This window comes from Stutzerimonas stutzeri (assembly GCF_009789555.1).
Lineage (GTDB): Bacteria > Pseudomonadota > Gammaproteobacteria > Pseudomonadales > Pseudomonadaceae > Stutzerimonas > Stutzerimonas stutzeri_R.
This window is the reverse complement of the sequence record NZ_CP046903.1, coordinates 164993-222663: the sequence shown is the minus strand read 5'-3', so window position 1 is coordinate 222663 and position 57671 is coordinate 164993. Positions and strand designations below refer to the sequence as shown.

General features: G+C 54.9%; 56 protein-coding genes and 3 pseudogenes (2 of these 59 running past the window's edge). 23 read left to right on the top strand and 36 right to left on the bottom strand.

Annotation, left to right across the window (positions count from 1 at the left end):
- From GQA94_RS23015 to GQA94_RS22960, 12 genes are all read right to left on the bottom strand, one after another.
- Positions 1–221: the 5' portion of a DsbA family protein gene (locus GQA94_RS23015; RefSeq protein ID WP_019406472.1), read on the bottom strand. It extends 553 nt beyond the left edge of the window; only the first 221 of its 774 coding nucleotides appear in the window; its start codon is at positions 219–221; the stop codon falls past the left edge of the window.
- An 85-nt stretch (positions 222–306) separates the two neighbouring features.
- Positions 307–957: a DUF4400 domain-containing protein gene (locus tag GQA94_RS23010; protein ID WP_063542325.1), complete on the bottom strand. Its 651-nt coding sequence runs from the start codon at positions 955–957 to the stop codon at positions 307–309.
- Positions 950–1306: a hypothetical protein gene (locus GQA94_RS23005; RefSeq protein ID WP_125878293.1), complete on the bottom strand. Its 357-nt coding sequence runs from the start codon at positions 1304–1306 to the stop codon at positions 950–952. Before GQA94_RS23005 ends, GQA94_RS23010 begins: the two co-directional genes overlap by 8 nt.
- Before the next feature lie 10 nt (positions 1307–1316).
- A complete protein-coding gene (gene traD / locus GQA94_RS23000; RefSeq protein WP_026012500.1) occupies positions 1317–3152 on the bottom strand; it encodes a conjugative transfer system coupling protein TraD in 1836 nt (611 codons plus the stop codon).
- On the bottom strand, positions 3152–5551 hold the full coding sequence (gene mobH, locus GQA94_RS22995) for a MobH family relaxase (protein ID WP_019406476.1): 2400 nt from the start codon (positions 5549–5551) through the stop codon (positions 3152–3154). The genes traD and mobH overlap by 1 nt, the downstream gene beginning before the upstream one ends.
- Positions 5552–5666: 115 nt before the next feature.
- Complete coding sequence (locus GQA94_RS22990) at positions 5667–6701, bottom strand: lambda-exonuclease family protein (RefSeq protein ID WP_019406477.1); 1035 nt, start codon at positions 6699–6701, stop codon at positions 5667–5669.
- Positions 6702–6706: 5 nt separating this feature from the next.
- Positions 6707–7297, bottom strand: a complete 591-nt coding sequence (locus tag GQA94_RS22985; protein WP_019406478.1) for a hypothetical protein — start codon at positions 7295–7297, stop codon at positions 6707–6709.
- Positions 7298–7416: 119 nt separating this feature from the next.
- Positions 7417–7677 carry a hypothetical protein gene (locus GQA94_RS22980; protein ID WP_019406479.1) on the bottom strand — a complete coding sequence of 87 codons (261 nt, stop codon included), beginning with the start codon at positions 7675–7677 and terminating at the stop codon, positions 7417–7419.
- On the bottom strand, positions 7674–8258 hold the full coding sequence (locus tag GQA94_RS22975) for a hypothetical protein (protein WP_181121887.1): 585 nt from the start codon (positions 8256–8258) through the stop codon (positions 7674–7676). Before GQA94_RS22975 ends, GQA94_RS22980 begins: the two co-directional genes overlap by 4 nt.
- A 189-nt stretch (positions 8259–8447) precedes the next feature.
- Complete coding sequence (locus GQA94_RS22970; RefSeq protein WP_019406481.1) at positions 8448–9077, bottom strand: hypothetical protein; 630 nt, start codon at positions 9075–9077, stop codon at positions 8448–8450.
- 378 nt (positions 9078–9455) lie between these two features.
- The gene (locus tag GQA94_RS22965; RefSeq protein WP_019406482.1) at positions 9456–10541 is read right to left on the bottom strand and encodes a RecT family recombinase; all 1086 of its coding nucleotides are present in this window, start codon (positions 10539–10541) and stop codon (positions 9456–9458) included.
- A 63-nt stretch (positions 10542–10604) separates the two neighbouring features.
- Positions 10605–11126: a single-stranded DNA-binding protein gene (locus tag GQA94_RS22960; RefSeq protein ID WP_019406483.1), complete on the bottom strand. Its 522-nt coding sequence runs from the start codon at positions 11124–11126 to the stop codon at positions 10605–10607.
- Between the two features lie 404 nt (positions 11127–11530).
- On the opposite strand from GQA94_RS22960, the gene GQA94_RS22955 reads away from it, so the two are divergent.
- The 3 genes from GQA94_RS22955 to GQA94_RS22945 all read left to right on the top strand — a co-directional run bounded on the left by GQA94_RS22955 (position 11531) and on the right by GQA94_RS22945 (position 13935).
- Complete coding sequence (locus GQA94_RS22955; protein WP_073865946.1) at positions 11531–12115, top strand: hypothetical protein; 585 nt, start codon at positions 11531–11533, stop codon at positions 12113–12115.
- A 5-nt stretch (positions 12116–12120) separates the two neighbouring features.
- Complete coding sequence (locus tag GQA94_RS22950) at positions 12121–12924, top strand: DsbA family protein (RefSeq protein WP_019406484.1); 804 nt, start codon at positions 12121–12123, stop codon at positions 12922–12924.
- A gap of 153 nt (positions 12925–13077) precedes the next feature.
- Positions 13078–13935, top strand: coding sequence for a hypothetical protein (locus GQA94_RS22945; protein WP_073865916.1), 858 nt, complete (start codon positions 13078–13080; stop codon positions 13933–13935).
- Positions 13936–13963: 28 nt separating this feature from the next.
- Here GQA94_RS22945 and traN read toward each other — a convergent pair whose 3' ends face one another.
- The 7 genes from traN to GQA94_RS22920 form a co-directional block, all read right to left on the bottom strand.
- Positions 13964–17200, bottom strand: coding sequence for a conjugal transfer mating pair stabilization protein TraN (gene traN / locus GQA94_RS23330; RefSeq protein WP_185745423.1), 3237 nt, complete (start codon positions 17198–17200; stop codon positions 13964–13966).
- 191 nt (positions 17201–17391) lie between these two features.
- Positions 17392–17613, bottom strand: coding sequence for a hypothetical protein (locus tag GQA94_RS22935; RefSeq protein ID WP_019406488.1), 222 nt, complete (start codon positions 17611–17613; stop codon positions 17392–17394).
- Positions 17614–17764: 151 nt separating this feature from the next.
- A complete protein-coding gene (locus GQA94_RS23560) occupies positions 17765–17899 on the bottom strand; it encodes a hypothetical protein (protein ID WP_019406489.1) in 135 nt (44 codons plus the stop codon).
- A 1-nt stretch (position 17900) separates the two neighbouring features.
- Positions 17901–18101 carry a hypothetical protein gene (locus tag GQA94_RS22930; protein ID WP_026012503.1) on the bottom strand — a complete coding sequence of 67 codons (201 nt, stop codon included), beginning with the start codon at positions 18099–18101 and terminating at the stop codon, positions 17901–17903.
- 267 nt (positions 18102–18368) lie between these two features.
- Complete coding sequence (locus GQA94_RS23555; RefSeq protein ID WP_019406491.1) at positions 18369–18503, bottom strand: hypothetical protein; 135 nt, start codon at positions 18501–18503, stop codon at positions 18369–18371.
- A 353-nt stretch (positions 18504–18856) separates the two neighbouring features.
- Entirely contained in the window at positions 18857–19102 is a 246-nt protein-coding gene (locus tag GQA94_RS22925) for a hypothetical protein (RefSeq protein ID WP_019406492.1), read from the bottom strand.
- 65 nt (positions 19103–19167) lie between these two features.
- Positions 19168–20160 (bottom strand): DNA cytosine methyltransferase, encoded by a 993-nt coding sequence (locus tag GQA94_RS22920; protein ID WP_256371969.1) that lies wholly within the window; start codon positions 20158–20160, stop codon positions 19168–19170.
- Between the two features lie 413 nt (positions 20161–20573).
- On the opposite strand from GQA94_RS22920, the gene pycTIR reads away from it, so the two are divergent.
- From pycTIR to GQA94_RS22890, 8 genes are all read left to right on the top strand, one after another.
- Positions 20574–21500 (top strand): Pycsar phage resistance system effector protein PycTIR, encoded by a 927-nt coding sequence (gene pycTIR, locus GQA94_RS22915; protein WP_084797777.1) that lies wholly within the window; start codon positions 20574–20576, stop codon positions 21498–21500.
- 80 nt (positions 21501–21580) lie between these two features.
- Entirely contained in the window at positions 21581–23125 is a 1545-nt protein-coding gene (gene pycC / locus GQA94_RS22910) for a Pycsar phage resistance system uridylate cyclase PycC (RefSeq protein WP_045424234.1), read from the top strand.
- 53 nt (positions 23126–23178) lie between these two features.
- Complete coding sequence (locus tag GQA94_RS23670) at positions 23179–23895, top strand: E2 domain-associated cysteine-rich protein (RefSeq protein WP_423835469.1); 717 nt, start codon at positions 23179–23181, stop codon at positions 23893–23895.
- A gap of 197 nt (positions 23896–24092) precedes the next feature.
- Entirely contained in the window at positions 24093–24266 is a 174-nt protein-coding gene (locus GQA94_RS23325; protein WP_199270180.1) for a hypothetical protein, read from the top strand.
- Positions 24267–24289: 23 nt separating this feature from the next.
- Complete coding sequence (locus tag GQA94_RS22905; protein WP_158190235.1) at positions 24290–27406, top strand: anti-phage-associated DUF499 domain-containing protein; 3117 nt, start codon at positions 24290–24292, stop codon at positions 27404–27406.
- A gap of 2 nt (positions 27407–27408) precedes the next feature.
- The gene (locus tag GQA94_RS22900; protein ID WP_158190234.1) at positions 27409–28059 is read left to right on the top strand and encodes an anti-phage-associated DUF3780 domain-containing protein; all 651 of its coding nucleotides are present in this window, start codon (positions 27409–27411) and stop codon (positions 28057–28059) included.
- Between the two features lie 20 nt (positions 28060–28079).
- Complete coding sequence (locus tag GQA94_RS22895) at positions 28080–31109, top strand: anti-phage-associated DUF1156 domain-containing protein (RefSeq protein WP_158190240.1); 3030 nt, start codon at positions 28080–28082, stop codon at positions 31107–31109.
- Positions 31110–31120: 11 nt separating this feature from the next.
- Positions 31121–33853 (top strand): phospholipase D-like domain-containing anti-phage protein, encoded by a 2733-nt coding sequence (locus GQA94_RS22890; RefSeq protein WP_158190233.1) that lies wholly within the window; start codon positions 31121–31123, stop codon positions 33851–33853.
- 46 nt (positions 33854–33899) lie between these two features.
- Here the strand turns inward: GQA94_RS22890 and GQA94_RS23500 are convergent.
- From GQA94_RS23500 to GQA94_RS22865, 5 genes and pseudogenes are all read right to left on the bottom strand, one after another.
- A pseudogene (locus GQA94_RS23500) lies at positions 33900–34071 on the bottom strand (UvrD-helicase domain-containing protein); the annotation flags it as partial.
- A gap of 23 nt (positions 34072–34094) precedes the next feature.
- Positions 34095–34526 carry an MbcA/ParS/Xre antitoxin family protein gene (locus tag GQA94_RS22880; RefSeq protein WP_045424226.1) on the bottom strand — a complete coding sequence of 144 codons (432 nt, stop codon included), beginning with the start codon at positions 34524–34526 and terminating at the stop codon, positions 34095–34097.
- A 39-nt stretch (positions 34527–34565) separates the two neighbouring features.
- On the bottom strand, positions 34566–34826 hold the full coding sequence (locus GQA94_RS22875; RefSeq protein ID WP_045424223.1) for a hypothetical protein: 261 nt from the start codon (positions 34824–34826) through the stop codon (positions 34566–34568).
- 91 nt (positions 34827–34917) lie between these two features.
- Positions 34918–36318, bottom strand: coding sequence for a DEAD/DEAH box helicase (locus tag GQA94_RS22870; RefSeq protein WP_045424220.1), 1401 nt, complete (start codon positions 36316–36318; stop codon positions 34918–34920).
- Positions 36315–36905, bottom strand: a complete 591-nt coding sequence (locus tag GQA94_RS22865; RefSeq protein ID WP_045424218.1) for a hypothetical protein — start codon at positions 36903–36905, stop codon at positions 36315–36317. The genes GQA94_RS22870 and GQA94_RS22865 overlap by 4 nt, the downstream gene beginning before the upstream one ends.
- Positions 36906–37009: 104 nt before the next feature.
- Here GQA94_RS22865 and GQA94_RS22860 point away from each other — a divergent pair, with 104 nt between their 5' ends.
- A complete protein-coding gene (locus GQA94_RS22860; protein ID WP_045424216.1) occupies positions 37010–37255 on the top strand; it encodes a helix-turn-helix domain-containing protein in 246 nt (81 codons plus the stop codon).
- A 2-nt stretch (positions 37256–37257) separates the two neighbouring features.
- Here GQA94_RS22860 and GQA94_RS22855 read toward each other — a convergent pair whose 3' ends face one another.
- The 7 genes from GQA94_RS22855 to GQA94_RS22825 form a co-directional block, all read right to left on the bottom strand.
- Positions 37258–37728 carry a hypothetical protein gene (locus GQA94_RS22855; protein ID WP_045424213.1) on the bottom strand — a complete coding sequence of 157 codons (471 nt, stop codon included), beginning with the start codon at positions 37726–37728 and terminating at the stop codon, positions 37258–37260.
- 2 nt (positions 37729–37730) lie between these two features.
- Positions 37731–39773: a hypothetical protein gene (locus GQA94_RS22850; RefSeq protein ID WP_045424210.1), complete on the bottom strand. Its 2043-nt coding sequence runs from the start codon at positions 39771–39773 to the stop codon at positions 37731–37733.
- Positions 39770–41704 carry a hypothetical protein gene (locus tag GQA94_RS22845; protein WP_052649168.1) on the bottom strand — a complete coding sequence of 645 codons (1935 nt, stop codon included), beginning with the start codon at positions 41702–41704 and terminating at the stop codon, positions 39770–39772. The genes GQA94_RS22850 and GQA94_RS22845 overlap by 4 nt, the downstream gene beginning before the upstream one ends.
- Positions 41697–43166: a site-specific integrase gene (locus tag GQA94_RS22840; RefSeq protein WP_045424208.1), complete on the bottom strand. Its 1470-nt coding sequence runs from the start codon at positions 43164–43166 to the stop codon at positions 41697–41699. Before GQA94_RS22840 ends, GQA94_RS22845 begins: the two co-directional genes overlap by 8 nt.
- 302 nt (positions 43167–43468) lie before the next feature.
- Positions 43469–44029: a hypothetical protein gene (locus tag GQA94_RS22835; protein WP_233270279.1), complete on the bottom strand. Its 561-nt coding sequence runs from the start codon at positions 44027–44029 to the stop codon at positions 43469–43471.
- A gap of 90 nt (positions 44030–44119) precedes the next feature.
- The gene (locus GQA94_RS22830; protein WP_233270278.1) at positions 44120–44464 is read right to left on the bottom strand and encodes a hypothetical protein; all 345 of its coding nucleotides are present in this window, start codon (positions 44462–44464) and stop codon (positions 44120–44122) included.
- Between the two features lie 378 nt (positions 44465–44842).
- Complete coding sequence (locus tag GQA94_RS22825; RefSeq protein ID WP_036998697.1) at positions 44843–45133, bottom strand: helix-turn-helix domain-containing protein; 291 nt, start codon at positions 45131–45133, stop codon at positions 44843–44845.
- Positions 45134–45218: 85 nt separating this feature from the next.
- Between GQA94_RS22825 and GQA94_RS22820 the strand changes: the two genes are divergently transcribed.
- Both GQA94_RS22820 and GQA94_RS22815 read left to right on the top strand, forming a co-directional pair.
- Complete coding sequence (locus GQA94_RS22820; protein ID WP_158190232.1) at positions 45219–45668, top strand: hypothetical protein; 450 nt, start codon at positions 45219–45221, stop codon at positions 45666–45668.
- 18 nt (positions 45669–45686) lie between these two features.
- A complete protein-coding gene (locus GQA94_RS22815; RefSeq protein ID WP_312486381.1) occupies positions 45687–46508 on the top strand; it encodes an inositol monophosphatase family protein in 822 nt (273 codons plus the stop codon).
- Positions 46509–46605: 97 nt separating this feature from the next.
- Here GQA94_RS22815 and GQA94_RS22810 read toward each other — a convergent pair whose 3' ends face one another.
- On the bottom strand, positions 46606–47520 hold the full coding sequence (locus GQA94_RS22810; RefSeq protein WP_045665651.1) for a LysR family transcriptional regulator: 915 nt from the start codon (positions 47518–47520) through the stop codon (positions 46606–46608).
- A gap of 144 nt (positions 47521–47664) precedes the next feature.
- On the opposite strand from GQA94_RS22810, the gene GQA94_RS22805 reads away from it, so the two are divergent.
- The 5 genes from GQA94_RS22805 (at position 47665) to GQA94_RS22785 (ending at position 51824) form a co-directional block, all read left to right on the top strand.
- On the top strand, positions 47665–48408 hold the full coding sequence (locus tag GQA94_RS22805) for an SDR family oxidoreductase (protein ID WP_031633346.1): 744 nt from the start codon (positions 47665–47667) through the stop codon (positions 48406–48408).
- Positions 48409–48468: 60 nt separating this feature from the next.
- Positions 48469–48693, top strand: a complete 225-nt coding sequence (locus GQA94_RS22800) for a metal-sensing transcriptional repressor (protein WP_158190231.1) — start codon at positions 48469–48471, stop codon at positions 48691–48693.
- 59 nt (positions 48694–48752) lie between these two features.
- Positions 48753–49862: an S-(hydroxymethyl)glutathione dehydrogenase/class III alcohol dehydrogenase gene (locus tag GQA94_RS22795; protein ID WP_003291553.1), complete on the top strand. Its 1110-nt coding sequence runs from the start codon at positions 48753–48755 to the stop codon at positions 49860–49862.
- A 43-nt stretch (positions 49863–49905) separates the two neighbouring features.
- Positions 49906–50304, top strand: a complete 399-nt coding sequence (locus GQA94_RS22790; protein ID WP_003291554.1) for a VOC family protein — start codon at positions 49906–49908, stop codon at positions 50302–50304.
- A 185-nt stretch (positions 50305–50489) separates the two neighbouring features.
- Positions 50490–51824: a DUF3422 family protein gene (locus tag GQA94_RS22785; RefSeq protein WP_042927609.1), complete on the top strand. Its 1335-nt coding sequence runs from the start codon at positions 50490–50492 to the stop codon at positions 51822–51824.
- A gap of 103 nt (positions 51825–51927) precedes the next feature.
- Here the strand turns inward: GQA94_RS22785 and GQA94_RS22780 are convergent.
- Both GQA94_RS22780 and GQA94_RS22775 read right to left on the bottom strand, forming a co-directional pair.
- Positions 51928–52122 (bottom strand): annotated as a pseudogene (locus GQA94_RS22780) (transposase); the annotation flags it as partial.
- Positions 52123–52326: 204 nt separating this feature from the next.
- Complete coding sequence (locus GQA94_RS22775; protein WP_046618252.1) at positions 52327–53340, bottom strand: GlxA family transcriptional regulator; 1014 nt, start codon at positions 53338–53340, stop codon at positions 52327–52329.
- A 63-nt stretch (positions 53341–53403) separates the two neighbouring features.
- On the opposite strand from GQA94_RS22775, the gene GQA94_RS22770 reads away from it, so the two are divergent.
- Positions 53404–53706, top strand: a complete 303-nt coding sequence (locus GQA94_RS22770) for a putative quinol monooxygenase (protein WP_007182542.1) — start codon at positions 53404–53406, stop codon at positions 53704–53706.
- A 625-nt stretch (positions 53707–54331) separates the two neighbouring features.
- Here GQA94_RS22770 and GQA94_RS23495 read toward each other — a convergent pair.
- Together GQA94_RS23495 and GQA94_RS22760 are read right to left on the bottom strand one after the other, a co-directional pair.
- Positions 54332–54529 carry a hypothetical protein gene (locus GQA94_RS23495; protein WP_023082110.1) on the bottom strand — a complete coding sequence of 66 codons (198 nt, stop codon included), beginning with the start codon at positions 54527–54529 and terminating at the stop codon, positions 54332–54334.
- Positions 54530–54705: 176 nt separating this feature from the next.
- Positions 54706–55602, bottom strand: coding sequence for a LysR family transcriptional regulator (locus GQA94_RS22760; protein ID WP_013970892.1), 897 nt, complete (start codon positions 55600–55602; stop codon positions 54706–54708).
- Positions 55603–55742: 140 nt separating this feature from the next.
- Between GQA94_RS22760 and GQA94_RS22755 the strand changes: the two genes are divergently transcribed.
- The 3 genes and pseudogenes from GQA94_RS22755 to nhaA form a co-directional block, all read left to right on the top strand.
- A complete protein-coding gene (locus tag GQA94_RS22755) occupies positions 55743–56732 on the top strand; it encodes a zinc-dependent alcohol dehydrogenase family protein (protein WP_042927614.1) in 990 nt (329 codons plus the stop codon).
- Positions 56733–56900: 168 nt separating this feature from the next.
- Positions 56901–57050, top strand: a pseudogene (locus tag GQA94_RS23490) (recombination factor protein RarA); the annotation flags it as partial.
- 53 nt (positions 57051–57103) lie between these two features.
- On the top strand, positions 57104–57671 hold the beginning of the coding sequence (nhaA, locus tag GQA94_RS22745) for a Na+/H+ antiporter NhaA (RefSeq protein WP_046618251.1). Its footprint extends 1298 nt past the window's final position; 568 of the gene's 1866 nt are visible here — the first part of the coding sequence; it begins with the start codon at positions 57104–57106; its stop codon lies off the right edge, out of view.

Here is a 57671-nt window from a genome sequence, read left to right as displayed (position 1 = left end):
CCGTCCTGCCCCTGGCTGGGAGCGCTCTTGCTCGTTTCACCGATGAACATGTTTTTCAGCTCGTCCATTTCTTCAAAGGTCAGAGGTTTTTGAGTCGCGACCTCAAGCTCTGAAATCTGATCTTGAAGTGCCCCCACAGTCTCAAAATGCTGGTAAGCGCCTACCGCTAGCGCAGTAGCAAGGCCGGTGGAGATGATGATCAAGGGTATAGATGCGGACATGGATCAGAACCTATCTGGGCGTTGTGCAAAGTGTGAATTGCTCAACGCCCAAATTGGCCTCTAATCTGACACGTTTGTTGTAGGTTTAGATTTGCTTGGGCAGGTTTCTGATCAGGACCGACAGCAGGATTGGCAGAATGATGATCAGCGCTGTGCAAACCACCATTGGAGGCAGTGGTAGCGGCGCCAACAGGCTGAGCGCAAGCATGATGCCGCCCCATCCCATCAGGCTTACCGCGTTGTTATTCCAGAACGGCGATGAGTAATCGAAGCCGTGCCTCTTCGCCTGCCAGCGCATGACCCCGGCGAAAATAGCCGGCACTGCCATTACGGCGAAGAACGGCATCCAGTACGTCATCAGCACCGCCCGATAGAGGATCTGATAGGTGATCTTCTGCAGTGCCACACCTCGTGAATCCAGGTATTCAAACCACCAGCCCACCTTTTCTTCAAAGGAGTCCACGGTAGAGGGGCCGCTGCGCATGAACATCCCGGATATGTGGTACTTGAGTCCCGAGTCGATGACCAGAGCGGTGTAGATGCTGGCCGTGGTTTCATCTATGCGCTTCAGATCGTCCTGAGGCAGCAGCGACACGCTCCACTGCCGTTCTTTCTGCATCACGGTATCGATCATGGGGTTGGGCGCAAAAACCGCAAGCATGAGCACCATGATGAACAGGAAGAAAAGGGACGCTACGAGCCCTTTCGGCCACTTCTCTTCAATAACCTCAGCCATTGATCAGTTGCTCCCGAATCGGATCAGGCACTACTGCAAGCTGACACAGGCTTGAGATCGTGTCGTTGGTCACCGATACCCCTTGCGACTGCAGCTTGGCGAAAAGCTGGTAGAAGAGGTGGTACAGGCGCTCGTAATCGCTGACGCCCAGCTGGCACATGATCTTGTACTCAAACAGCGCCTCGCTGAGCGCGTTTGCCACCGGCCGGCCGGTTACGCCGCTTTTGATGAGCGCCAGGATGAAACGTGTTCCGCAATTCCAGTCAATGTCGAAATTGCGCAGGATAACCATGGTCTTATCGTCCAGCTGCAGGCTGCGCTGAATCTCGATGATCCGGGTAATGGACATGATCAAGCCCTTACTTCGATTGGAAATTGAGAATTGGCAGACGACCTTTTCGCACGTCACCGCCCGCGAAAATGGCCAGGTATTCGAGGTCAGGCAGATTGCCTAGCAGTGCCGAAGGGAATAGCTCGCCCTCTTCCTCCATCAGTCGCTCACCCTGGTTGCCCCCGGTGATGACACCGCCCTCACCGGCGCTGTTGCCCTGGGTGCGCATGACGTACTTGTAGCGGGTCATGGGCAGTTTCTTGGCGATGAATTCTTGGGTGTCGGTGTCCAGCACCCGCAGGGAAATGATGTTGTTCGCGTTCGCCAGCACCTGCATGGCTTTCGATTCATCACCCATGCGCGCCTTGAAATCCGCAATCGTCTGGGTTGCGATGAACAGGTTGATGCCGGCGCCGCGACCCTTATTGAGCAGCTGGATCAGCTGGTCATTGATCACCTCGGCCGCTTCATCCACGAAGATGTTCACCGGCACCGGAAGCCTGTGGTTGTAGATCTCTCCCGCAGTAGATGCGAGGTCTGCCAAAGCCAGCGAACCAAGAGCAGAGCCCACCATGGGGTCCGACAATGAGTCGAGCCCCATGTAGAGCACCTGCTTACCGTTGATCACGGTATTCATGTCGCTGAAGTCTTGGTACGCATCCGTTCCATCGACAGTATGCGCAGGCGAAAGAAGATCGCTCATCCTGCCGGCCGTGAGCATGACCAGGATCGGCAGCAAACCGGCGATCATCTTGCTGAAGTGAGCGCGCTCGTGTTCGAGCATCGTCAGCAGCCCTTCAAGGTCGGAGTTCGGCGCATCGTGTATCAGGTCCGCGTAGTACAGCTTGCGCAGGGCCTTGGCTTTGTCCTCAGGATTTTTCACCTTGGCCGTTGCGCAGGCCTGTTCAACCGCTGCGTCAAACACTTTTTCCCCTCGCACCATCCTTCCGTAGGCTGTGAGCACTCGAATGGTCAGGCCTGGGATGTCGCCTTCTAGCGTCCGGCGCAAACTAAGCAGGCTCGGGAGTTCTCCGATAATTAGCATTGCTTGGATCACGTTGTTGAGCGCCATCATCGCGAATGCCTGGAACGGATCGCCAGACTCCGACGCCATAAGCACGGCGACTCGCGATGCAAGCTCTGTCGCCCTGCCATAGTTGCGCGTCAGCGAAAGACGGATCGACTCGTCCGGGAATGCTGGATGAAAGTAGCGAAAGCGATTCGGCTTGTTCATCAGCGCACAGGTGCGCCGGCATGTCTCGGCCAGCCCTTTGTCACCCTTCGGGTCGATGATGATGACGGCCTCACCACGCAAGATGCATTGGGTAATGGCTAAGTCAAACAGGCGGGTCTTCCCGGCGCCAGTCGTGCCGGTAACCAGGGTATGGATGTCTCGCATCCCCGCTGGGCGCAAGCATTCCTCTTCTTCAACCATGCCGAGGCCATGAATCCAACGGCTACCTTTTACGTTCGGGTCGCGCAGACCTTTCTTTCCAAGGACCGCAGACATGTCCCTCGATTGCAGTTCAAATGCGTGTTGGCCGTGTTGCTGCCGCCACTGAAAGGCCTGACCGTAGTAAAAACTGTCGGGGTGCTTCTCGACGATCTTTGCAATGTCCCCAATGCTGGTAAACGACAATGGAGAACCGAGAAGGGACTTTTTCGCTCGATAGACACGAACTGCCCTCGGCAGTGCAGATAGGGCGAACCCAGCCTGAACACCCATCGTGATCAGGTACGGCATCATCGGCATGCCAGTTAGTACCTGGACCCCTGTGCTGGCTAGCATTGAAGCTCCCCAGGCTCCGACTTCCCTGGCTTCGTAATTTGTGCGCCAGAGGTTTGTATAATTCCAGTCACCCATCAGCGGTTCACCTTGCTATCCAGCTGGAAGTAATATTTTTTCTCGCGGCCCACTTTTACGGCTTCGAGACAATAGAAAAGCGCGGCTTCAGAAGTCTCAAGATCCACTCCTGCCGCCTCTGCAACCTTTTCTCGGGTCCAAAACGATACGGAGTAAATATCCGCACCTTTGCCAGGCTCCGGCGCAGCGGCTTCTTTGAAGGACTGTGCAACCCGAAAGGCTTTACTGCGGTACTCGGCCGGTAGCGTTTCGATACAGCAGGGGTGCCACTTGGCGTCGCTTAGTCGGCAGTAGAGCAGGGAGATTTCTATGCTTGCGAGGAAGCCTTCAACTCCTCTTAGAGTTCGTGTTATCTGCTCCTCAGCGCTCGTGAAGTCGCGCCACAACCACTCTGCACGGTCGATGGCCGGCAGATCGCCCAGCGTGATTTCCCCAACCAGGGGAATGAATATCCGATTGCGAACTTCTTTGATCGCCGTGTCGCCGGCGAACACGCGCAGAAGGCGGCTGCCAAGTTCTGGGTTGCGTTGCAATAAAGCCCGATCCTGATCTGTCAGCAGGCTCTTAAATTTTGGCGGAATATCGAGTGCATCGGTGCTTTGCTCTGGGGTTGCGGTTTCAACCGAAGCCTTGGGCTTGCCTACGTTGCCCCTATCTACTCTGGTGGGCTTCTTGGTGATCATGTCGTTGAAGGTGAGTTTTACCTTTTGAACCGGCTCTTCCGGTTCCACCGAGTGAAGGTCTTGCTCATCCGTGGGCTCGTCATCATTGACTGAACATAGAAGCGGCGCCGGATCGGGTGTTGTGCCGTTGATTTCGTGCAACATGGCGGCAAGAGTGTTGTCATCGAGCGCATTGTCCTGCTGCTGCTCGGGCGCTTGATCAGCAACATCGTCTACCGGCTGCTGTGCGCCCTGCTTGAGGAGGCGCGCTCGCTCTTCCAGGTTGGGCGGCAGAGATACGCCGGTACGCTCCGGGACTGGCTTTTTGGGGCGATTTTTTCCCTTGGGGCTCTCAGTCGCTGCGGCGGCCGGCAGTGGTGTCGCACCAAAAAGGTCTTCCTGCGTTCCTTTCTTCTCCTGTTCCTTTCGCGCGATTGCGTCTTCCTTGGTCAGGTATTCCTTGGCGTTATCATCCCGGCCGATGGTCACAGAAACCGGGGCGATGTTTCCGTCCAGGAACGGGAACACGTTGTCGGGGTTCTTGAATTTGACGCAGCGGATGGACGGCGCCTTTCCGTTCTTGAGCAGTGGGTGTGGCGCCACGAACCAGATGGGCGAACCGTCTGCATTTTTCTCAAACAGCTCGTACTCGGACATAGCAGCCAGTAGGGTGTTTTCCGCTCGCGGGAAGCCTCCTACCTTGTCCTTGACTACCTGATGGATGATGTCCTCGGAGCCGGTGCTCCAAGCGAGGAATAGTCCTTTGGTGCTCAGCCAGAGCCGCGAGCCGGGTTCGTTGAGCGTCCAGCTTCCTTCTTCGACCAACTGTCGCATCGCATCTACGCACAGACGCTGCACCGGCACGCCGGTGTTGGTATTGGCGCCGGCCACTGCACCGCGCTCGCGGTCTGCTTTTACTGAGCGCGAGTCCGCAACCCTCACCGCTTCGGTCAAGGGTCCAGGCTGGCCTGCCACAGCGTCCAATAGTGCCTGCCAAATATCTGCCCCGCCTTCGAGCAGCCACTTTCGCAGCTCAACGCTGGTGTAGATTCCGATTAGAGTGTTGGTGTGCGTGATGTGCTTGTTCTGACGCCCGCGCTCCCAGTTGATGAAGTAGCGAGTCAGGTTATTCGCCACCGCCCACTCATGAATGGTTTCGGTGCCCATTACCCATTTCTTCGTGCCGTCGAACGACATGACGATAACGTCCGTCAGAGGCTTACCCGCGTCATGGAACAGTGCCGCCACGATGCCAGCCACATACCAGCGGCGAAGACGTTTGCTTGCTTCACCTGGCGTCAATTCGTGGTCGAACTTGGTCAGAACCATCCAGTCCAGCATAAAAGCCGCGCACTCCAGGCCGTGGCGCAGCAGCCCGCCTGGTGTGTTGTGGTGGTGATTCTCCGAGGCAGGGAGCAGGTGAACCAACTCGGCATACGCCACGAACATGGGCTTCAGGTACGCCTCGTAGTCATCAGGCGCCAATCCAGCCTGAGCTTCAATCTTGTTTACAAGGCGCGACTGGAACTCATACATGCAGAACTCTCCCGAGATCAGGCCGTAATAGCCTTCCTGGTAGGGAGGGTTTCTGAGGATCGACGGATCGCTCAGCACGCGTCGGATATCGTCCGGGATGTTCTTATATGCGGGGTGCTCGAAACGCGGGTCGGGCGGCGGGTTGATGAGCCGACTGGGACGGCGTTTGCCCGCAAAGAGCTGCTTGAATAACTTGAACATGAACAGGAATGCTCCGACTTTTCACCCGAGCATCATGTCTGTTTGCGAATGCGATTTGCGGCCTAAACCTACAAGATTCTGGTCATAAAAAAACCCGGCACGAGGCCGGGCTGGGTTAGAAGGTGAACACGCCTGCGGAAAGCAGTGCTTGCGTGTCTACGGGGCCTTTCGCCATGCGCGGTTGCGGCATGACTTCTGGCTTATAGGTGGTTTCGTCGAACTCGGCATCAACCGAGATTCGCGTTGCAGTGCGCGAGTCAGCACGGTGGTACTCGACAACATCCGCTGGGATTGCGGCACAGACACTCTCTGCGACGGCCTTCCAGTTGACCCTGCCTTGAACCTCATACTGAATAACACGAACGCCATACGCATCTGCGCGCTTGAAATCGCCCATCAACGCGAGAATCTGGTCATCAATGACCGTTATCTCGTTTTGAAGCTCTTCCAGCGCCTTTTTTGCAGCCAAAGCTGCGTTCTCTTTGTCTCGCCTGACCGCTGCGAGGGTTGACCAACGGTCGTGGTCGATCTTTGCGTGAGGCATCAGGTCGCGTTTCGGGTCCGCCTCGGGAGGCGTAAGCGACTCGACCATATCCCAGAAGCGCCTTTCCGCAGCAATGATCTGCTGCGCAACAGCTTCATTGAGATCAACCACCAGGCAGATAGGCTCATGCTTGGGCGACCAGCACCACAGGTAGCCCCGTGAAGCCCCGCTAACGATCATTTGGTGCAACAGCTGCCAGCGGTAGAGCCTGTACGCCTTGCTCTTCTCTCGAAGCGCCAGAACCTCCAGATGATTGTCATCGGAGAGGTTCTTGATCTCCACCGGCTCATTACCTGCCAGAAGCCCGTCGAACGAAGCCCGCATGAACGGGTAATCGCTAGACTCTGCGCAGATCGGGAGCCCCAGCTGACCGTACCGCTCTTCAAACGCCTGAAGCGCAACCGGCTCAAACTTGACGCCCCGCCTTACCTGAGGAATGCAGGCAAGATCGGGGGGTGTATCAAGTCCAACCAGCTCACGCCACAACTGAAGCTTCGTCTTGTCAGGATTCTGATCCATGATGACCGCGCAACTGGTTGCGCTGACACCACCCTTTCTCCACGCGTGCCACTCGGCAGAGCGCTGTTGGACGTCGATTACTTTCATCCTGATTACTCCTGATGAAAGCCAAGCCGTACTCTTTCCTCAGCGCTGATCCTGATTCCGCCTTCACGGATCTGGGAACAAAGCTTGAGGTCGTTGTAGAGCTTTATTTTTGTCAGCCCCGTCACCGTGAAAAAGCCCTTTGAGAAGCTGCTTTCAAGATCGAGGAGATCGACATAGCCAAACCCATCCAAGAGGGTCTTGCGAAGCAAGTCACCCTTGGTGAGCACGTCTGCGATGCGTTGATCCAGAGGCCCTGAGGTATTGAACTCGTACTCAGCACCCATTTCTTCGCCAAGCAGCCCAAGAGCATCACAAAACGCTTGATACCGAGCCTGGACCAGCATCTCGGTACGATTTTTGAAGGCTTCATACTTCTTCGTGAAGTCAGACCCCTGCTCATCGAGTGATGCTTTCTGCGCTGCAGCAATAGCCGGCAACGCATAGGCGTGTGGTGTGTTACTGAGGTCCAGATACAGGCTGAGATCCACATGCGGCACTTTATTGCGGATCTCAATCCCTTGCTCTGAGCCGTAGTGGGCTTCCAGTTCGCTATTGGCGGCATGGTAGGCCTTGCAGCCAGCTTCGAAGGTTTTCATCTCATTCTCCTTTCTAGGTACTTCACCACCTGGGTTGAAAATCCCAAGGGCAAATCCCGGAAAGGCAAACCCCCAAAGGGGGGTTGCCCCCCTGGGGGTTTGGTTCGTCAGCCAGTACGTCAGCCGGCGATGCCCTGGCGCAGTAAGCGCAGAGCGTTGGTTTTGCTAGCACCGAACATTTCGACTCTCGTCTCCATGTGCGGAGCTGCTTGCACCACCTCAAAGAGGCGGCAGGTTTGCTCATTCACAGGCCGGTTTTCATCGCCGTACCAGCTCAGGAGCTGGTTGAACAGCCGTTGACCGCAAATTTGCGGGGTGGGGCCAAACACGGCGATATTTCGGCCAGAAGGAACCAGCTTGAGGATCGCCATGTAGCTCATGCGGCGCTCCTGTATCGCTGGTCAATTTCGGCATAACGGTCGTTCGCTTCCTGCCAGCTCATCCGGCCTGCATTGCAGGCCTGAATCACTGCGCAAACTTCCATCCCGCGCTGCCATTCAGTTGTGCAAGACAATCGCTCCAGCGCTCCCATGTCAGGGATCATGAAGCCATCATCGAGCATGTCGCCAATGCACAGCTCGGCGGTGTCCTGGGTGCAATGACCCGTGAAACCATCCTTGCCGAACATCGTCCAGCGGTACCGTCCGGGCTCGGAAGAATCTTCGGAAAGAATCCCCCACGAGTCAGTCCGGCAGTGCTTGAGCGTCAACCCAAGCCCGTGCACCGCGTACAGTCCCAGTAGGGATTCCAGGGAAAGAATCTTCCTCTGGATCTCTCCGGCCATTTCAGTGACCAGGCTGCGCTGAGCCAGATCACCAGCTTCAAGCTCCTGCCAGATGGCAAGAGACTCTTTAAGCGATTCAACCGTTGAAGGACGCATGGCGACCTCCATTTGCAGCACCCATTGCAAACCCAGGAAAGCCCCCATTGAGAGTCTTCTGGGCCTTTTCAACTGCTTCATTGAAGCTGTTGGCTTGGCACTGAAAGCGGGTGTAACGCTTGGTACGCATATCGCACATAGCGAGTATGTAAGTACGCATTTTAATTTCTCCTTTTCATCCCTGAAACGGAGCAATCCCCTGTAGGGAAAGTCCCTACAGGGTTAGATTTATCTGATCAACTTATACGCAGTCAGATGGGTTATTTAAACTCAGGAATAGACACGCTGATAATTGCCAGCCTGTATCATTGCCTGATGCTGATTACTTAGATGATCCAGAACGCCATTTGTCATTGGATCGCTACCAAAGAATCCCCAGCAGCTATCAACAACTTCGTCATCCTCGATCACTTGATACCCCCAAACATTACCCGTCAGGTATTGATCGTATGATTCGACCTCTCCGTCCAGATATGTTTCCAGCTTCTCAATGCGCGGCTTCGTGAGATGTTTCCAACCAAGCTCGGAGCGGGCTTTATCTTTAGACACAAAGATAAAGCCAACCTTGCCACTGTCCCATCGACAGCTAAAAGGGGAGGTTTTCATTGTGATGCCAGAGTGATCATAAAGATAAAGTGGAAGCATAATTGCTTGCCCCGTCATCTCCAGCGCACGCTCAACATCTGGGATGTGATTGGCATTGAAATCGATCTGCCCCAGCTGCTTATCAGACAGGTGCTTGTAGATCACTTCCAATGCTTTCGCAGCCCCATTCTCATCACCCAAACGATAGCGCCGATGAGCGCATACCATCGATCCTAGGTTGTCCCATTCACGCGGACTTTCTGCGTCATGGTCATGGACGAGTTTGATGATGCAGCTTGAGTTAGCAGTTGCCATTTCGTTTTCCTTTTCAGTACGACGAAGGCAACTAACCCCTGAGGGGCAGGTGCCCCGTCAGGGTTTATTGTGAGTTCGCTGTTCTTAGTTAAAGAACAGCATGATCAGGTTGATAATAATCTCAGCCATCTCAGTTTCCTCATTTATTGCCAGCAGCAGCCCTGTGCAAAGGGATGCCCTGCACAGGGTTGGTTGGAGACTCCGGGTTATCCCAAATCGCAAGACACTCGGAGCAGATTTTGTTTCTGTAGCCAGTCTTTTCCAGAAGCTGGACATTGGGGTGAAAAACCTCTTCTCCCTTTCTGAACACTTCTGATCGTGTCTGGCTGCAGAAGGTATTGCCTTCTAACAGGGATCTAATCGACAGATGAACCATCGTCACTCACCCTGAGCAGCTTGGTATTCCGCTGCAGACAGGAGTCGCAGAGCGTAATCACGAGCCTCAGCAGGCCACGCACTTACATAATCACGCGCAGCTTTCCAGCCTTGCGATTCACGCGCCCGATTGACCACCGCTTGAGTCTTTTTCAGGACTTTGGGAGGTAGATCTACAGGTGCCTGGCTCTCATCATTTGAAGCCTGAAGCACTTCGCCTTCCAGCGGTTCTGCGACCTGAGCTTGAGCATCTTCAGGCTCAACTTGCGTTGTCTCAGATGCCGGCACCTGCTCTTCAACCTCATTCGAGGTCGGGAGTGGCTGGGCTTCATCGACTACTTCAGCTGCACCCATATAACGCTCTACAACAGAGATCGGGACATCATGAGATGCAAACCCCTCCCCTGCCGTTGTGTTGAGATACTGAATAACCGTGTCGAGTTTTTCGCCGACTTGGGGCCAGTATTTCTTAGCGATTTTGATGCCGGTTTTTTTGAACATGGAAGTTTCGAAGTCAACCCAAGGGCCTTTCTTCTTGCGCTTCCACAAATCACTTGCATCACGCGCTTTGTAGATCTCCTTGGCTGTTACAGCTTCCACATGGACCCGGCCATCAGGCAGGGTTACTTCCACATAGACACCACGGAATTCGCCGCGCTCTTCAGTGTCGAACGGATCGAATTCATGCACAGGGCTATGACGCTTACCCTTGTACTTAAACTGATCATTCGAGTAGACCAACTCAACAATACAGTCACGTATTGCGCCGTCATTTACAGCGGTTTTGATCATGCCTTTGTATGACACATCCAGAACCACTTGCCCGTCCCGTGGCACCAGGTAGCATAAACCCCTTGCAGGGTTCAGCGTTAGGCCACAGGCGGCCACTTGGCCAAATGCATTGCGAAGAGACAGCGGATTGTTGATAGCGACAGTGCACAGGTAGTCATTGTTCATCATGGCTTGAGCTGCATAAAGCATCTCTTGCTTGAACACGACATCTGTTTTTGCTGCCTTCACCAACTCAAGAAACTTATCCTCTTGCTTTGCAATTACGGCTACAGCGTTTTGATAGTTAGCACTAGACATTATGAAACCCCCTGAACAAAAACGCGCCCGAAGGCGCGTATTTATTTGCAACTGATTGACCCGTTAGATGATGTTCAGAAGAACTCGGCTAATGGGCGCAAAGGGGATGTCATCGTCAAACGAATCGTAATGCGGATCAGAAGTCGGCGCTTGAGTCGGTTGACGGTTGGGTTGCTGCGGAGAACGCTGTGCTTGATTCCTCCCGCTAGAGCGAGGAGCACCATCACCACCGTTATCTGCCTGCTTACCGCCAAGGAGCTGCATGGTGCCTTGCATATCAACCACAATCTCAGTGGTATAACGCTTGACTCCATCCTTCTCCCATTCGCGGGTTTGTAGTCTGCCTTCGATATAGCACTGCGAGCCCTTACGAAGGTACTCACCGGCAATCTCAGCAACCTTCCCAAATAGCACAACACGGTGCCACTCGGTTCTTTCTTGAAGCTGACCAGACTGTTTGTCCTTCCAGCTATCGGTAGTTGCCAATGTGATATTGGTAACCGCATTCCCGTTGGGCATGTAGCGAGTTTCAGGATCACCGCCAACATTGCCGATAAGGATTACTTTGTTTACGCCACGAGCCATGATTATTCTCCATTCAGAGTAAAACACAGGGCGACGTAAACCCCTGACGGGGAATATCGCTGCCCCGAAAGGTTTTCATTTCAATTAGTTAGGTTGTATTTGACAGACGGCCAACTTGCCGACCATGCACCGAAGTGCATGACTAAATCGATCTGCACATGCAGAACGACTTAATTTGGAGAATCTTGACAGGCTCGTGGCCCAAGGCGCGAGAGTGAAGCTGCGCTTTCTGAGGTTATTGCCATTAAGGCTTGGCGAAAGCATGCCCCCAATCGCGCTAATGCGCAAGAGGGTATGCCACGATCTTAGAATTTTTTTATCTTACAAGAATCGTGTAGGTTTAGCCGCCTCATCGCGATCTGGTTCCCACAAAATACCTCATCCCCCGGATCGAGGTTCAACCGATGCATTTCTCTCGACTGCGCATACCGCTGGCAATCACCGCAGCCCTCGGCATGCTCTCAGGCTGCTCTAGCAAAGAGCCCGCACCCGAGCCTTATACAGGCACCCCATTTGAGGTCCAGCAGTACGAGCCGGATCTACGCGGTCACCACACCAGCTGGGGGCACTCCGGCCGTGGAGGGGCAGCACTGAGAAAGCCGTCCTATCAACCCGTACTCGGCAGCCCGGATGAGCTGGATACACGCGCTGGCAAGTTGCACCCAGAGCTGCAGAACATCGCGCAAGAGGTTACAGCCAGCATCGCTGTACCACCGGCGCTACGGTCTGGAACCTGCCTGGATCAACCGGAGGAGAATCAAACGCCTGATCACGTCCGCGTTATGACGCCCAGTGGTCCCGCAGACGTAACTCAGATCGTGACACTGGCGAACAGCACCGGATCGGTCAGTGACTATATCCGCGTTCGCAACAAGCTCTGCAGCGGCGCAGAACGCCTCACCTACGAAGAGTGGGAAGTTCTAGTGCATGGCACACCCAAGGACGTACCACTTCGTCTACAACCGACCTTCAACAGCCTCTCAAAGTGAACCCCATGCCCAGCTCAAAAAACCGACTCCCTTTGACCGTAGGTCTTTCCGCGCTTTTCGCAGTGGCCGCCCTCGGCGCCAGCGTCATGTACACCGAGCATGCGATCAACCAAGCGATAGCTGAGCAGTTGCCGGCTGGCGTCGCCGCTGCACTTGACGCGAAAGAACAGGCCGAGGTCGCGGCTGCCAAGCTACAGATCCTTTCGCAATGGTCTGCCGCCTCAGACATCGAGGTCAAAGGCCGCAACATCTACGGTAAGGCAGACGCCGAGTTCACCCTTGTGGAGTTCAGCGATCTGGAGTGCCCCTTCTGTAAACGCTTCCATGACACACCTAAGTCACTCGTTGAGCAGGCCGGTGGCAAGATCAACTGGGAGTGGCAGCATTACCCGCTGCAGTTCCACAACCCCACGGCCGCAAAGGCTGCACACGCGGCAGAGTGTGTCAGCGAAATTGCGGGCAACCAGGCTTTCTGGGCATTCACCGGGCAATGGTTCGAGCGCAGCGCTATGAACGGCCAAGGCATTGATGATATCGGTCGGTTGGCACGAGAAGTCGGCGCAGACTCGAAGGCATTTGATGCATGCATGGCCAGCGGCAAGTTCAAGCAGAAGATCCAGGATCAGATGGATCGCGGTACCGCTATGGGCGTGACGGGCACGCCTGCAACAGTCGTCGTGGACAACACCAATGGCCAGAAGATCCTGGTCAAAGGCGCCCAGCCTGCGAAAGCATTGCTCCAAGCCATAGGCCAGCTGGTAGAGCAGCGAAATCAGCCAGCATCGCTGGCCCAGCCAGGAAAAGACTGAATAGTCCAGCGCCGACGACAACAGAGCCCCGCATCAAAGCGGGGTTTTTTGTGGGCCGCTACCAGCTGCGGAGTTGACGCGCCAAAGCCAAGAATTTGGCAACACGGCCGTCACTGGTAGCCTTGAATAACTTAATCAGGAAGGACAGCGGACATGATTCACTGCAGCAAAATCAAACTGACACTCGCGATGACTGCGGCCCTCACCGCCTTGGTAGGGTGCTCATCACCAGGCAATACCGTTACCTTCGATCAGTTGCCGGACCCGGCTGCTACACCCAAAGCGAAGTGGTCCGACGCAATGGTCTACATGAATGCCATGCAGATTTCTGGCATGCGTGACGTGCCACGCGAAATGATGGGCGATGCATCCTCACAACCGGCCGAAGGTGGAAACAGCACGGGAGTGCTCGATGCTGCTACCTATGGCGTAGGTGCCGTGGCGCCGCCATCGGGAATGAGCGGAGGCGCTGTAGCCGGGGTCGGCCTGGGACTTTTGCTTCTTGGGGGCGGACCTACACAGCCAGCTCAATTGCCGCAGGTCGTTGCATGGGTCCCATCAGATCTGGCCTCCTCCCCGGAAGCAGCTGTGCAGGTTGCCTTAAATGAGTTCAATAAATCGAGGGCCGCCGTTTTCCAAAAGCAGCTTCCTCAGGAACTTATCGCTACAGCATATCCCGAGTCGGATAGCCGATCATTTGGTGGCAAAATGCCAAAGGCTTCGAATTTAGTGCTGTTCTCAGAAGAGGCGAAAGAGAGTCCAGCATTCATTTCCGCACCGAAATCCTATGGTCCTATCCATATCGTCGGTCACAAGGTTACTGAGGAATCCATTATCAATTCATCAGGGTTTCGGAATATCCACGAAAGTCGGGCTAACACAGTCGCGCTGTCCGCAGCTCTGCCTGATTGGTTTTTGATTTATGTCACATCGGCCACACGGTCAAAGTCCGATAAATTGCCGCCTGCAGTGCTGAGAAGCGGAACGCCAAACTACTTCATTGGTAAATAAACGAAAGGCCCCTGATGGGGCCTTTTACTTACTGGGGGACTGCGCCCCTAGCTATGTCTTCCTCCATTTTCTTGACCGCTTCAGCATCAAATCCGTCCAACCGCTTTTCGTTACGACTAAGCGAGTTTTGCCGAACGTTCCCCTCAGATATCGTAAGGCTGCTACCACTCCCTGTAACTTGTTCAAGTGAAACCGTGTTCACTGTTGGAAGGTGGCCTGCAATGTTCAGCATGCCTATCCATTCCGACATGTCTACTTTACTCCAATCCATAAGGGCCATCTGGTCAGGAGTAATGCCTTCACAACTTGGATTTTCAACATCACCGTACTCAATACCAAGCTGGTCATGCGCAGCTTCTTGAACGATTCGGCCTACAACCGAACCATAGCAACAGTAGCTTTCTCGTTTCTCAACACAAGAGCCAAGAGCTTCTGAGGCACAATAACTTCCTACAAACGTGCACTGCCTTGTTTCTTTTTTTGCTCCAAGCTCGAACTCTTTTTCTTCGCATTCCCAGATAATGTTAATTAGAAGATCGACAATCACATAAACCATGTATACCCAGCCAATGATGTTGACGACCATCGTAGCCTGAGGGCCAAGCATCATCCCGCCGCCTTCTGCTGGAACAAACACAGCATTTGCGGCTACCTCAGCGCCCATATTAACCATGGCGTCATAGGCTTTCTGCATTAGCCATTCCTGGACCTGAGATACAAGCGTATCCTGGACAGTGCCCTGAAGCGTTTTGTTGAATGCACCAGTTGCGTTGTCAACTATCGTTGACCACTGCCCCTTTATGACTGAACTACCAGCGGACGTGATGGCATTCGTGCCTGCTTGCCAGTAACCATACTTCAGGCTCCCCCCAAGCCCGTGCGTGGATAGCGCTTCCATTGCACTAGCCATTTTCATAGTGTTCATTGTCAGATTCACATAATCGTAAATACTGACGCTTTCGGGAGCCTCACAACAATCGACATAGCCACCGAGCGCTTTCTTGCACTCCATTGCTTCGCCTTTGAATATCTTGCACTCGTTGGCAACCTCGATATCCGATCCGTCGCCACCGCAATCAAGATCATGCTCAGCGAACTGGGCAACTTGGAGCATTGCGACGGCGTATGCAAAGTCACCGCTTTTCTGGTTCGAGGTGTCGAAGCACTCGCTTCCCATGCACCTAGCGCCGCCAGGACATTCGATCTGAGTGCCGGTATTGACTACCGTGGGATAGCTGGTGTCATAGCCGCAGTCCCATATCTCCTCGTAGGCGTAGCATCCTCCCGACTCCCCAGAAGCCCCCTTTATACAGCTCTGGGAGATGAAACCGCAGTTGGGGTCTTTCTCGTACTGCTCACAGGTGTCCAGGTTTTCTTCGATTACACCGCAACCCTGCACACGGACCTGCTCTGCAAGTCTTGACGTACCCAATGGGCTCGCCGAGATTTGTTCATAAAGTGGATTACCAGGGCAAATATTTATGCCTGAAATGGTTGCGCACTCTCCTTCATGCTGAACACCTTTGGTGACTGTAATCTGCCCCGAGATGCACTTACCTTCCAGTACAGCTTGACCCTGATCTATGCAACTTTGCGGCGACCATACATCTTTGACCAGCTTAGAATGTCGAAAGGTAAACGTACCTGAAAGATCGTACTTACCACCATCATCACCACCTTGCTGATCCCTTATTTCAACAACAGCTTTAAGTCCATTTGCGCATGTCGGATACGTAATTACATTGTGGCTTACTGACGTGTCGAGTTGCCCGCCAAGCCCATGCTCAGCCCAAACATCAGCATCTGATAACTGTACGTATCCTTCATCATTAGCACACACAGCATCGTAATCGACCTTTGCTACACTGCCATTGAATACTGTCCCATCAGAGCCAGGTAGAGCTTTCCATGTGCCTGCGACGAAATCAAATTCTCCCCTGGCTATATTCCGCCCATTAGCAGCGAATTTGCCCACCAAACCAGTTGAGCGAAGTTCTATTTCATGATTTACAACACATGAATCCCCCCCGTTCTCAGGGCATTGCTCTTTGCCATTGGCATCAATGTAGCAGGCAAGATCCCCTTTGAAGAAAGAACAGTCAGCTGTCACTTCCGCTTCCCTGCAGAAGGGGTCTAGGTCGGGATGAGGGGATGGCTGCATGTCTGCTTGGCATGCAACCACACCATTCTCACTAATGCAGCCAGACGCATCTACTGCCGGCGCTTTAGTGCAAACAACGCTGCTCTCTTTGCAGAAACCATCGTTAATCATCTTGAGGAGTGGAAGGCGCTCTTCAGGCCCCCAACCATTGTCAATGATCGCTTTTGCTGGATCGTAATTAATGCGAATGCGTGCATAGCCTTCGCCCCGACCTGTGACTGACGTGCGTGTTTTGAATGTAATTACGTCCGAGTCTTGCTTTAGTTCGTTCGTGACATCCTTGTTGGGACTTACTCTCCAACTGGTACTTCTCTCGCACGCGCCCGCCGTCTCGGGAGGGAATACGCCCGGCGTGTGGGTCCATAGAAGAGAGTCATTGAAGTAGATCTGAAAGTAGTCATCGAACGTAGCTTGTTCAACAACCGCAGACAGGATGGCATCTTTATTGATAACCCTGAAGCGTGTGTATTCCTCGTAGATCGCGCATTTACCGCCCCAGTAATCGTTACCAACGGTGCCCACCCATACATATAGGCAACCTCTGCCGCATGACTGGTAGTTTGGCTGGCCCGAAACATACTCGACAACTCCTAGCGAATAGTCATGCTTGAAGGTCACATTGCCGCCTTCGTTTGCTACGCGCTCACAGGTGCGGTAATCAGAGATGTGAGACGTAGCCTGGCGTTCTTCAAAAACGTCTTTTCTGGAGCAGTCTGCAAAGTTCTCTTTGAAACCTTGCATGAAATCATTAGATCGAATCTCGTCCGTCTGGTTAAACATTGGATCATTCGAAAGATCCACAGCAGGCCGTTTGCCGCTATCAACCAGAATCCTGTATGCCTCGCCATCCATCGACGACTCACTTCTCAGCCGTGTGTTGGCCTGGATGCCAGCGTCAAGAGTGCCCGAGTCGTCTCCATACACCTCTTCCAAGGACGCGGTACCGCCGCCTTGGAGGTCAGGGAACAGATCCTGAAGCGTCTTCTGCGCCGCAGAAGGATCGAGCATCTGAATGCCCATTTGAGCGGTCTGATTGCCTAGCGTGGCGCTGGCAGCAATGGAATCGGCCCACGCCTTGAAGGCAACCGTATTGAGCTGAACCATGATGATGCCGCCAACAGCCAAGCGTCGGAGGGCATGTTTGAAGCTGGGTCGCATAGGTGCTACCTGGTGAAGGTGAGTACCAAGATGCTAGAGATACGCGAGAGGAAAAGGCGGTGGAATCTGACCAGATTCTGGCAGGCAAAAAAATAACCCCGGCTGGAAACAGCCGGGGTTTGGGGTTTTGTTGGCACTCATGCCGCCGCTGACTGAGGCGCTTCGAGAACCGATACTGCGCCTGATGCGGGTATCAGGCGGTGCAGCACAGCCCATGCTTTGACGAAGCGGGTGTCAGGGTTGGCCTTCTTCACTGTTGCTGCGATCTGATCAGGGACGAGGAACACTCGGCCGGAGTCGATCATCAGCTCTTTGAGTTCGGGGCAGTACAGTGCTATTGGCTCTTCGTGTTGTGGCATTTGATGTTCTCCAGGTGGGTGATCCCCAGAACCCTCACGCGGAGGGCTCTGGTGGATCACCCACAAGGGATGACCACGTTACGCGACTAGCTGGTTACCTACTCAAGGCATTGCCTTGAGCAGAAGGGTATTGACGCAAATATCTCGTGGATCAGGGCACCTTGGACGCATGCGCAGCATGCTTCTTGTCCAAGTGCTTCGCTAGCATCATGCCGACGCACGCTGCCACAGTGATCGTGAACAGCACGCCGGATATAGCCAAAACGAGCGTTTGTGTCGTGTCCATTTCATTCACCTGCGTTGTCTTTCTGGAAAAAGGATACCACCAGACCACCGACAATCAAGACCAGGCCGCTTACCACGCTGACCGCAATGGCTTGCGGATGCGAACCTGGAGTGATGATGCCGACGAACCCCGCAGCCAGCAAGCTACAGCCAATGCCGACGACAGTCTCCCTTAACCAACTAAGAACTTTATTAAAAAACATATTACACCTCGCAAATTAATGACGAGGCGCCCCCATAACGGGATTGCTCCCGTCAGGGTTTGATTATTTCCAACTCCAAGCTGTTAGCCCGAGTCAGTTTTCTTACGATGTAGCCCTCCTTATGTCCATAAAGGGCATAAGGGCGTTGTGTGCTTTCTGCAAATACCTGACCGATCCATAGGGCAGTCATTAAGTTGCGGAAGTACATACGCAGATCCTCAATGATTGAGAACAACCCATGGGATTGTTCCCAAAGGGTTGTTTCAATCAGAGCACCTGACGGGCTTTGATCGTTTTGGCGGTTTCAGTTTTTTCAACCGAAGCAACGCCGTAATCGAACGCTTTAAAGCCGACTTGGATGCCACCAACAATCAGCACTACTGCGATGATCAGAACTTTCATTATGTTTCTCCATTAGCTTAATGCAGACGGAGAAACGCCCGGCAGGGAGTTATCCCCGCGTGGGTTTTGTTGTGCAAACAAAAACGCAACGGACCTAAAGAGGAACGTTGATTCTGAATGCTTTCGATTAGGCCGGTTGAAGCTCCGACTTAGCTTTCCCAGGCCACAAAGTGACTCTGGTTTTTGCCTGACCGAAGATCGGTACAGGCTCTTGCCGAGTGCAACATGCACTTGACGAAGATTAGTGCGCTGAGGCGCGAAGGGATGAAACATGAAGCGATGTGTCGATTATACCGATCCACCTGCCAGCCTCAAGCATGCAGGCAAAAAAAACGCCCCGAAGGGCGTTGAATTCAGATTGCATGGGGAGAGATCACCTGATGACCGTTTTTCTCGCGAAATCGGTTAACGATTACCTCCATTGGCTCATGCAGCTTTACCGGATGCTTGAACCCTTCCCCCTCCATGTGGCGCAGGAGAATGACGCCCCCAGTCGATAGCTCCCAGAGGTGAACCTTCTGCTTGCCCCTTTTTGCCCAGGCCCTGCGGATGATGCTCGCGTTGCCTTGCAACTGTGCTGCCTCAAGGATTGCACTCATGATCCTCTCCTTCCATCCATGCAAGGAGAAGCCCCGCCAGGGATTTCTCCCTGGCAGGGGTTGTTTTACGCCACCATCAGACTGAGCTGGAACTGACCCTGGTTGGGATCACTTTCCGGCAGGCCTGGCATCTGGCTTTCCGAGTTGATTCCGAAGCTGCACAACTGGCCAGCACCGCAATTACCACCGCCGCAGATCTGCCCACAGTAGGAGGAAATTCCCTCCTGTCGCAGACTCACCACGCTGGGGTTTACAGCAGCAGTGATCGACACCCCTAATTCGAGCCCAACGGACTCAATCAACGGAAAGATCACTGACTGCCCAAGCACCTCATGCGCAGTCGTGTCAGGAAGCCCAGCGATTACCACCTCCGGGATGCCTTTCACTCGTGCGTGCTCGACAGGCGTGAGTAGCCGAGACAGTTGCGGGTTGGTCGGATGTACTAGGAAGGGCTCCGTGCTCCTGCACTTCGCATAACCACGTCCGATTGTTCCGCAGAAATCTTCAGCCCCACTTAGCAGTTGGCGTGAGAATCCTTTGCCGTCTGCCTTGTCGCGTACTTCCTTATTTGCGAGATAGTCGAAGGATTTGAACCGCTCAGAATCATGCGGAACATCCTCTAATACCTCATTAAGACTTCCCTCTTTCTCTTTCAGTTTGCTTAGCTCACTAAAATCGAAAACGTCAGGAAGCCCCTTACTTATCGCGACCACAACCAATCGGCTTCTACGCTCAAGAGCGCCAAAGTCGTTGCCATTCAACACAGCTTCCTTCAGCACATAGCCTTGAGAAACCAACTTCGCGCGAATAACAACCATAGAAGCAGACGTTTGATATTCCGGTACGTTCTCGATCAGGCAAATGCTTGGGTTCAGCGCTTTAACCGCATCGAGAAAATCAACAAACAAATCACCAGCTTTGGAGTGTTCCTCTGCCATGCTCAGTTTGTTCTTGCTGCGACCTGACTTCGATGCTCCTAAGCAGGGAATTCCTGCACAGATAACGTCGCACTGAAGAGGGTTATGCCCCCAGTTGACCTCTCTCACGTCAGAGCAGATCGCAACACTCTTTTCGTTCCACAGCTCAGGATTGTTGTCTAACGACGGCTTCGTATCACCTCACGTTCCCTACATTGACACTGCCAAATCGCCCGTCACTTCTATCTATGACGGCTATTTCGGCAATTGACAATTGACTGTCAAACTCTCCCCATTGATTGACACAAACTAACGCCAATAAAGAGAAGGTTTGACAGGTGTACCAGAGCGAGTGCGGTCGGACGGCACAAAATGTTTGACACTCCACATTCGGCCCACCTCTCCCGAATGCAATCAAACAGAATTTGAAACTGCGTCCCTTAGCGCCCGCACTGCCTAGATCTTTTCCTCAGCGCCCCCTTGAAAGGGTGACGCACGTCCCCATTTCCTTGTAAAAGCCCCCCGCAACTCTTCGCAAGGGAATGCTCGCCATCATGACTACTGGGAAGTTGATCGATCGCTTTGAAGGGCCGTCAGGCCGCGCTGTTCTTGAGGAAGTACTGCTTGAACAGAAGCTGGTACTCGGAAGTCAAGACCTAGCACGCCGCCTCGCAGAGGTAGGAACGCTGGAGGAGATCGTTAAAGATGCGGTGCTAATTACCGAAGACGCGGAGGACTCCGAGGTTTACTTCATCATCACGGGGCATTTCCTAGTGAAGGTTCATGATCGAGAAGTTGCAACTCGAGGGGGCGGCGACCACGTCGGAGAGATGGCTGCTCTGGTCCCAACAGCGAAACGCTCTGCCACTGTACTGGCCACCGAGCCCTCGATTGTATTAAAGGTCAGCGCGGCAGACTTCAAGTCCACTGCGGACGCGTATCCCTCGGTTTGGCGACAGGTCACTCGGCAACTGATCGATCGGTTACACCAGCGAAACGACATGGTGCTCCCTGCCCATCAGTCATCCCACGTATTCATCATTTGCTCGGTCGAGGCACTCCCTATTGCCCGGGCAATCGAGAATAACCTTGAGCACGACAAGTTCTTCGTAAAGACGTGGACTCAAGGCGTTTTCTGCGCGTCGCAGTACGCCATTGAAAGCCTCGAAGAGCAGCTGGACGAGTGCGATTTTGCCATTGCAATCGCGCAGCCGGACGACTCCGTCACAATGCGCGATGAAACCAAGAATACGCCGCGCGACAACGTCATTTTCGAGCTTGGCCTGTTCGTAGGACGACTTGGCAGGGCAAGAACCTTCCTTCTTGAGCCTAGGGGCGACGAGGTCCATCTGCCGTCAGATCTGAAAGGGCTGACAACAATCGGATATCGCCCAACGAAAAATGAAGACCAGCTACCCTCCAGCCTATCCCCAGCTTGCAATCAGCTACGCACCATTTTCAACAAGCTAGGACCGAAGTAACGGATATCTGTCGACAAGCAAATTTAGCATGCGCTTGCCTACCGCATTGCAGCGCGCCCAATCACCCGAAGGAGTGATCGATGAGCAAGAGTTGGAACTATGATCGCGCTGCAAAACACATCGACCAGAAGATCGCTGATGTTGAGGAAATCACCATCAAGGATTACGTGCGCGACATGTCTTTGGAATCGATTCCAACTAGTACCGCGTACCGCGTGGATGGGGTCCACATGTATGCGGACATCATGAATCTCGAGGACATGCTGAACATCACTGCGGTCGAGGGCACAGACTGCCACAAGCGCACGCTGCGTTTCCTTGACCAGCACTACCGGGCAGTCAAGCGGATTCTCAACAAGGTTGATGCACGCCGCGTAGACTTCCACAGTCAGCGGCTGCACTCCCTTTTCACCAAGCCGTACAACACTGAGTCTGGCGCCGAGACCAAGCGCGTTCAACGCGCCGTTGCAACCGCACAATTAATCATTGATGTGCTTTCAGAGACCGGCGACGACGATGAGCAAATCCCAGCAGCCAAGGTTCGAATTGGCATCGATACCGGCCTAGCTCTTGCCGTAAACAATGGCCGCAGCGGGTACCGCGAACCATTGTTTCTGGGTGATCCTGCAAACCATGCCGCGAAACTGGCCAGCAATAACAAGGCCAGGGGTATCTATCTGACTAACAATGCTCGTAAGGCCATCGGCCTTGCGGATAGCGATGCGCCGGAAAAATCGGCCCTGACCGCGGCCGAGATCCAGGCATGTCAGGACGCGGCCAAGCTGGACGTCACGACCGACGAGATCGTCGAGGAGTGGCGTGAGGATCTGAAAAAGAACCCCATTGGCGGTTACCAGTTTTCCCGCCAAACCCCACCTCTGCGTGATATGGACATTTACTCGCTGACTCCGGCCAACTCGAAGCGGCAGGAGATGGTAAGTCTGTACGCCGATATCGATGGCTTCACAGCCTACGTGGCCGACCACATCAACGTGAAGACCGACGATGTCGTGCGGACATTGCATGTCATCCGCTCCGAGCTGGAGCGGGTCGTGACCTCCGACTTCGAAGGGCGCCGCGTGCGCTTCATCGGAGACTGCGTGCAGGCCTTATCCTGTGACGGCACCGCGCACACTACTGACGAAGAGAAATCGGTATCAGAGGCCACACGGCTGGCAGGCGCACTGCGCAGCAGCTTCAACCTCGCGATTGAGCGGTTGCAAGCCGAAGGCATTGAAACCGGCGACCTCGGTCTCGCGATTGGCTTCGATCTGGGCCCGATAGCCGTCACGCGCCTGGGCGCAAAGGGGAATAGAGTTAGGTGCGCTATCGGGCGTAGCGTGATCGAGTCTGAGAAACGCCAATGCGCGTGTTCAGGGGTGGAAACCGCGATCGGGCAAGCAGCTTACGACGCAGCATCGAAAGCTGTGCAGAACCTGTTTGGGAAGAGTCGTAAGACGTCGCATCTGGACTACAACGAAGCCACCGAAGCCCTAGCAGATGATGGGGACTCATCAGCCAAGCAAGCTCGCTCGGAAGCCTACGCGGGTTCCGCCGCGATCATTCGCGCGGATGAGCGTCAGGTGCAGCCCCATTCCCGCAAGAAAGTAGACGGCAGCCGTTGAGCACAGCGCTCGACCTGATTGCACAGGTCGCCCCAAATTTTGGGGGGATCTGTGTGACATCCTCCCCGCAGACAGCAACGCTTGACCTTCCGATTCGGCTGGTCGACGGAAGAACACTTCCCTACAAGTTGCATTTACGCCAAGACGGTGAGTGGGTAGACGTACGCGAAAACACGCCACATAACTTGCCAGGCTTTTGCCCCGAACGGCACATCAATTCTGACGGTACGTTCTGCCTGTTTTACGCAGGCGCCAATCCGCTTCCTGTCTTAGATGAACCGTCCGCCTGTGCCTGGCTTGAGACAATCTACAAATATCTAAAGCTTCAAGAGCGCGCTCGCACTCTGCGCAGATGGCCGAATGGTTCCGCGTGGGCACACGGCGACGCAGCTAGACATCAACTGCGAGCGCAGAAGGCTGCGAGCGCAATCAATGACGAGATCGCAAACGCTCTTGCGGTAAATCAGCTAGAGCTCAAGCGCAGAAAGTCCAAGGGGCGACCTATCTTAGATGTGTTTTCCGGCACAGCGTTTTTTTTCAGCGTGTGGGAAAAGCCCCAGCGGGTAATCAACCAAAAAAGGCGCTGCTTCTGCGGCCTGTATGGACGCCGCCTTCCCAAACGAATTCGGCGCTGTCATGACCATGCAAAGCAGGCTACCGAACTAGCTTTCGCATTGCGCGACTGGGAGGAGGCTGAGCGGCAATATTGGGACTCCATGCGCGGCAAGCCTTGCTGTGGCTCCTGCGATAGCTGTCCACTAAGCTCATAGATCCCGGTGTAATTCGGGCTGAGCCCCAGGCGAGCCCCCATTTTTAGTACTCAGCAGAGGTAAAGGTGAGGCCACGTGGCCGACCTCAACATGCCCCTGCAAGAAAAAATAATTAATGTCCACCAAGGCTTCCAGCCCTCCCCCCCTTCGACATAACATCACGTCACGTTACAGCCCCAAGCAAGGTATCCCTGCCCATGAAAACTAGCAATCGCGTTGTGATCGAGGTTGATCCTGCCCAAAAGCAGCAGATCTACGCCGCACTCAAGGCGCGAGGGTTGACCATGCGCGAGTGGTTTCTGCAGCAGGTGAGCCAGGAGCTTTCCATTCCGCAGCCCACCAACGCCTCCAGTCAGTCGAGCAACGATTAAGTAATTCTCAGGGAGTCGAGCAGATGCTCAAGACAGTCAAGCAGGCATGCACATTCAACCCAATCATTCGCGACTACCGGATGAGCGAAGGGATCGAAAACCTTTCTGCCCTTATCTCTGATGAGGGTGATGGTCGTGAGTTCTTTGCACGAAACTACATCACCTCGGGCATGGAACAGCTGTTTCGCGAGGGCATGCTGCGTCTGGATGGCAAATCAGATCAGGCAGTTTTCGAGCTGACCCAGGCAATGGGTGGCGGTAAAACGCACATGATGATTGCTCTCGGCTTACTGGCCAAACACCCGCACCTGCGCAGTGAAGTGCTGTCGCCCGATCTTGCTAAGCGGATCGAAATCGGTGAGGTGCGAGTAGCTGCATTTAATGGTCGTAACAACCCTGAGAATTACATCTGGGGCGAGATTGCAACCCAGCTTGGTGAAGATGAAGCCATCAAGCCCTACTGGGTCAATGGACCTCGCGCGGTCGACCTAGCTGGCTGGAAGAAAATCATCGGGGACAAGCCGACGCTTATCATGCTCGATGAGTTGCCGCCCTATCTTGAAAACGCGAGCACAACTGTCATCGGCAGCGGCACCCTGGCAACGGTGAGTACCTACACGCTCAGCTGCCTGATGAGCGCTGCCTTGGAGCTACCACGTTGCTGCATTGTGATTGCCAACCTATCTGGCAGCTATGTGGCTCAGACCAAGGTAATTGCCGAGGCAATATCTAATCTCCAGCAAGAGGCCAGTCGACAAGCCAGCACCATCACCCCCGTACAGTTGGCGGGTAACGAGATCTACGAGATCTTGAAGAAGCGACTGATCCTTGAACTCCCCGACGAGTCGCTGATTAACGTTGTTGCTGAGGAATATGCCCAGCGCATCAAGGCAGCTGCCGATGGTGGTTACATTGTTGCGACCAGTCTGGAGCAGGTCGCCCAGCAGATCAGGGAAACCTACCCCTTCCACCCCTCCTTTAAGCATCTGGTTGCCTTGTTTAAGGAGAACGAGGGCTTCCGGCAGACACGAGGTCTTATGCAGTTTGCTGCGCGTCTGCTCAAGAGCGTCGATGACCGCGAAACCGATGATGTATTCCTGGTTGGGGCACAGCACCTGCGCCTGAACGACGATGCCGTACGCGAGGAGGTCGGCCGTATCGCCAACTCGCTTCGCCCGGCCATGGCCCACGATATTGCCGACGATGGTCAATCCATCGCAGAAGAAATCGATGCCAACCTGGGCAGCGATGCCGCCCAGCAAGTCGGTGCGCTGCTGCTAGCGTCCTCATTCTCTCGGGCAGTAGGTGGTCGAATCGGCCTGACTGAGGCGGAGATCATCGAGTTCCTAGCTGCACCTAACCGTAAGTCCGATGAGTTCAAGACCGCTCTGGAGAAACTGCGTGAGCAGGCGTGGTATCTGCATCGCGAAGAAGAGCGTTTCTTCATTAAGGAAACAGAAAACCTCTCCCGCCAGATTGAGCGAAATGCTCGCGATATCCCTCAGCCGAAAATCGATCAGGCACTGATCAACAAACTCACGGCTGTGTTGCAGCCGGTTAGCAAGGCTGCCTACCAAGATGTCCAAGTGCTACCGCGACTGGACGATTTAAAGCTGAGTGGGCCCCGTGTTCTGATTGTGGTGCGTCCCGACGGCAAGTTACCGCCGAGCGAACTGGCCAATTTCTTCGAGTATCAGCAAGAGAAGAACAATTTTATGGTGCTGTCCGGTCAGGACAGCTACCTCGCCGATACCGTCGAAGATCGTCTGCGTGACCTGTATGCAATTGAGTCCATCTGCAAACGGTTGAAGGACGGTGACAGCCTCTTCGAAGAGGCACGTGATCGCCTAGAAGATGCCCAGCAGCGCTTTAACAAAGCGCTTTCTGGCACCTACAACCGGATCTACTTTCCAGCCATCGACGAGATGACCGGCAATGCCCAACTCATGCAAGCCACAATTGATAGTGGCCTGAATATGGGGCAAGGCACCAACTCTGCCGAGCACCAGATTGAGCAGCTTCTGGCTCACCCTCGTGCCAATTACAAACTGATCCTTAATTTGTTGGAAGAGCCGGGCACCTACTGGTCGATGGCGGAAGAGGATCTTTGGCCTGCGAAAGACCGCAAAACACCATGGAAAGATGTGTTGATGCGTGCCAAGAGCAATCCGATTTGGGCCTGGATGCCCGGTGCAAGTGGCATGGAGACCCTCAAGGCAGAAGCCCTAAAGCAAGGTCGCTGGCGACAAGGGACTGACGGCTACATCGAGAAAGGGCCGTTCCCGGCAGAAAAAACTGCAGTGAACGTGACAGTGCATGCCGCTAATGAAGCGACGGGCGAAACCACTTTGGCCCTGATCCCCCGCAATGCCGGTCAGAGCCCAGTGGTTTACTACGCACCTACTGCCAAGGTCAGTGCCAGCGACCCTAAGGTCGACGACCTGGATGCCTTTACTACCGACGCGGCAACCCTGTACTTCCTGGCCGTGGACAGCGAAGGTAAACATGAAACAGGCGAGCCGCAGCGCTGGGTGGCGGAGCTTCGTGTGCGTCATCAGGTCCAGGCCATCGCCGACAAGCGCATGGTTACTCTCGCCTGCATGCCTGCGGGCGATATGCGTTATACCCTGGATGGCTCTAACCCTAAGGATGGAGAGCTTTATGGCGATCCATTCGAGGTTAGTACGCAGGCTGCCCGCCTCATGGTTTATGCCTGCTCAGGTGAGGCTACTCGAACTATCGACTTCCCGATCCCAGCTGCCAACGATAAGCAGGTTCAAATCGACGATGCCAAGCCGGCAAGGTTGGCCGAGAACAAGAAGGTATCGCTCGACAGTACCGAAAAGGTGTTTGGCGTACTCAATAGTTTCAAAAGCTCGCCTGCCACCTTCAAGGGGGTACGTATCCAGATTGGGGGCGGTGAGAACACCGTCAGTATCAACTTTGTTGAGCGCGAGGTTACTGCAGCAGTGATCGAGGCAGCGATTAACGGTTTGCGTAAGGCACTAGGGAATGAGCAAGAAACCGTTACCGTGCAGATTCGAAGCGGAGCAGCCTTCGAGAATGGCTTCGCTGCCAAAGAGTTCGCCAAGCTCAGTGGTGTTGAGCTGCGTCCTGGTGATGTGATTCAGGAGGAATGACCATGGCCAACGCAGTACGTAAAGAGGATTCAGGCATGGCTCGTTCCCCGAGTAAAACTATAAGTGGAGCCAAAAAAACCAAGGCACCTGAGCGCCCGACCATCGGTTTTGGTGTGCCCGCCACTACAGACCCTCATCACTTTATGGTGGAGGTGCCCAAGAGCTCGACTGGCGCAGTTCGCATCATCGAAAGCCTTGGGCTGCAGGCTCAGGATCAGCAAACCAGCATCATCGAGCGCGTTGTGATTGAGCGCTCGCGCTGGACTGCGATTCGCAGTGAAGTTCAGCGCGCTTTCAATGTGCGCCTGAAGGAGCACAACCTGCGTGTCAGCGCGTGGAAGGTGGGCGATAACCCCGTGGATCGCCTGCTTGGCAAAGAGCTTTGCGTACTGGCCTGGGCGGTTGAAGACATGGCTCCTGAGAAGATTCCCGTTGCAGTACGCAACTGGCTGGCCTTGCGCCCTGAAGAGCGCTGGTGGCTGTTCGGCATGACCGCCATGACCACAGGCGGTGTGCATGACAGTAACAAGGGTTGGCGACTGGCTCTCCGACATGCATTGGGCGACGTAGCGCAGACAGAACTATTCAAGCCACAAGCTGTGAAATCCCGCGAACCAGATACTGAGCGTCCAACGTTGGGCCTGTTCGATTAAGGAAGACCGAAGTGACCGCAATGACACCCGTACGGCTGGTGCCTTTTTCTCTGAAGGACGCGCCCGCTCTGATTGAAAGCGTATTCCCAGCACAAAAGGTGTCTTTTGAGTCACAGCAAGAGCGAACCTCGGTGCAGAGTCAAACGCTTACCGGGTTGGGTTCTTACTGGAAAGGCCGCAAGCCTCTAATCTTGGTGCGTGCCATCGTGCTGGCCAGCTTGCTGCCACCCACCGGAGACGCTCAGGCAGATCTTGCGATCTTTGAAAAACTGATGGCTTTTGACGACGAAGGCTTAGCGCGGCGTGCGCTGATCAGCAATGCCGTATCACCTGCCGAGATTGCAGCGCGTATCCAGCTCGAAGACCCGTGGGATTACTTCAAGGCCACGATCAAGCGGGGTGATGTCACAGGTGGAGATATTCGTTGGATGCGTTTCCCGCTTGAGGCGGATGCAGAGGGTATTTCTCTGCGTTGGCAGCGCAGTCTGAGTGACGACGATAAGCTAGTGATCTATCGCAAATTGCTGGCTACCTGCGCCAGCTACGAGGAAAAGGCTAGTCTGGGCAAACGTCCGGAAGAGTTGGATCAGGAATGGCTTTATGGCCCCGTCTGGGCGGCGGTCAATCGCCACTACGCCCATTTGGGTGTGAATGTAAAATCCTTGCCTGAGCTGGTGGAGCAGCTGGGTATTCTCCGCTACGGGCATCGCCCGCGCGTGGGGGATACATTCTCGGGTGGGGGATCCATTCCATTCGAAGCTGCGCGAATCGGTTGCAACGCCTTTGCCTTCGACCTCAACCCGATCGCTTGCATGTTGAGCTGGGGAACATCAGAAATCATTGGTGCACCCAAAAACAGACGAGAGGAATTATCACGTGCCCAATCTGCCCTGGCGAAGGCCGTCGATGAACGCATCACCGGGCTGGGTATCGAACATGATGCCAATGGGAATCGCGCTAAGGCATACCTCTGGTGTTTAGAAACACGCTGCCCAGAAACCGGTTGGATGGTGCCCCTGTCCTCAACCTGGACAGTCTCAAAGACACGTAATGCTATTGCCAGTTTAGTACCCGACTTCACAAACAAGCGTTTTGATATCGAAATAGTCACTGGCGCATCTAAGGCAGAGATGAGCGCCGCCGAAAAAGGCACGGTGCAAGATGGCAACATGGTTTATGTACTGGGTGGCAAAACCTACCGTACGCCCATCAAAACCTTGCGCGGCGACTTCCGACAAGCTGGCGGTGTGACTGGTAACCGCCTTCGCCTCTGGCAGAAATCCGACTTCAAGCCCCTCCCGGACGACATTTTTCAGGAGCGCCTCTACGCGATTCAGTGGATCAGCAAGGAAACGTTGGGTGCTGGCCGTCAGGACACTTGGTTTGCCGCCCCAACCGACGCAGACTTTCAACGTGAGCAGCTCGCGGAGAAGCTTGTCGCTGAAAGTTTGAACAAATGGCAAGCGCAAGGCCTAGTTCCAGACATGCCCATCGAGCCGGGGGACAAGACTGACGAGCCAATTCGGACACGCGGCTGGACCCATTGGCATCACATGTTCAGTCCTCGCCAGATTCTGGTGGCAGCCTTGGTGCATGAGCAAATTCAGCGGATGCCTTCCGATGTGCAACCAGCACTGTGCTTGTCCTTAGCGAAGATGTTGGATTGGTCTAGTAAGCTTTGCCGTTATGGCACCGGGGCAGCGCGTGAATCGATTACGCAGACTTTCTACAATCAAGCCTACAACACTAACTATTTCTATGGCGTCCGCTCGTTTGTAACGGGTAAGAACTACCTGTTCCTTACCGATGCGGCAACTAGCATTGCGGGTAGTCTGATCGTTAAGAACAAGGAGGCTGTTGCTCTTCAGCAGGATGCCGAGCTATGGATCACCGACCCACCCTATGCGGATGCTGTGAACTATCACGAAATTGCGGAGTTTTTTATTGCATGGCTGCGCAAGACCCCTCCGGCTCCTTTCAATGAGTGGAAGTGGGATTCCCGCCGCGCAATGGCGATTAAAGGCGATGGTGACGATTTCCGACGAGGAATGATCGACGCCTATTCGGCCATGGCCAAACATATGCCGGATAACGGTATGCAGTGTGTGATGTTTACTCATCAAAGCACTGAAGTGTGGTCAGACATGGTTGGTATTTTCTGGGCGGCAGGGCTCCAGGTTGTGGCCGCCTGGTACATTGCCACCGAAACCAGTACTGAGCTCAAGAAGGGGGGATACGTACAGGGTACCGTGACGCTTATGCTTCGTAAGCGATGTGCTGGCGAAAAAGTCGGCTTCAAGCAGCGCATTCTTCCTGCTGTTCGCAATGAAGTAGCGAGCCAGATCAAGCAAATGATGCACCTCAACGATGAGGTGGAAGCCCGAATGGGTGAGCCTGTTTTCAATGATGCCGACCTGCAGATGGCCGGCTACGCCGCAGCACTTAAAGTCCTGACCGCCTACACCAGGATCGGTGAGACCGATGTCACCACCTTCGCCTTGCGGCCCCGCGTCAAAGGCGAGATCACCGTGGTGGATGAAATCGTCCAGCAAGCCTCCGAGGCAGCCAACAGCTTATTGGTGCCTGAAGGGATAGCGCTGGACACCTGGCAAGCCATTGATGGTATTCAGCGCTTCTACTTGCGCATGCTGGATATGGAGTCGGTCGGTGCTTCAAAACTGGACAACTACCAGAACTTTGCCAAGGCCTTCCGCGTGGATGACTACACAAAAGTCATGGCCAGCATGACGGCCAATGGCTCGCGGTTGAAGCAAGTTGATGAGTTCGGTTCGCGTGAGTTAACCGGCAGCACGGAAATTGGCCCAACATGGCTGGGCCATCTGATCATCGCTATTCAGCAGCTGTTAGCTGAGGTCGAACCGCAATCAGTGGTTAAAACACTGATGGAGGATCTGCCTGACTACCTCGAAGTCCGTCCAAAGCTGATCGATCTGGTTCGCTTCTTGGAAAACAAGTCCCGCAATGAAGCTGTGCGTTCGGCTGCTGAGGTGCTTGTTTCTCGGATGCAAACGCAGCGGTTGGATTCCTGAGAGGCTAGGGCATGTCGATCACCCGTTTGTCATCACGCACCCATGCGCTGGATGAGAGCTTCCTTGTCAAGCACCTCAAAGGGGCTCGGCGCTATCGGCGAATTGCCGGCTATTTCACCAGTTCACTGTTTGAGGTTGCCGGAGAGCTGATCGATCAGATTCCCGAGGTGCAGATTGTTTGCAATGCAGACATTCAGGCAGATGACTTGCGGGTGGCCCAGGTGTGTGAGGCCAAGCTGCTGGGCAAGCTGAACGAGCGCTCGGTCGAGATTGAATCGCTGCTGAATCGCGAACGCTACCAACGACTGGCCTCATTTCTGGAGAAACGTGGCCAGGTTATCCGGGTTGCGCCGGATAGCGCCTGTGGCTTTGTGCATGGCAAGGCTGGGGTGATCGATCTGGCCGATGGCCGCAAGCTAGGCTTCATTGGCTCAATGAACGAAACAAGCAGTGGTTGGCAGAGCCACTACGAAATCCTCTGGTCCGATGACTCCCCGGAGGGGGTCGCCTGGATCGAGGCTGAGTTTGATTACCTGTGGAACGCAGCCAAGCCCCTGCCGGAAGCGGTGTGCCGGGAGATTACTCGGCGCAGCCATCGTCATGAGGTATCCATCGAGGAGGTCGAGGAGCCTGAGCAAATTGCCCCTGCCGCCTTGATCGAATCGCCACTTTATCGCGAAGGCTTCTCTCTGCAGCCCTGGCAACAGGGATTCGTCACCGAGTGTTTGAAGCATTACCAAGAATATGGTGTTGTCCGCTTGCTGCTAGCAGATGAGGTCGGCTTAGGAAAAACACTTTCCATGGGCACGGCAGCACTGGCGTTAAGCCTGCTGGCCGAGCAGAAAGGGCGCAGTAAGCCCGTCATCATCTTTGCCCCGGCAACTCTCTGCGAGCAATGGCAAACCGAGATGATGGACAAGTTGGGTATCCCCTGTGCGCGATGGCAGACGCAGCAGAAAGCCTGGCTTGATGAGCAAGGGCGAGCGATCTCTGCCGAGGGCGCTGGCCATGTTGCAAACTGCCCACTAAGGATCGGCATCATCTCAACTGGCCTGATGCTGCGCGACTCGCCGGAGAAGGCGCACCTGATTGGGCTCCGTGGCGGCTTTGGGCTGGTGATACTCGACGAAGCTCATAAGGCTCGCACCCGACAGGGAATGGGCAAGGACGCGGGCACACCGAATGAGCTGCTGGCGTTCATCCGTGACATTGCTGCCCGTTCAGATCACGTGCTCCTTGGCACGGCAACGCCGATCCAGACTCGCCGGGAGGACTTGTGGGACTTGGTTCGGGTTCTGCACCAGGGCAAAGGTAATTTCGTCTTGGGCGGAGATTTTTCAGAATGGCACAGGCCTAAGGGCATTATCCCGATCCTCTCTGGAGAAGAGGACGTCACGGATGCAGGTTATGCCTGGCGGTTGCTTCGTGCGCCTCTGCCAACAGTTAATTCAACTCAGGATAGCCAAGCGCGGCGGCTTTACAGTTTGATTCGCCAGGATCTTGGGCTACCGCAGAGCGAGTGGCTTGGTGGCACATACTCCGAATTGGGTGAGGATGCCCGTGAGGTACTGGAGGATGCGCTGGAGCGTCGTGTCGCTGGGGCGAGCTTCTTCCAGCGCGAGAATCCCTTTGTGCGCCATGTAGTGCTGCGCAAGCGTACCACGCTTGAAAATGAGGGGCTTCTCAAGGCCATTGGTGTGGACGTTCATCCTGACGCCGGTCTGGTAAAGGATGTTCATCGCTTCCATGCCCTATTCGAGGGGTTAGCTCTGCGCTCTAGTGAAGACTTCCGCGAGGCTTACAGCCAGGCTCGTGGCTTCGGCAAGGCTTTGGCCAGCAGCGGACGTGGAAGTGGCTTCATGAAGAACCTAATGGAGCAGCGCATCTGCAGCAGTATCGTCGCTGGAATTAACACCGCAACCAAACTGCTGGGCGGCGAGACAATTACCGAAGAAAGCGACGAGGGTGAAATTACGGTGCAAGTACAAAGCACCGATGAGCAGCTGGCCCTGGAGCGGCTGTTAGATCGTCTGAAGCGGGTCAAGGACGACCCAAAACTTAAGGCGATTCTGCACTACTTGGAGAACGAGGGTTGGCGTGAGCTTGGCTGCATTATCTTCAGCCAATACTACGACACCGCTCGCTGGGTAGCTGAATCGCTCGCTGCACGCTACCCCGATGAGGCGGTAGGCCTTTATGCAGGGGCTGGTCGCAGCCGGCTCTATCGACAAGGTGACAGCGTGGCCATCGAGCGCGAAACGCTCAAACGCATGGTGGCGGATCGCAAACTTCGCCTGATGATCGCTACCGATGCTGCCTGCGAAGGCCTCAACCTGCAGACGTTGGGTACGCTGATCAACGTAGACTTGCCATGGAATCCGACCAAACTCGAACAGCGCATCGGCCGCATCAAGCGTTTCGGTCAGACACGCGACAAGGTGGACATGCTCAACCTCGTGAACGAGCAGACGGTGGACGAGAAAGTCTACGACCGCCTTTCCGAACGCATGAAGGACCGCTTTGATCTGTTCGGATCGTTGCCGGACACCATCAAGGACGAATGGATTGACGACATTGAGCATCTGGGAGAATTGATGGATCAGTACATCAATGCCCAGAAGCAGGAAACCGGCTTCGATCTGCGCTACAACGCAACCATGCGCCCAACTGATAACGACTGGCGTAACTGCGCACAGGTCTTGTCACGTCGAGATTTTGAGACGCTGATGAGGAAGGGTTGGTGAACCGACTGCCAGTCTTTTAGCAACTACGCCCAGATCGTGAGGCAATTCAACCGTTTCGCACCGGCGTGAGTATGGGCGTTGAAGAGCACACAACTATTTTGCCTTGCGCCCCGCGTTAGAGCGACGTAAAGGTTTTGGGCTGTCATCAACTCAGGTTGCAGAATGACCGAGACGTCTGCCTCCAGACCTTTGAGCAATAACGTGCTGCCGACCGAGCGATGTATCTTGATTCGAATCTGCTTTAGCCCAAACGGAGCCCGCTCTGTTCGTCTAGATAATTGCGCAGCTCTGAGAGTTCATTAATCCTGCCAGTCAGGATGAACTGCAGAGCGCTTTGCCCATTGAATGGCTCAGCCTTATTTGGTTTTCTCACCCACTGGTAGGCCCTCTCTGGCTGATTGCTGAAAATGGTTCGCAGAGACCTGTGGATACCCATTAGGTAAGAAATCCGTTCGATTAAATCGTCACTCAATCGCGCTTCCGTAAGCTTTTTGTACCTGTAGTAAGTAGCGTTGGAGACCAAGCCTAGTAATAGTTTTTGCTCTGCAACTGAACAGCCCCATTTTTCCGTCAACCCGAAGAAGAAGGTCAAAGCGACCTTTCCGGCCTTGGCTGTCTCAGAGATAGATTGATCAGTAATAGCCTCACCAGAAACTGAAACGGGCTCAGTCATCAATCCTTCCCCAAAGTTCTCGGCGCTTATCAGCCCAAATCAGTCCGCTGAGAAAGGCTTATCGTCATCGAACATGCCGTTGACCATACGATCCCGTCGTAACCCACTCAGTACCCTGAAAAAACAATTCTCGCAGAGATGAACACGGTAGTGCTCGCCGTCATGTTGGGTGCCATAACCCCATTGCGCTTCGAGCTGACCATATTGCAAGCCATAGCCGGGGATGCGCGTTCCTGCGCAACAAATGTCACAGATCACATCCTGAGTCACGGCTGCCATTGCCGGCGACTTTATTTCCATGCTCGCCTCCAATTAATTTACCAGCCCATAAAGCTATCGGCCCAGGCAATTCCGAAGCAGAACGACCTCAGTTGCACAAGGCAGCACAGCCTCAAAAGCAGGCCAACAGTTGCTGCCTGTAATGCTGGGAAAAGCTGATCTGATAATTTGGCTCAGCTGCAAAACCACCCAGCGAAATGATGTTCGTAGCCTGCAACCCAATACCGGGTTCTGCGCCACCTAACCCAGCACCGTCGATACCCTCGACATGTCCCGAAGCACCCATCGGATCAGGCCTTGAGCCTGAATTGAATCCAGGTATCTGCACATCTCTCAAAACCGCTAGGTCATCCGGCAAATCATCTGCAATTCGCTCCGCAAAGCCCTGAAGCGTCGGTTCTGCCAGCATGAATAGCCATGCCTGGTCATCCGATTCACCTGTGCGTCGCAGTACTCGTCCAAGCACTTGCCGGTAATGCAGTTCGGTGCGGATACGGCTGAGGTAGCAGCACACTTGCAGGCGCGGGATGTCGGTGCCTTCGCTGATCATTCCCACGGCCACAATCCAGCGGCAAGCGCTACTCCGGAATGCATTGATCATCTGCTGCGCATCCGGAGTTTTGTTGGTCACGATGCGACACTCTTCACCCATTCCTTCCAGTGCCAAGGCTATTTGCTTTGCATGTTCGATATCGGTGGCTACCACCAAACCAGCGGCATCAGGTTTGATCTGACGTAGCTCGTTCAGCTTGCTGCGGCCAAGATCGAGGATTGGGTTGATCACCTCGTCATGGCGTAGCAGTTCCTCATAGGTGACAGGCGACTCCCCCAACAGTTTAGCGATGCTGGGAAACAGCCTCACGGAGCTGTCCGCACCCTGCTCTTCCGTGAGTTTCACCTTTTGATTGTCGAGCAACACAATGCGAGGGGATCGGCACACGCCGTCGGCAATAGCGTCTTTCAAGCCGTAACGGTAATCGCAGATCAGATGCCCTTCGGGCGATGAATACCGCGCCAGAGCGATGGCCTTGTCGTCCGAGCGCCAGGGCGTACCAGACAGGGCCAGCGTGAAGGCAGCGCGATCCTGTATCCGATGCAGTATCTGCTGCCCCCAGGCATTGCTAAGCAGCGGATCGTGGCCGGCGCAATGGTGGATCTCGTCGAAAACCACGAGCACCCGATAGTCATCAAGCAGCTGCCAGAACCCCTCATCACGGTACTCCATGGCCTGGTATGTATAAGCCGCGCCCACGGCACCTATCTGGCCGTCGAGACGCCTGCCTAGCACAGCCGCAAAGGTCGAACGAAAACCCTCCACGACCTGGCAGGACGGCGCAAAGCACAGCACCAAATCGATTCTGTCCTGCTCAAGCAGTCGGCTGGCAAGTTCTGCAGCCATGCGCGTCTTTCCGGCTCCCGGCGTTGCCTGGCAGAAGAAGTGCGGCGTGACGGTGAAGTGCTCCAGCGCCTCAGTGATGCAGCTCTTCTGCCAGCTGCGTAGCGTTCTGCTCATCGTGGCGCAGCGAGTGTTTTGAGGGTCTTTTCGATGGCGCGTAGATGGCCCAGAAGTCGAGAACTGCGATCCCTGGCCTCTAGGTAATCGCCTGTAACTTTGTCCCGCAAGTGCGGCATCTCGTCCAGCAGCAACTTGAATCGCTCCGCTTCGCCCATTGAAGTGAGGAAGTCCAAGCGGATTTCCTTGTGGAGCGCCTCCAACTGCAAATCCGTATTAGCTGACGACTTAAGCGGTAATGCTTCCACGTCGCGCACTGCTGTCTCTGGTTCGGGCACTCCGGCAGCCATAAGGCTGTTCTCAAAACCGTTGTCGATCAGCTCCAATTGCAGATGCGCCGGAATCGGCTGCAGGTGGTAGACCTGTCCTCGAACTCGACGATCCTCATCCAGTACAACCCAGCCCGCGCGCACTAATCGGCGGATCTGCTCATACACATAGCGGCGCACATCGGCGATACGGAAATATGTGCCACTCATGCGAGCGGCATAAGCATCGCGCAGTTCACGAGTCGTAAACGTTGTACGCCCTGGCTCCTGAAGCAGCTCATACAGGCGCCTGTCGAAGATAAACGAGGCCGATTTCATTGAGGCACCGGAAGAGTTAGCGCGGTAGAAATGCGGATTATAATCCGTGGCCTGAGCGTCCGCAAACGCCCGATAGTGCCGCCTCAAGTTGAATTGAGACGGTCATGGATAAGTTGGCGAAAGCGTTAGGGGAACGCATCCGAGTGCAGAGGAACGCCTGCCGGATTTCCCAGGATGCATTGGCGCTGGCGTGCAATATCGACCGCAGCTACGTAGGGCGGATCGAACGTGGCGAGGTCAACATCACCGTCGAGAAGCTGTATCGCATCGCAAGCGTGCTTGCATGCGATCCATGCGGCCTACTGCCTCAGGTGGGGTTCTACCCCGTTAACACGGAAACTTTCGAGTAAGCTCACGCCGAGGTGAAGGTCATATCATTAGTATTACGCAGCAGGGGTTCGACCTTCGCCGAGTGGCCCGAGCGGCTATAAGCCATCGAGCGTTCCAGCTCGCGCACCCGTTGCCACAACTTCATATTCTGAGCCAGCACGTTGTCACGCTGCATCTGAGCGATTGATAGCGTTTTTTCCAGCGCTGCCAGCTTACTTTCCATCTGCCGGATTTGTTTGCCGCTCGATGAACCCGCCCCTTTGCTGGCCTCTGCCCGAACCGCCTCGATTTGAGCCAGTAGCGGTAAATGCGCTTTACGCGACTTCTTCAAGTAGCCACGGTCAAATCCAGCTTCCAGGCTGACTATGCTGGCAGTGAGTTTCGACAGATCTAAACCCACATGCCCGGGCACAACAGGCTTCCCAACCAAGAGGCGCTGCAAAGCTTCCTCGCAAGCGCCCAAGCCCTTGCGTGTTCCGTCTCCAGACTTCATCGTTAAACCTCCACCGAGTCGATCAGACGGGCTTTGAAAGCGACTAGGCGATCAAGCTCCGCCTTAACGATCTGGTATTCGCCCGAGTCTTCTGAGTAATTGGACAACTCACGCCGAGCGTCCTCAATGGCAGCATCCAGCTTTTTACGCTGGATAATTGCGCCATCGCAGCTCGTACATTCTGTGTAGTCACCGAGCATAAAAGAGTCGCAGCGGCCCACCTTTGAACAGCCACCCAGCAACGTAGGTCGGTAACTAATTTCACCGTTCTTCACCCGCCGTTCGGTGTCAGCGCGGATATCTTCAATCTGAATCTCACCCGCCTTGATCCGCTCTTTCTGTTTCTCCATGTACGAGCCGGTGCCGCCGAACAGCGGTTCCTCATTAAACAGAAGATCGGCAATCAACTGGTTCGCAACCGACATGGGCATGGCCATCTGATACTCGAAGGCGAAATGATTGCTTGGCAGCACAAAGTCTTTTTTCTTGTCGTCGTAGTAGCCAAAAATGGTGCGCAGGTTATCGTAGCCATTCGCGTAATAGCGCGACATTTCAATCGTCATGTGTTTGAACTGCGCCCGCAGCGTCGGCAGCGAAAGAAAACCGCTACTGCTGCCATAGAATGCCAGCGAGCGCCGATACTGATGAGTTGTCCGCGGCCAGGGCTGGCCGACAGCAAACGCTGGCTCATTGTAAAAGTCACGAGAAGGATCGCTCTGCGCCAGTTCCTTTAAGTCATCTTTTTTGATCAACAGCCGGCGCAGAGCTGTTTCTCGTGAATTCTTTAAATTCGTCACGCCAACCTCGGCTCTGTTCCGCGTATAACTAAGAATGGACGGATTGAGAAACAACGGGCAGCGGGCATCCAACTCGATTTTGTAGAGTTTGGCGAGGCCGCGACAAATCGCCTGGGCGACTTCGACCGCCCTGACGACTTCCCCCGGCGCGAACCATGTGCCTTCTTTCTTGTAGCCGGTGAACTTCGTGGTGGTCGAAAACACGTTTACTGACTGCGGCTTATCACGCTCAATGCCCTGATCATCGACAACTGCCTGCCTGACAACTTGATCGGAAAAACAGCGATACGAAATTCGCATCACCTCCTGATCGCGCATGCCGGTATAGAGGTGGATCACCGTTTTCACCAAATCCTGCATCTGGATCAAAACCCGTTGCAGGCTCTTTATAGAATTGCACTCAAACTCACCGGAAAACACTGAGGTCAGACCGTGATCTTTGATCGCTTGCGCCATGTCGGGTCGGAAGTGTGCCTTGCCACCGACACCCAGGCCTCTCTGATGGTCATAATTGAGGCCGGAATACTCATCAGCAAAGCAGGCGATAAAGGGCTCGAAACGTCCAACGCCTAAATAAAGCTGATCGAGCAGGTCGCCGGTAAGATTGATGAGATTCAAATAGATTTGAGTCGGAATGACTGGATGCTGTTTGTGGCCGGGCCGTTCGCCTTCAAAGTTGACAGAATTGAGCACGGCATAACCCAGCCGGGCTTCGCCGACCCTGGTTAGTCCTTGCAAAATCCCAGCTAGGACCTTTTTACTGAAACTAATTTGGGAAATAAAAGTCCCCAGATAAACCGGCACGGTAAAGAGCTGCTGTAAGCACAGCACGCCAACCATGGGCTTCTGTTTCTGCTCATAGCAGAACTGAATTGCCAAGCGCAGCACAATCCAATACTGGTTCAACGTGCTTACACTCAGCCCTCCTTTTCGCCCGCCCCCTGCAAAATAGATAATGCAATACAGCAGATGTTTGGCTTCTTCTATCAGCGTCTGCTGCTCTTGCCCACCTTCGTCGAACACCCTATCAAAAAATATTCGGCTGATTTTGTTTGCACTCAGCCGGTAAGGGTTAAAGTCCCAAACGGGCTCGCCGTATACCGCAGTGGCTTTGCCACTCTCATCACGACAAAGAACAAAATCGGGCGCGGGCTTGCCGAAGAGTTGCGGCGCCTTATCTGGCTCACAAGAAGGCGGAAACTGACCGCTGGAAAAGAGAATGCCGATGGACTGAACAACAGCGCTCAAAATACCACCCCCATTTTTTCATAACGGCTCAGGCGTTCCTCCCAGAACGGGGTGAGCTCACCGTATTCAAACACCTTAGTCTTGATCGCTTCGACCAACTGCTTCGCCGCATCCGAACGCTCCCCAAGTGCCTCAAGGATGAACTCGATTCGGATCGACAATTCTTTGTAGAGCGCTTCTGCATGGGCCACATCAGGCGCTGCCTTACGCACCGCATTGATCACGTACTGCAAGCTCACAATCTTGTGTAGGTCTTCTTCATCGCTGTGACAGATATAGTGCTCGCAGTACAAGCAGCCGTATTGGCTGCGGCAGTTCGGCTCTATTGCAACAGTCCCAAAAGCGCGCACAGGGATAGGCTGACTGAACCCGTTACAGTGGCCCGTCGCCGTTGCGATCTCGCTCTTTGCGGCCCTCTGGCTGCGCTCACGCACGACTTGGGCGGCATTGTGCATGGCCCGCCAGAACTGGCCGAACTCGGCTACCTGCTGTTCAGGCGTAGCCTCCGAATAAGTCGAAAGATTCACCGCCTCGCTGTGATTCAAGTTTGCCGCTACCGTGGACGGCGACACGCCAGCGGTGTGCATCCCAAGGCTCTTGTGCTTGCGCATCTTGCGCGCCGAAAGAATCCTCACTTTGGGGTCGAGGAAGGTGCCGCTGATGGACCTAAAGAACCCAGCCATCATTTCAGTTGTCTTAAAATAAGAAAATTCGGAATTGGTGATTATTCGTTCGCTAGTCGCGGGCATCGTAAAGAACAACCCCTCATGCGTCGCGCCATTCAGAATCCACTTACGGAGCTTCAGGTACTCCTTGAGCAGTGGCAAACCCGTGTCTCGCCCGATATTGTAGAGGGTTGCTTTCCCGCCCGCCCGAAACTTCACAGCCGACAGTTCTTTCTTGATTGGAGACTTCTCAACTTCGAGCGCATCTGTATAGCTAAACTGGTCCAACTCGGTTGGCGTGGCGCCTGTGATCATCAAGAAAAGATTCGCATAGGCTTTCGCGGCAAGACCCGCAACTTGGAGCCGGTGCCAGTGGCGTTCATCTTCGTTGGCCGCATCCAAGTTCGCCTTTGCTGCCGCTAGATCGCGAACTCCCTCCGATTTATAGATTCGCGTTCGCCCCTTTTTATTACTAGCTGCCCGCCATTCTTCGACCGTCGCAATCCGTCGCTCGCCGGCATTATATGCATACGGCGACTCCTTGAACGGGCCAACCCAACCGTGGTTTGATGGAAACCCAACCACCTTATAATCCCTGATACTCACAACGAAGGGATAGGGCTGGTTGTTCAGAACGTAAGCGCTGCATTGCCGGGCGATGGCCAAACAAACGTCTCGGTACACTTCAACATTGGCACTGCTGGCTGCCTCAGAGCCCTTCTCCGCAATTATTCTGACCGCACCCGCGACAATATGATGGCTGCCTTCTGGATAAAGCAGCCCAATAACTATGGAAGCATTGCGCTGATAATTTTGCGCACTTCTAGGCTTCCATGCCTGATGGGCTATTTGATTATTCAGGTGCGCGGTATAGTTTCGATAGGCTTCTTGGGCTTGCGGTGCACTGGCAAACACTTCTCTGTAACCTTGCGCGTTCAGCCAGTCGATAAAGTATTCGATAATTCGCAATCGCGCTCGGACACTCGATTCACGCAGACCGACCAAGGACTCCAGTAGTCTCACAACCAGTTCGCGGCGGCTTTCAACAAAAGACTCAATCACCACCGGCGTGCCGCGATCATCCCAAACGTTTTCATTTTCGCCACGAATGACATACGCGAAACTGCCAATATCAAACGGCTTCTTCATCTCCCTCGGAGACAATTGCAGGCGCAAACGCTCAGGCTCAGCGAACTCATGGGTGACTTCACTCAGCGTAATAATCTGCGTATTGGCACGATGCTCGAGTTGCTCACGACTATTCATCGTGCGCCTCCACCTTCAGCACCGCGTAGCCGCCATTGAACAACTTACCCTCCCAAATCTCTTGGGCAATGGCCTTTTCGTGAGTCATATTGAACAATTTTAGGTAGTTCTCTGTCGTTTCCCTGGACTCGTGGTGCATGCGCTTCTGAATAAAGTCAATGTCTTCGCCCGGTTTCAACGCTCCTTCCTGAACCAATACCTGCAAGCGCTGGTAGAGTTGGTAGGCAAAGGTCGCTCGCAGCCAGTGATATGAAAAGTCTCTCGGGAATGGGCTAGTGGCTTTTGGGATCAACTTGCGCTTAATCGTTTCCGTTACCTGCCCTGTCTGCGGGGACTTCACAATCGTATAGCGCGGATCGCTTTCGGCCATGTAATAGCAGTTGCCTTGATCGGAGAGAAACAAATACATATCGTCCTCGGCCACCGACAGGCCGGGATGACTGGACTCTAACTGAGCGCTGAACTTCTCCCGCCGCTTCTTCATCACCGGGCTTTTGGCAAGCGTGACCAGTTCTTCGGCAAGTTGCTTCGGAACGTACAGGACTTGCGGTTTGTCGTATTTCGTATCAATGCCTGTCCGGGGGCCGGCATGTAATTTATAGGCGCCCTCCCGCTCCAGCTTGTCATCTGTAAAACCCTTCAAATGCTTCAAGCGCATGGTCAGAACGGTTTGCTTTCGGGCGCCCGTCATTAGCGAGGTCATCAGGATCAATCGCTCAACCGCAGACCATTCTTTTTCATTGCGAATGGCGGCAAGAAACGCACCCAACTCACGATTGGAAAGCGGCCTAAGATCCTCGCCGTCTTCCCGCACGAAACCCAGCGGCACTGAAGTAACCGGCGCCGTGCGCCGGGTTTGACTGCGCTTTTCTGCATCTACGACCTTGACGCCTTTGGAACCCTGCACGATGAACCGTACCTGCTTGATCGTATCGACACGCCTCATGTCGAGATCATGCCAATGCTCGGAAACGTACTTGTAAAAGCGGTAGACAACTCCGGTGTATTGATTGATTACCTGATTACTGCGAGTGCCTTCGTTAATCAGGTAATAGAAGTATTTGTATGTCGGACGAAGCGGAGGCCGAGCACCGGAGAAGTCGAGCCAATCAAGGTTGTTATTCTCACAGAACAACAGGTAATCAATCAGTTTGCTGGCACGTCGCCGAACATCGTCAGTGCGCCGATTGATCGGAGCCTTGTCGCGCATTAGGCTCAGCAGATAATCGTTAGCCTCTTTCCACGGATCTCCATTTGAGTGAAACAGAAACGGGAAATTATATAAATCAGGGTAGTTATCTCCGCCAACCTCACCAACCTGATACACAATTTCAGAGCTGCTCCCTTCCAGCATAAATTTTTTTGCGCCTCGCACTTCACTGACGCACAGACTTGAGAAGGCGTTTCGAAGGGCCGGAAGAAGAACCAGGCGCGCTTCGTGCAGAGGATTTCGATAGGACATGACTCACCCTTACTTAGATGAGTCGACACTAGCGATTAGGCGTTTGCGATGCATCCCAAGTCGCTGCACTTTCTCACCCCGCCGCAGTGGAGTTGAAGGCAGCATTGCAACTGAAGCCGCAGCAGACGCTTCTACCTCAAAGCAGCCGGTAGCGCGGTCATGCACAAAGAGCTTGAGACGACGTGCAGCAAAACCCTATCCGGACGATCACTTATCAGGCTATATCCCCGCTCACTCGGATTTTCATAGGCGATCTGTCAACGATCCATGTTACAGAGGGAGGTTTCTGCGAAAACTGTCAATCACTTTTTGTTAAGCGACTCCACCCATGGGTCCAACTTATGGAATAAATCCAAGTATTCCGGTTCAATTTCGACACCGACTTGGATAAACGACTTGATCCCTGCACGTCTAAGGCCGCTATGAAGTGCCTTATCCGCAACACCACCACCATGGAACAGGCTGGCTACTGCCAACGGCTCTCCGGTACGCAGCTTTTCCGTCAAACGCTTAACTCGTTCCCGGATCTTGGTTTCGATGTGCAGCGCTGTGATCACGATCCGACCTCGCCGGATTGCAACACGTACCCGCTCGATGTTCTCGAACACCTCGCTGAGTACCCTTGATCGAACCTCAATCAAGGGCACCACCACACCACGCCGCTCGCGCTTGGAGACAGTGAAAGTCTGGTCGTTCGCTACGGCCGGGGCCTCGCGAAGCTCCAAACGCTCCATCGCCTTGTTCTGCACGAGCTGGTAGCGCGCACCGATCTTCACGCCCGCCCTTTCGAGCTTTCGACCCTCAAGCCAAAGGCGCGCTACGTTTTTCGACTCACCGATCCTAGTGTTGATGACCGTTGACATAATTTTCTCCCTTCCTGGTTAAGTGCCCCAGGCAAAGAGAAACCCCGTGCGGGATTTCTCCCGCAGGGGCTATTTAGTTTGTGTATCGGCTTATGCAGCTAGCTGGTAAACACCGGGTTTCAAACGAACAAAGTAGCGCTCGTCTTGTAGAACCTGACGCACCTTAGCTTGCCAGTGTTGGTTATCACGCGATTTAGCATAGGGCTCCAATGCATCATTGATATCCTTCAGATGAAGAATCTTGTTGCCTTGAAGCACACGCCGAACCGCTGCTTTCCACGTAATACCAGTCATCGCAGCAGCGCGCTTTTCCATTGAACCAATAAGGAACAACGAAGATTCACGCTTAGCGAAAACAAGTAACTTTTCGTGGGCAATCCTGACAAAGTTTCCTTTGTAGGAGCTTGAGTCACTTTTACAATTGTGCTGGACCACCCAGTGCGCATCACTGTAAACGTGCGCTGAGCCCCCTCTTTTGATCTCTACTCCTCTAAAAATGCGGGTTTAAGGCTGGTGTTTTGGTGGATCAGTTTCTTTCGTTAAGAGCTGGCAGGGGAAAATGTAAACCGTGCGCCTCTAATTGGGCCCATCGTTTACATTTTGGATTTGGGGGGCGACCCCCAGTGTTTCAGATACTCATCGCCATTAGGTCATGATGCATAGGCAAGGTAAAAGCCTCAATGCTTTTTGCGCCTGAGGCTCACCTGGGCCTAGGTTTGAGGTCTTACAGGGACGGTCTCAGGCTGGGGTTTTCAGTTTTCTACCTGTGTCGATCTGACTGCGGCGGTTTTAGATCCTGCCTTGGGTTTTAATTCAACGTGCACCAAGGTTGCTTTGATGGACATCTAACTCAGCTTGGATCTGCGAAAGTAACGCCTGCGCATCAAGCGAGGGGTCCTTTCTCAGGTAGGCGAGAAGAAGGAGTGTTGCGGGATGAAGGGTCAAAATTCCTGCGATTTGCTCCACCTTATCTAGTGATGCTTTCCACTTCCCTCGCTCAAGCGCACTGATATAGCTCTGGCTTGGGCCAAGGCCCTCCTGTGGCAGCCCGCGCGATTGCCGAATGTCTTTCATTACCAATCCAAGTGCTTTGTTCAGTTCCACTTTGCACTCTCGCAAAGGGAACGATGAAGCCTTCTTGGTGATAATTCGGCTATGCTATATATAGCTTAATTTCGAGTATCCACAGATGTTTACTACCTATAGGCATGCTGAAATCCCGTTCGAGCCTCTATTTGGGGACCACTATCAAATGTGGCAATACGTGGAGCACAGGCAGCATCGTCCATGGTTCTACGTGACGGTTCGCGAAGCCAGCGATGGTGTGTCCTGGGACACGATGCTCTTGATCCCGAACGAGGATGCTTTTGAGTCACTTCTTGGGGAGCAGTCTCCAGATCTGCAGATTGCGTCGGTCGCATTGGTTGTACCTGCGCGCTTGAACGGGACGGACAGCTGGAGCATGGAGCCGCTAACCGAGCTGGTGAAAGTTCACGATCAAGCAAAGCAGGTGTTTGGCTATGAGTTCAAAACCGGCACGATTCAGTGTTACGTGGAGAGTCGCCACGAAGGGGCGGTAGGGGGAACTAAGGCGAGAATATATTGTTCGGCAGCGCCTAGCGCGGTCGCTGAATCTTGAAGCAGCCCATGCTTAGGCATGACACAGGGTCCCGTCATGATTCTGACTGATCTCTTGAACTGCACGATTCGGATTGTTCTCGGCGCCGGAGAGTTGTTAGCAGCGGAATGTGAGCTTGCATCGGGTCCACGTGGATATGGGGACAAGGCGGAGGTCGACGTAGAGATTGAAGCCCTGCTGAGAGAAGAGCTTCTGGCTGCTCTGGACTGCGATTTTTGGGGGGAGGAAACGGGCTCAACATTGACTGGTGCTGAGTATTGTTGGGTAGTTGATCCTAACGACGGCACCCGGGATTTCCTTCGGGGCTTCAGAGGGACAGCGCTCTCTGTCGGCCTATTGAGGGGGGCAGAGCCTGTCCTCGGCGTGGTTCATGCGCCGGTCACGAACGGGAGAGGACCAGACTGTATCGCTTGGTGCGAGGGGCTGGCCGGCATCAGTAGAAATGGACAGATTTTGAAAAGCTCGATTAGTACACTCCAGCTAGGAGCGGACAGCAACGTGCTGGTAAGTACGGGAGCTTTGGCGAGGCCAGAGGTCAACGCAGCGCTTTGCGCTCCTTCTGTGTGCTTACCGATGCCTAGTATTGCCTACCGACTGGCTACGGTCGCCGTTGGAGATGGTGTTGCGGCAGTCTCAGTTGTTCCTGTATCTGCTCATGATGTGGTGGCTGGACACGCAATTCTGCGGGGAGCTGGCGGCGTCCTGATCAATCAATCTGGCGAACCTATTACCTATGACTCTGTTGCGAAGCTCTCAAAGGTTTCGAGTCGATGTTTCGGTGGAGCGCCGCAGGCATGCACTGTCCTAGTAGATAGAGATTGGAGTCAGGTTTTCGCTTAGACGTTGAGATTAGGCATCGCGGGCGCGTAGCTGATAACAGCTTCTAGCGAGTTGTAGCTATCGGCCAAAAGCGGACGATTGCTGGCAGGTATTCAAGCTATGTCCCCAGGCCCTGGGGAAATAGCTTGGGGTTTGAGAAAGCCTGCTTAAGGTGGTCGTACACCAATCGCACCCGCTTCGATACAGGACCCTGCTGCGGGCGGTATATGAACAGATCCCATGGTGCTGGAGCGTGATCAGCCAAAACGGCAACCAGCGTTCCTGACCGCAGATGAGGCTCAGCCAGATAGGCAGGAATTTGGCCAAAACACATGCCTGCCAGGGTGGCTTCCAATTCCGTATCTGGATCATCACAGATAAGCGCTGGCTGCCTGGGCGCGAACGTTTGCCCGTCGGCAAATAGCCAAGGCCAAGGGCGGCCATTTTTCCGGTCGATCAGGACTGAAAGTGGCAGCTTAGCTAAGGCATCCAAAGATTTAGGTGGTGTCTTTTGGCCTATGAGAGACGGGCACGCGACAACGTAAAACGGCACGGGAGCTAAGGCACGTGCAACGTAGCGCCGGTCGCGAATAACCCCCACCCGGATACCAATATCGATATGCGCTTCAACGGCATCAGTCATCTGATCTTCCAAGCGGAGATCGAATTGCAGGTCAGGATGTGCAGCGGCCAGGGGCTGAAGAAACGGTATTAGGAAGCGCCTGCCAATAGCATGTGGAGCCGTAATCCCCACCCTACCTGACAGCTCAGGCTCCGTCCTGTGCGACCGGAATAGCGTATCGAAATGATCCAGAGCTGACCTGGCATCTTTGGCGTAATCCTGACCGAAAGCAGTGATGCTCACCTGGCGGGTATTGCGGTGGAACAGTGATTCGCCAAGCTCAGTTTCCAGGGCTTGAATGGCTCGAGTCACCCCTTGTGGGGAGATGCCTAATCGAGTTGCCGCTTCGCGGAAGCTACCTGCCTCTGCTGCTGTGCAAAAAATCCTAACCATCTCCATGCGGTTAAGCATGTTGCCCCTCCCATTTATTCCATTTTCAGGAATAGCATAATCCAATCATTTCCATTTATTGAGATCAATCATGGGTCTAAAGTTTGCGCACTGCCAGGTTAACCAGCCATGGCGAAGTACAAACCCGCCGATGAGGTTCTCAGCATGAGCAATAACATTTCTGGAAAAGTTGTCGTTATCACCGGTGCCAGTAGCGGCCTGGGTGAGGTTACTGCACGCCACCTTGCTGCGCTTGGCGCTCGCGTAGTGCTGGCTGCACGTCGCAAAGATAAACTCGACGCATTGGTGGCTGAGCTGACCAATGCAGGTGGTCAGGCAATCGCGTATCAGACCGATGTTACCTCTCAGGAAGAGGTCAAAACGCTCATTCAAGGTGCCGTGGACACCTACGGTCGCATTGATGTACTGATCAACAATGCCGGACTGATGGCGATTGCACCGCTCAGCGATACTCGCACTGACGAGTGGGATCGCATGATCGATATCAACATCAAGGGTCTGCTGTACGGAGTCGCGGCTGCATTGCCAGTCTTCCAGAAACAAAACAGTGGTCACTTCATCAACATCGCATCGGTTGCAGGCCTGAAGGTGTTCAGCCCAGGTGGCACCGTGTACAGCGGCACCAAGTTTGCTGTGCGGGCTATCTCCGAAGGACTGCGTCACGAAGTCGGTGGCAGCATCCGCACCACGACTATCGAACCGGGCGCCGTGGACTCCGAACTGAAATTCGGCAGCACCCACCAACAGAGCCGCGATTTCGTGGTGGACTTCTACAAGCATGCAATTCCCGCCGAATCGGTCGCTCGAGCTATCGCCTTCGCAATTGAGCAGCCTGCTGACGTGGATATTAACGAGATCGTTCTGCGCCCAACCGTGCAGGAATTCTAATGAGTTGAGGGCCTGTCTCTTCGGCGTCAGGCCCCGCTTATCTGGAGTGAAAAGCGGTGAGTGCCACATGGCCCGGAAGAAAAGAAGCAAGCGCTCGATGTAGGTGCTGAATGCTCTGCTATTGTTCAGCAGCTTGCAGCTGTTAGTGGGGCTGACAACGGATTGATGGCAACGGTTATGGAGAGCTATCTACGGGAAGAGTTTCCCAGTAGCGAAATCAGGAGCGATTCGCAGAACAAGTCCATTGACGAGACCATCTCCATCGTCCGCTCCTACCTGCGGTAGAGGCACCAGGGTGCCCTCGGTGAGGGAAAATTTAGTTAGCTAGTAAAGGAAGCGACATCATGAAATCACGTGCAGCAGTTGCCTTCGGGCCTGGAAAGCCACTGGAAATCGTCGAGATCGACGTCGAGCCGCCGCGCAAGGGCGAGGTGCTTGTCAGGATCACGAATACCGGCGTTTGCCATACCGACGCCTTCACCCTGTCGGGCGAGGACCCGGAAGGCGTGTTCCCGGCGGTGCTGGGCCATGAGGGCGCCGGCATCGTGGTCGAGGTCGGCGAGGGCGTGACCTCGGTCAAGCCGGGTGACCACGTGATCCCGCTGTACACCGCCGAGTGCGGTGAGTGCCTGTTCTGCAAGAGCGGCAAGACCAACCTGTGCGTGGCGGTGCGCGCCACCCAGGGCAAGGGCGTGATGCCCGATGGCACCACCCGCTTCAGCTACAACGGCCAGCCGATCTACCACTACATGGGCTGCTCGACCTTCAGCGAATACACGGTGGTGGCCGAAGTCTCGCTGGCCAAGATCAACCCGGACGCCAATCCCGAGCATGTCTGCCTGCTGGGTTGCGGTGTGACCACCGGCATCGGCGCTGTTCACAACACGGCCAAGGTTCAGCCGGGTGACTCTGTGGCCATCTTCGGCCTCGGCGGCATCGGGCTCGCTGCGATTCAGGGGGCACGCCAGGCCAAGGCGGGTCGCATCATCGCCATCGACACCAATCCAGCGAAGTTCGAGCTGGCTCGTACCTTCGGCGCGACCGAATGCCTCAACCCGAAGGACTTCGACAAGCCGATTCACGAGGTTCTCATCGAGATGACCGGTTGGGGTGTCGATCACACCTTCGAGTGCATCGGCAACGTCAACGTGATGCGCTCGGCACTGGAAGCAGCACATCGTGGCTGGGGCCAGTCGATCGTCATCGGCGTGGCTGGTGCAGGCAAGGAAATTTCGACGCGCCCGTTCCAGTTGATCACCGGTCGCACCTGGAAGGGCTCGGCTTTCGGCGGGGTCAAGGGCCGCACTCAACTTCCCGGCATGGTGGAGGACGCAATGAAAGGCGAGATCGATCTCGCCCCGTTCGTCACCCACACCATGGGCCTCGACGACATCAACAAGGCCTTCGACCTGATGCATGAAGGCAAGTCGATTCGCACGGTGATCCACTACTGATCGCCCACTACCCATTCAACGCCAACCACCAAGGAAATTAATCATGTCCACTCCTGTCATTTCTGGCGATGGCATCTTTTCGCACATCTTTATCGGCGCTGCCGACCTTCAGAAGTCGGTCGCGTTCTACGCCGCCGCTCTGGGTGCTCTTGGCATCAAGAACCTCGGTCCTTTCAACAACGGATGGGTACTTTTCGGTCGCGAAAAGCCGGCTTTCATCATCGCCCGCCCGGGCAATGGTGAAGCGCCTTCCAGCAACGGCGTGACGATCGGCTTTGCGGCCGCCACTCCCGCTGAAGTGGATGCCTTCCACGCCGCCGGCCTTGCCGCAGGCGGCACTGACGAGGGCCAACCTGGCGCACGTGGTCACCTGCCGGGTGCCTATGCTGCCTACCTGCGTGATCCGGCGGGCAACAAGGTCTGCTCGTACACCTTCGTCTGAAAGCAAGGAAGCTGAGAGCGTTCTGACAGGGTCAGCACAAGCCTCTATTATACGGCGAGCCTGTTAGACGGACTGCGTAACGCGGTGCATGCTCATGAAGATCGGCCCGCAGCCATGTGTGAAACGCATGGCTGCGGGCATTTGTTTTGAAGCGTGCTTTTCAACCAATGAGAAATGAGGTCGTTATGAAAGAGCCGGCCAATATCAATACGACGACCGTACAACCCACCCCAACCGCCACCGTGTACGGCATGCCGGCTTATGCCGATCGTGCTGCAGCCGTGGGTGAAGTGCATGCGCGCCCGCATCTGTTGCTTGAGGCCCCCCGCGGTATATTGCAGCTCGCTTTCATGACCGAAGGTGACCAGACCAGGGATCAGATGGCGATGAGCGAGTTGTCTCATCGCTTCGGCGTTGCCGAGCCCGACCACGCTACGCCGCTACACGGCATGACATGGGATGAGGGAGACCTTCACTGTGAAAAGCACACCGAGTTCTCTACGTATCTCTGGTGCGCTTCGCTGGATTCCAAGACGGGAGAGCCTTGCGGAGAAAATCCCTTCAAACATGGATTTGTTCCTCCGGGCCCGGTCATATCCGGCATCCGCTTGAGACTTCTTCCGTGGATACCAGAAACGGAGAAGGAGGCTGATCGCTTCGATCCTGCCAGCCTGTGCTACTCGTTGGTAGAGAACGGCTCTGCCGCCATCTTGACCGACTTCCGACAGGATGAGGATGGCCTGACGCAGATCCTCATCCTTGCTCGTGATTTGACCCCGGCGCGGGCAGGTGCGCTGGCTCAACTTCTATTGGAGATCGAGACGTACCGTACCTTGGCGTTGCTGTCTCTGCCGTTGACGCGATCGATGACGTCGGAGCTGCGACACATGGAGTCGCGCCTTGCTGCGATCACTGACGAGATGTGTACGAATTTGGTAGAACGCCGCGATAGCGACGTGCTGCTTTCCGAATTGACCGGTCTGGCCGCCGAACTGGAAGCTGGCGTCGCGGCAAATCTCTATCGCTTCGGCGCCAGCCGTGCCTACTACGAGATCGTCGAGGAAAGGCTGGCTGCGCTTTCAGAAGTGGCCGTATCCGGATACAGCACCTGGGCGGATTTCCTGCAGCGTCGCATCGCTCCAGCCATGCGGGAGTGCCAATCCGTAAAGGAGCGCCAGGCCAAGCTCTCCGACAAACTGACCCGAGCCATCGCGTTGCTGCGTTCGTGGATCGACGTCGAACTTGAACGCCAGAACCGCGATCTGCTGGCTTCGATGAACAACCGGGCCAAGTTGCAATTGCGCCTTCAGCAAACCGTCGAAGGCCTGTCGGTCGCGGCAATTTCTTATTACGTCGTGAGTCTTCTCGGCTACCTGCTCAAGGGCATTCCGATCGTTCACGACAGCGTGGCGCCGGTGATGGCGGTTCTGGTACCTGCGGTGATGCTGACGATCTGGTGGATCGTCCGCAGGATAAGACACGCCCACAGCGACACGGCGGCGGAAGAGAAATCTTCCTGACGAGCTGCCGTCCTGGCGCGCGATAGCTGCGCCGTCCGTTTGAACAGAGGAGAACAACATGCCAAGCAATTCTTTCGGTGAATCCTCTTGTACCGCTGCGGCCTGCATTGAAGCGTTTGTAGACCTTATTCCAGTAGCCAAACGCCTTGGGCAGGTCTCTCCAGGGACATCCCGTGCGCATGCGGTACAGCATGCCCTCCACGGTCATTCGTAGATCACGCTTGTTGTAGATGGCCTTGTGCAGCAGAATTTCCCGCAGCTTCGACCAATGCTCATCGCTGAGCAGTAATCGGGGCATTGCAAGCTCGTATCGATGTTGGGTCAGAGCTTCAACGATACGGGCTTGCTCTTATAGATCAATGGGTTAGCGCGAAATGGCAACAGACCCTAGCAAACCAGTTCAAATAACGTGGCGCAGTAGTTTTATCAGGTCCAAATGCGCCGTTTGGCCTGCGTCAGTTTCCCGGCGGTCTCCAGCTGTACATACACCAAACGCCTCTGGTCATCCACCGCGTCGCAACTCCCTGACACCCCGGCCCAGCTTGCGGCGCAACAGGGCCCGCAGGGTCACCCCATCCGAGTACCCGACCTGTGCGGCGACTTGGTCGACGCTCGCGTTTCCGGTGCGCAAGAGATGGACGGCATGCTCCACGCGCAGGTCCTGGAAATACGACAACGGTGTCTTGCCCAAAACGCTTTGCAGCCGCCGCGCCAAGGTGCGCTCGCTTGTGCCCGCGGCGCTGGCCGCCTCGGCCAGCGAGAACCCCTTCGCGAGCTGACTTCTGGCCCAGGACTCGAAGCGCTCCACCATCGGGTCGGCATGCGCAAGGTGGTCGGGAATCACGAACTCGGCTTGCGAACTGCGTGCCTCGACCAGCAGATAGCGTGCTACTAGGGCCGCCAGCGCCGGACTGCGCCCCCGGATGATGCGCAAGGCCAGGTCGACGTGGGCCAAAGCGGCACCCGCGGTAGTGAAGCGTGTCGAGTTCACGATCATGCGTGACTCGTCCAGCGTGACGTTCGGATAGCGCTGCCGAAACATCGGCCCCAGCCACCATGACGTCGTCGCACGATGCCCATCAAGCAGGCCACTCTCTGCAAGCAAGAAACTACCGGAGCAGGCGGCACCAAGGTGCGCGCCAGCGGTGGACCACTGCTGTAGCACGGCGACCGCATCGGGCACGTCGGGGCGTGTGAGCCGAGCCGAGAGCGTGTCAGGCATCTTTTCACCAAACGCGGGCACGAGCACGACGTCTGGTTCCGGCACACCACGCGCAGTGACCACGGGGACCGTCAAGCCTTGCGCAGTTCGGATGCGACGCCGCACGCCCACCAGCGTGAGCTCTATGTGCGCGGGAGCCTGTGGCAGCGAGCCCGACATCGCATTGGCCAAGCCCACTGTGTCGGTGAGCGCCGCAAGCCCCAGATCAAACACGCCATCACAAACAAGGATGTGGATTTTCATGGCAACAATGATATCAATGTTGTCATTATTGTCTATAGAGATGGCTGTCATGAAGACTTAGACTGCAGGCTCGTCGATCCATTCATCTAACCCAGTTACCCAAAGGATTACAGTATGACCAAGCTCGCCCTGTTTGTTCGCCTCGAAGCCAAACCCGGCCAGGAGGCTGCGCTTGCCGACTTCCTGGCCAGCGCACTGCCGCTCGCCAACGCCGAGTCCGGCACCACTGCCTGGTTCGCATTGAAGTTTGGCCCTTCGACGTTCGGTGTGTTCGATGCCTTTGCCGATGAGGCAGGTCGCCAAGCACATCTGAACGGCCAGATCGCCGCGGCCTTGATGGCCAACGCCGCGACCTTGCTCAGTTCTCCGCCCAATATCGAGAAGGTCGAACTGCTTGCAGCCAAACTGCCTGCATGACAACCCGGCCTTGACCCAATCAGGTCACGCTGCAGGATGGGGGGCACAAGCTCTACGCAGCGATCCCCCCCTCGATTGCACTTGCCCAGGGAGCTACCTTCCACAGCGACGGGGGGCAATATTGCAGCCAGAACTTCCAAGCTGCGTCAGCAAGCAGGGGCAACATCAGGGCTGGCTGTGATGTTCCGATTCGTCGGGTAGTTATCGAGAAGTACCGACTGTTTGCAACGTGTCGCTACCGAGAGCCGTCTGGGCGAGCCAGATTTCCGGCCCATTGGAAGTCCGCAGTCCGCAAGCGCGGATCGATCGAGCGATTTGTTGAAAATCAACGACCTAGCACCGGGCCGTTCGGGCCGTTCGGGCTAGTGAGGGTTTCTGGGGGGCGTAACGATTCGAACTCCTGCAGGGGCTCGGTGGGGTGGAACCCTGCGCCAAACCTATGTAACTCAGCGCCTTGCGACCGCTGCAAACTCCTGCGGAAAGGTGCGGAATCCGGGCCTTGATGCCCGCAATCCTACCAGTTCTGCCCTGGTCGGGTCACCAACCGAGCGCATCAGACAGGGCGCCAGTTCTATTCCCGTTTGGGAATTGAACCCGCGTCAGCATCCACTCATCCGACGTTCGATCAGGCGGTGACGAACCGCTCCCGAAATGCTCGCCGGACCTGGTCGTAAGGCACAGGGCTGGTGGCGTGCGGGACCAGCGCGCTTCTGTCGCCGATGAGGTAGTTGATCCGGTAGGTGCAGTTTCCGGAGGGGTGCAGCATGCCGGCAATCACCCGGTCGGGATTCAGAACCCGCTCCTGGATCAGGCGGTCCAGCACGCTCTGGACCTACGGCCCCAAGCCAACGAACATGGCATCTTTCAGTTCTTCGACTTCCGCCGCGAAGTGCTACAGCAGGTACTTCCTCAGCAAGGGGTGCTTGGTCATATCCGGTGAGCCACGGTAATCGTCGTCCTTTACGAATACCGGATAGCGCAGACATTGATTTTCGTGCGTTAGAGAGGGCCTCGCTGCCCAAAAGCCTCACGCGCAAACTCCAAGAAGCTGCGCAGCTTTGGAGTCATTCTTCGGTCAGGGGCATAGAGGATGTGCATTGCGGTATTCGGCACCGGGTACTGCGGCAACAGACGCACCAGTGTCCCATCGCGCAGTGCATCGCTAACCAACTCTATCGGCTGTAGAACCACGCCTAGACCAGCTACAGCCGCTGCCAGCAGTGGATCACCTTGATTGATCGTTAATTTGCTTGTAATAGGAACATCTATACGCCCCTCCGGGCTGTCGAAGCTCCAGTGTGAGCGGCCATCAGAATAGGTAAACCCCAGACATTCCTGCTGCTGTAGATCCCACGGATTGATGATGGGAGGGCGACGTGCAAGATAGGACGGCGCAGCGCATAAAACCATCTGATAGGGCTCCAGTGGCAATGCCTTCAACCCACTGCTCGCCAGCTCGCCGATGCGAAATACCACGTCGTAACCATCATCAACGATATCGACCAGTTCGTTCGATAACGTTAGGTCAACAGACACCTGAGGATACCGAACCATGTATTCCAGCAGGCGTGGCGAAAGCGTGCGGATTCCGAACGTGACCGGCGCGTTGATGCGAAGGCGGCCGCTTGGTGTGCCCCGAGTGAGGGCAGCCAGGCTCTCGGCAGACTGCATGTCTGCAAGGATCAGTTTTGCTCGCGGGTAGAACGCCCTGCCGAAGTCGGTGAGGCTTTGCCTGCGCGTAGTCCGGTGCAGCAGGGAAACACCCAGATGTTGTTCGAGCATTTTCACCTGTTTCCCTACCAATTGAGGGGACAGATTCAGGTCGTCCGCAGCGGCGCTGAATGAACCCAGCTCAACTGTTTTGACGAACGTGGCCATCTGGGTCAGGCGATCCATTATAAACACTCTGTTTCTAGTAATACGCCATCGTAGGCATTTATCTAGCGCCAACCAATGACTAAATTTTTGTCACCTTTCGAGTGCCCGGATACCTTCCGGATGTACGTCGAGGCCCATTGATAAACGAGGTATTTATGATGGCACGCATTGTCAGAATTCATGAATACGGTGACGCCAGCGTTCTGAAGCTGGAAGATCTGGAAGTATCGGCACCAGCAGCAAACGAGGTGCAAATTAGTGTTAAAGCTTTTGGCTTGAACCGAGCCGAAGTGATGTTCCGCAATCACGCATACCTACAAGAAGCGGAGTTCCCCAGCCGCTTAGGCTACGAGGCCGCAGGCATCGTAACGGCAGTTGGGAGCGACGTAACCGAGATCACGATTGGTGACTCGGTCGCTCTGATCCCACCTCTGGATATTGCTCGCTGGGGCACCTACGGCGAGTTGGCCAATGTACCGGCCCACCTGGTGGTAAAGAGCCCTGAGAACTTGTCCTTTGAAGAGGCTGCGGCGTCTTGGATGCAGTACGTCACCGCCTGGGGGGGATTGATTGAACAGGCGAAGCTACGTCAGGGCGATTTTGTCATCGTTACCGCCGCGTCAAGCAGTGTTGGCTTGGCCGCCTTCCAAATGGCTCGTATGGTCGGCGCCACATCGATTGCGATCACTCGAACTCACGCGAAGAAGCAAGCCCTACTTGATGCAGGCGCTGCGCATGTCATCGTCAGCGATGAAGAGGATATCGTCGAGCGTGTTATGACGATAACTGCCGGTCAAGGCGCTCGCGTTGTATTCGATCCTGTAGGCGGGCCGTCCTTGGAACCTCTCACGCAGAGCATGGCGCGGGGCGGAATTTTGCTGGAGTACGGCGCACTTAGCTCTGAACCGACACCATTCCCACTGTTTACCGTGCTGGGCAAAAGCCTGACTTTGAAGGGCTATCTCTACGCAGAGATTGTGGCCGACCCTGAAGCCCTAGAGAGAGCAAAGGCTTTTATTCTGCAAGGGTTGGAGTCCGGTGCGTTGCGCCCGATCATCGCAAAGACATTCACACTTAGCGACATCCAGGATGCCCATCGTTTCCTTGAAGCCAATCAGCAGATCGGCAAGATCGTGGTAACTGTCTGACCAGCAATTATGGGGCTGAGAGCGTAATCCTTCGGCCCCGACTCAAGCCAGCCCTGATGACCGCTTTTGGCCGATTCTGTGTATCCGTCCGGCCAACACACCTTCTTGGCCCCGACGCCAAAGGCGATGGTGTCCACCTGATTTAAGTGGACACCATTTCTAGCCTTTTATGCCGCTGGGCAAACCTATTTTCCCGAGGGCGTGGCGCGGCCGGGTTGGTATCAGCCAACGGACAGAGGTGTTGAGCGCAGGCTGGGAGAAAGACTCGCTTGGCTGCGCTCGCTCGATGATGAGACGCCGCCAGAGGCGGACGCCTGATCGGTCCATCCGAAACCTGCCCATCGTGATCTCACAAACTACAGGATAAGCACATGCCAGCCTCTTCTTTCGGTGAGTCCTCGGCGCATATCAGACGGAGACGCGTTGCCCACTATCTACGCACGGAGTCTGGCGCTGCGGTGCTGCTGGTGATCGTCACGGTTGTGGCGCTCGTGTGGGCGAACTCGCCGCTATCTAACGCCTATTTCGAGTTGTGGCACCTAGACGTCGGGTTCAACTTCGGGCCACTGCGCCTACACATGGATCTGCATCACTGGGTCAACGACGGCCTGATGGTCGTCTTCTTCTTCCTGATCGGACTGGAGGTGCGTCAGGAGTTCGCCCACGGATCGCTCCGTGACCGCAGCCGTGCCCGCCTCGCCCTGATCGCGGGGGTCACGGGAGTCGTGCTTCCCGCGCTGGTGTATGTCCTGATCGTGAAACTAGCCGGAAGTGAGGGCCTGCACGGGTGGGGTGCGGTGGTCGGCACCGATACGGCGTTCATGCTGGGCACCTTGGCGATCGTCGGCCCGCGGCTATCGGGTCAGTTGCGCGTGTTCCTGCTCACCCTGACCGTGGTCGATGACTTCCTCGCAGTGTCCATCATCGGCATCGTCTATA

Coding starts and splice junctions, on each gene's coding strand:
- GQA94_RS22820 (WP_158190232.1), top strand. CDS start 45,219: ATGTTTACTACCTATAGGCATGCTGAAATCCCGTTCGAGCCTCTATTT.
- GQA94_RS22805 (WP_031633346.1), top strand. CDS start 47,665: ATGAGCAATAACATTTCTGGAAAAGTTGTCGTTATCACCGGTGCCAGT.
- GQA94_RS22900 (WP_158190234.1), top strand. CDS start 27,409: ATGGCCAACGCAGTACGTAAAGAGGATTCAGGCATGGCTCGTTCCCCG.
- GQA94_RS22875 (WP_045424223.1), bottom strand. CDS start 34,826: ATGGAAATAAAGTCGCCGGCAATGGCAGCCGTGACTCAGGATGTGATC.
- GQA94_RS23005 (WP_125878293.1), bottom strand. CDS start 1,306: ATGTCCATTACCCGGATCATCGAGATTCAGCGCAGCCTGCAGCTGGAC.
- GQA94_RS22945 (WP_073865916.1), top strand. CDS start 13,078: ATGATTCACTGCAGCAAAATCAAACTGACACTCGCGATGACTGCGGCC.
- GQA94_RS23325 (WP_199270180.1), top strand. CDS start 24,093: ATGAAAACTAGCAATCGCGTTGTGATCGAGGTTGATCCTGCCCAAAAG.
- GQA94_RS22880 (WP_045424226.1), bottom strand. CDS start 34,526: ATGACTGAGCCCGTTTCAGTTTCTGGTGAGGCTATTACTGATCAATCT.
- GQA94_RS22925 (WP_019406492.1), bottom strand. CDS start 19,102: ATGAGTGCAATCCTTGAGGCAGCACAGTTGCAAGGCAACGCGAGCATC.
- GQA94_RS22840 (WP_045424208.1), bottom strand. CDS start 43,166: ATGTCCTATCGAAATCCTCTGCACGAAGCGCGCCTGGTTCTTCTTCCG.
- GQA94_RS23010 (WP_063542325.1), bottom strand. CDS start 957: ATGGCTGAGGTTATTGAAGAGAAGTGGCCGAAAGGGCTCGTAGCGTCC.
- GQA94_RS22960 (WP_019406483.1), bottom strand. CDS start 11,126: ATGGCTCGTGGCGTAAACAAAGTAATCCTTATCGGCAATGTTGGCGGT.
- GQA94_RS22955 (WP_073865946.1), top strand. CDS start 11,531: ATGCATTTCTCTCGACTGCGCATACCGCTGGCAATCACCGCAGCCCTC.
- GQA94_RS22755 (WP_042927614.1), top strand. CDS start 55,743: ATGGCACGCATTGTCAGAATTCATGAATACGGTGACGCCAGCGTTCTG.
- GQA94_RS22935 (WP_019406488.1), bottom strand. CDS start 17,613: ATGCCACAACACGAAGAGCCAATAGCACTGTACTGCCCCGAACTCAAA.
- GQA94_RS23555 (WP_019406491.1), bottom strand. CDS start 18,503: ATGAAAGTTCTGATCATCGCAGTAGTGCTGATTGTTGGTGGCATCCAA.
- GQA94_RS22905 (WP_158190235.1), top strand. CDS start 24,290: ATGCTCAAGACAGTCAAGCAGGCATGCACATTCAACCCAATCATTCGC.
- pycC (WP_045424234.1), top strand. CDS start 21,581: ATGAGCAAGAGTTGGAACTATGATCGCGCTGCAAAACACATCGACCAG.
- GQA94_RS22795 (WP_003291553.1), top strand. CDS start 48,753: ATGAAATCACGTGCAGCAGTTGCCTTCGGGCCTGGAAAGCCACTGGAA.
- GQA94_RS22965 (WP_019406482.1), bottom strand. CDS start 10,541: ATGTCTAGTGCTAACTATCAAAACGCTGTAGCCGTAATTGCAAAGCAA.
- GQA94_RS22980 (WP_019406479.1), bottom strand. CDS start 7,677: ATGAGCTACATGGCGATCCTCAAGCTGGTTCCTTCTGGCCGAAATATC.
- GQA94_RS22895 (WP_158190240.1), top strand. CDS start 28,080: ATGACACCCGTACGGCTGGTGCCTTTTTCTCTGAAGGACGCGCCCGCT.
- GQA94_RS22870 (WP_045424220.1), bottom strand. CDS start 36,318: ATGAGCAGAACGCTACGCAGCTGGCAGAAGAGCTGCATCACTGAGGCG.
- traD (WP_026012500.1), bottom strand. CDS start 3,152: ATGGGTGACTGGAATTATACAAACCTCTGGCGCACAAATTACGAAGCC.
- GQA94_RS22775 (WP_046618252.1), bottom strand. CDS start 53,340: ATGACAGCCATCTCTATAGACAATAATGACAACATTGATATCATTGTT.
- GQA94_RS22890 (WP_158190233.1), top strand. CDS start 31,121: ATGTCGATCACCCGTTTGTCATCACGCACCCATGCGCTGGATGAGAGC.
- mobH (WP_019406476.1), bottom strand. CDS start 5,551: ATGTTCAAGTTATTCAAGCAGCTCTTTGCGGGCAAACGCCGTCCCAGT.
- GQA94_RS22985 (WP_019406478.1), bottom strand. CDS start 7,297: ATGAAAACCTTCGAAGCTGGCTGCAAGGCCTACCATGCCGCCAATAGC.
- GQA94_RS22855 (WP_045424213.1), bottom strand. CDS start 37,728: ATGAAGTCTGGAGACGGAACACGCAAGGGCTTGGGCGCTTGCGAGGAA.
- GQA94_RS22990 (WP_019406477.1), bottom strand. CDS start 6,701: ATGAAAGTAATCGACGTCCAACAGCGCTCTGCCGAGTGGCACGCGTGG.
- GQA94_RS22845 (WP_052649168.1), bottom strand. CDS start 41,704: ATGAATAGTCGTGAGCAACTCGAGCATCGTGCCAATACGCAGATTATT.
- GQA94_RS22810 (WP_045665651.1), bottom strand. CDS start 47,520: ATGCTTAACCGCATGGAGATGGTTAGGATTTTTTGCACAGCAGCAGAG.
- pycTIR (WP_084797777.1), top strand. CDS start 20,574: ATGACTACTGGGAAGTTGATCGATCGCTTTGAAGGGCCGTCAGGCCGC.
- GQA94_RS22790 (WP_003291554.1), top strand. CDS start 49,906: ATGTCCACTCCTGTCATTTCTGGCGATGGCATCTTTTCGCACATCTTT.
- GQA94_RS22785 (WP_042927609.1), top strand. CDS start 50,490: ATGAAAGAGCCGGCCAATATCAATACGACGACCGTACAACCCACCCCA.
- GQA94_RS22950 (WP_019406484.1), top strand. CDS start 12,121: ATGCCCAGCTCAAAAAACCGACTCCCTTTGACCGTAGGTCTTTCCGCG.
- GQA94_RS23560 (WP_019406489.1), bottom strand. CDS start 17,899: ATGGACACGACACAAACGCTCGTTTTGGCTATATCCGGCGTGCTGTTC.
- GQA94_RS22865 (WP_045424218.1), bottom strand. CDS start 36,905: ATGAAATCGGCCTCGTTTATCTTCGACAGGCGCCTGTATGAGCTGCTT.
- GQA94_RS22760 (WP_013970892.1), bottom strand. CDS start 55,602: ATGGATCGCCTGACCCAGATGGCCACGTTCGTCAAAACAGTTGAGCTG.
- GQA94_RS22770 (WP_007182542.1), top strand. CDS start 53,404: ATGACCAAGCTCGCCCTGTTTGTTCGCCTCGAAGCCAAACCCGGCCAG.
- GQA94_RS22975 (WP_181121887.1), bottom strand. CDS start 8,258: ATGAAGCAGTTGAAAAGGCCCAGAAGACTCTCAATGGGGGCTTTCCTG.
- GQA94_RS22835 (WP_233270279.1), bottom strand. CDS start 44,029: ATGTCAACGGTCATCAACACTAGGATCGGTGAGTCGAAAAACGTAGCG.
- GQA94_RS22815 (WP_312486381.1), top strand. CDS start 45,687: ATGACACAGGGTCCCGTCATGATTCTGACTGATCTCTTGAACTGCACG.
- GQA94_RS22860 (WP_045424216.1), top strand. CDS start 37,010: ATGGATAAGTTGGCGAAAGCGTTAGGGGAACGCATCCGAGTGCAGAGG.
- GQA94_RS22970 (WP_019406481.1), bottom strand. CDS start 9,077: ATGGCAACTGCTAACTCAAGCTGCATCATCAAACTCGTCCATGACCAT.
- traN (WP_185745423.1), bottom strand. CDS start 17,200: ATGGTTCAGCTCAATACGGTTGCCTTCAAGGCGTGGGCCGATTCCATT.
- GQA94_RS22930 (WP_026012503.1), bottom strand. CDS start 18,101: ATGTTTTTTAATAAAGTTCTTAGTTGGTTAAGGGAGACTGTCGTCGGC.